Source organism: Phyllobacterium sp., from assembly GCF_037994425.1.
In the GTDB taxonomy this organism is placed as follows: Bacteria; Pseudomonadota; Alphaproteobacteria; order Rhizobiales; family Rhizobiaceae; genus Phyllobacterium.
On sequence record NZ_JBBNAM010000299.1, the window covers coordinates 1 to 55,705 of the forward strand.

Annotated in this window: 44 protein-coding genes, 2 tRNA genes, 2 pseudogenes and 1 riboswitch; of the genes and pseudogenes, 26 read left to right on the forward strand and 22 right to left on the reverse strand. The window is 58.7% G+C overall.

The genetic code is table 11. The features are described 5' to 3' along the window. The 3 genes from AAAB35_RS20190 to uraH form a co-directional block, all read left to right on the forward strand. Positions 1–823 (forward strand): molybdopterin cofactor-binding domain-containing protein (locus AAAB35_RS20190; protein WP_340670061.1); only part of this gene is annotated, 823 nt, incomplete at its 5' end. A 12-nt stretch (positions 824–835) separates the two neighbouring features. Then, positions 836–1,339, forward strand: coding sequence for a 2-oxo-4-hydroxy-4-carboxy-5-ureidoimidazoline decarboxylase (gene uraD / locus AAAB35_RS20195; RefSeq protein WP_340670062.1), 504 nt, complete (start codon positions 836–838; stop codon positions 1,337–1,339). A 9-nt stretch (positions 1,340–1,348) separates the two neighbouring features. Next, entirely contained in the window at positions 1,349–1,702 is a 354-nt protein-coding gene (gene uraH, locus AAAB35_RS20200) for a hydroxyisourate hydrolase (protein ID WP_340670063.1), read from the forward strand. 8 nt (positions 1,703–1,710) lie between these two features. Here uraH and AAAB35_RS20205 read toward each other — a convergent pair whose 3' ends face one another. Further along, positions 1,711–2,910 (reverse strand): DUF2793 domain-containing protein, encoded by a 1,200-nt coding sequence (locus AAAB35_RS20205; protein ID WP_340670064.1) that lies wholly within the window; start codon positions 2,908–2,910, stop codon positions 1,711–1,713. 263 nt (positions 2,911–3,173) lie between these two features. Here AAAB35_RS20205 and AAAB35_RS20210 point away from each other — a divergent pair, with 263 nt between their 5' ends. Beyond that, positions 3,174–5,042 (forward strand): nucleoside-diphosphate sugar epimerase/dehydratase, encoded by a 1,869-nt coding sequence (locus AAAB35_RS20210; protein WP_340670065.1) that lies wholly within the window; start codon positions 3,174–3,176, stop codon positions 5,040–5,042. Positions 5,043–5,048: 6 nt separating this feature from the next. Here the strand turns inward: AAAB35_RS20210 and AAAB35_RS20215 are convergent, their stop codons facing one another. Further along, positions 5,049–6,032 (reverse strand): glycoside hydrolase, encoded by a 984-nt coding sequence (locus AAAB35_RS20215; RefSeq protein WP_340670066.1) that lies wholly within the window; start codon positions 6,030–6,032, stop codon positions 5,049–5,051. Positions 6,033–6,231: 199 nt separating this feature from the next. Between AAAB35_RS20215 and AAAB35_RS20220 the strand changes: the two genes are divergently transcribed. The 5 genes from AAAB35_RS20220 (at position 6,232) to cysQ (ending at position 11,365) form a co-directional block, all read left to right on the forward strand. Then, positions 6,232–6,306, forward strand: a tRNA-Gln gene (locus tag AAAB35_RS20220). Positions 6,307–6,434: 128 nt separating this feature from the next. After that, a complete protein-coding gene (gene rbsK, locus AAAB35_RS20225) occupies positions 6,435–7,367 on the forward strand; it encodes a ribokinase (RefSeq protein WP_340670067.1) in 933 nt (310 codons plus the stop codon). 260 nt (positions 7,368–7,627) lie between these two features. Continuing rightward, on the forward strand, positions 7,628–8,533 hold the full coding sequence (gene cysD / locus AAAB35_RS20230; protein ID WP_340670068.1) for a sulfate adenylyltransferase subunit CysD: 906 nt from the start codon (positions 7,628–7,630) through the stop codon (positions 8,531–8,533). Further along, positions 8,533–10,482 carry a sulfate adenylyltransferase subunit CysN gene (cysN, locus tag AAAB35_RS20235; protein ID WP_340670069.1) on the forward strand — a complete coding sequence of 650 codons (1,950 nt, stop codon included), beginning with the start codon at positions 8,533–8,535 and terminating at the stop codon, positions 10,480–10,482. The genes cysD and cysN overlap by 1 nt, the downstream gene beginning before the upstream one ends. An 88-nt stretch (positions 10,483–10,570) precedes the next feature. Further along, positions 10,571–11,365 (forward strand): 3'(2'),5'-bisphosphate nucleotidase CysQ, encoded by a 795-nt coding sequence (cysQ, locus tag AAAB35_RS20240; RefSeq protein ID WP_340670070.1) that lies wholly within the window; start codon positions 10,571–10,573, stop codon positions 11,363–11,365. On the opposite strand, the gene AAAB35_RS20245 is transcribed toward cysQ, so the two are convergent. From AAAB35_RS20245 to AAAB35_RS20260, 4 genes are read right to left on the reverse strand one after another with little or no spacing between them, the layout of a single operon-like run. Beyond that, a complete protein-coding gene (locus AAAB35_RS20245) occupies positions 11,362–12,330 on the reverse strand; it encodes an iron ABC transporter permease (RefSeq protein ID WP_340670104.1) in 969 nt (322 codons plus the stop codon). The two genes, cysQ and AAAB35_RS20245, sit on opposite strands and share 4 nt — an antisense overlap. A gap of 45 nt (positions 12,331–12,375) precedes the next feature. Beyond that, complete coding sequence (locus tag AAAB35_RS20250; protein ID WP_340670071.1) at positions 12,376–13,323, reverse strand: ABC transporter substrate-binding protein; 948 nt, start codon at positions 13,321–13,323, stop codon at positions 12,376–12,378. After that, positions 13,320–13,724, reverse strand: a complete 405-nt coding sequence (locus AAAB35_RS20255; RefSeq protein WP_340670072.1) for an ABC transporter ATP-binding protein — start codon at positions 13,722–13,724, stop codon at positions 13,320–13,322. Before AAAB35_RS20255 ends, AAAB35_RS20250 begins: the two co-directional genes overlap by 4 nt. Then, positions 13,630–14,121 carry an ABC transporter ATP-binding protein gene (locus AAAB35_RS20260; protein ID WP_340670073.1) on the reverse strand — a complete coding sequence of 164 codons (492 nt, stop codon included), beginning with the start codon at positions 14,119–14,121 and terminating at the stop codon, positions 13,630–13,632. The genes AAAB35_RS20255 and AAAB35_RS20260 overlap by 95 nt, the downstream gene beginning before the upstream one ends. Positions 14,122–14,402: 281 nt before the next feature. Beyond that, positions 14,403–14,618, reverse strand: a riboswitch (cobalamin riboswitch). A gap of 156 nt (positions 14,619–14,774) precedes the next feature. Here AAAB35_RS20260 and AAAB35_RS20265 point away from each other — a divergent pair. Genes AAAB35_RS20265 through AAAB35_RS20275 form a run of 3 tightly spaced genes read left to right on the forward strand, consistent with a single transcriptional unit; the run spans position 14,775 to position 21,433 of the window. Continuing rightward, positions 14,775–18,113 carry a transglutaminase family protein gene (locus AAAB35_RS20265; RefSeq protein ID WP_340670074.1) on the forward strand — a complete coding sequence of 1,113 codons (3,339 nt, stop codon included), beginning with the start codon at positions 14,775–14,777 and terminating at the stop codon, positions 18,111–18,113. Positions 18,114–18,133: 20 nt separating this feature from the next. After that, entirely contained in the window at positions 18,134–20,542 is a 2,409-nt protein-coding gene (locus tag AAAB35_RS20270) for a circularly permuted type 2 ATP-grasp protein (RefSeq protein WP_340670075.1), read from the forward strand. Between the two features lie 12 nt (positions 20,543–20,554). After that, the gene (locus AAAB35_RS20275) at positions 20,555–21,433 is read left to right on the forward strand and encodes a transglutaminase family protein (RefSeq protein WP_340670076.1); all 879 of its coding nucleotides are present in this window, start codon (positions 20,555–20,557) and stop codon (positions 21,431–21,433) included. A 15-nt stretch (positions 21,434–21,448) separates the two neighbouring features. On the opposite strand, the gene AAAB35_RS20280 is transcribed toward AAAB35_RS20275, so the two are convergent. The 3 genes from AAAB35_RS20280 to AAAB35_RS20290 form a co-directional block, all read right to left on the reverse strand. Further along, positions 21,449–22,156 (reverse strand): MgtC/SapB family protein, encoded by a 708-nt coding sequence (locus AAAB35_RS20280; protein ID WP_340670077.1) that lies wholly within the window; start codon positions 22,154–22,156, stop codon positions 21,449–21,451. Positions 22,157–22,258: 102 nt separating this feature from the next. Next, complete coding sequence (locus AAAB35_RS20285) at positions 22,259–24,355, reverse strand: catalase (RefSeq protein ID WP_340670078.1); 2,097 nt, start codon at positions 24,353–24,355, stop codon at positions 22,259–22,261. 109 nt (positions 24,356–24,464) lie between these two features. Next, positions 24,465–24,800 carry a DUF427 domain-containing protein gene (locus AAAB35_RS20290; protein ID WP_340670079.1) on the reverse strand — a complete coding sequence of 112 codons (336 nt, stop codon included), beginning with the start codon at positions 24,798–24,800 and terminating at the stop codon, positions 24,465–24,467. A 201-nt stretch (positions 24,801–25,001) separates the two neighbouring features. On the opposite strand from AAAB35_RS20290, the gene xth reads away from it, so the two are divergent. After that, entirely contained in the window at positions 25,002–25,775 is a 774-nt protein-coding gene (gene xth, locus AAAB35_RS20295; RefSeq protein ID WP_340670080.1) for an exodeoxyribonuclease III, read from the forward strand. Here xth and AAAB35_RS20300 read toward each other — a convergent pair. Next, positions 25,772–26,404: a glutathione S-transferase family protein gene (locus tag AAAB35_RS20300; RefSeq protein WP_340670081.1), complete on the reverse strand. Its 633-nt coding sequence runs from the start codon at positions 26,402–26,404 to the stop codon at positions 25,772–25,774. The genes xth and AAAB35_RS20300 overlap by 4 nt on opposite strands. 252 nt (positions 26,405–26,656) lie before the next feature. Here AAAB35_RS20300 and AAAB35_RS20305 point away from each other — a divergent pair, with 252 nt between their 5' ends. The 6 genes from AAAB35_RS20305 to AAAB35_RS20330 all read left to right on the forward strand — a co-directional run bounded on the left by AAAB35_RS20305 (position 26,657) and on the right by AAAB35_RS20330 (position 32,858). Further along, on the forward strand, positions 26,657–27,778 hold the full coding sequence (locus tag AAAB35_RS20305; RefSeq protein WP_340670082.1) for an alanine--glyoxylate aminotransferase family protein: 1,122 nt from the start codon (positions 26,657–26,659) through the stop codon (positions 27,776–27,778). A 16-nt stretch (positions 27,779–27,794) separates the two neighbouring features. Next, on the forward strand, positions 27,795–29,411 hold the full coding sequence (locus AAAB35_RS20310) for an ABC transporter substrate-binding protein (protein ID WP_340670083.1): 1,617 nt from the start codon (positions 27,795–27,797) through the stop codon (positions 29,409–29,411). Between the two features lie 84 nt (positions 29,412–29,495). Further along, the gene (locus AAAB35_RS20315) at positions 29,496–30,476 is read left to right on the forward strand and encodes an ABC transporter permease (RefSeq protein ID WP_340670084.1); all 981 of its coding nucleotides are present in this window, start codon (positions 29,496–29,498) and stop codon (positions 30,474–30,476) included. Beyond that, complete coding sequence (locus AAAB35_RS20320; protein ID WP_340670085.1) at positions 30,473–31,288, forward strand: ABC transporter permease; 816 nt, start codon at positions 30,473–30,475, stop codon at positions 31,286–31,288. The genes AAAB35_RS20315 and AAAB35_RS20320 overlap by 4 nt, the downstream gene beginning before the upstream one ends. Further along, entirely contained in the window at positions 31,285–32,085 is an 801-nt protein-coding gene (locus AAAB35_RS20325; RefSeq protein WP_340670086.1) for an ABC transporter ATP-binding protein, read from the forward strand. The genes AAAB35_RS20320 and AAAB35_RS20325 overlap by 4 nt, the downstream gene beginning before the upstream one ends. Beyond that, positions 32,082–32,858, forward strand: coding sequence for an ATP-binding cassette domain-containing protein (locus AAAB35_RS20330; RefSeq protein ID WP_340670087.1), 777 nt, complete (start codon positions 32,082–32,084; stop codon positions 32,856–32,858). The genes AAAB35_RS20325 and AAAB35_RS20330 overlap by 4 nt, the downstream gene beginning before the upstream one ends. 228 nt (positions 32,859–33,086) lie before the next feature. Here AAAB35_RS20330 and AAAB35_RS20335 read toward each other — a convergent pair. Beyond that, positions 33,087–33,163: transfer RNA gene (locus AAAB35_RS20335), tRNA-Pro, on the reverse strand. 192 nt (positions 33,164–33,355) lie between these two features. Here AAAB35_RS20335 and AAAB35_RS20340 point away from each other — a divergent pair. After that, positions 33,356–35,599 carry an AGE family epimerase/isomerase gene (locus tag AAAB35_RS20340; protein WP_340670088.1) on the forward strand — a complete coding sequence of 748 codons (2,244 nt, stop codon included), beginning with the start codon at positions 33,356–33,358 and terminating at the stop codon, positions 35,597–35,599. 16 nt (positions 35,600–35,615) lie between these two features. Here AAAB35_RS20340 and betB read toward each other — a convergent pair whose 3' ends face one another. The 4 genes from betB to betI are packed head-to-tail and all read right to left on the reverse strand — an operon-like array spanning position 35,616 to position 40,891. Continuing rightward, on the reverse strand, positions 35,616–37,079 hold the full coding sequence (betB, locus tag AAAB35_RS20345; protein WP_340670090.1) for a betaine-aldehyde dehydrogenase: 1,464 nt from the start codon (positions 37,077–37,079) through the stop codon (positions 35,616–35,618). Positions 37,080–37,120: 41 nt separating this feature from the next. Next, positions 37,121–38,770, reverse strand: a complete 1,650-nt coding sequence (betA, locus tag AAAB35_RS20350) for a choline dehydrogenase (protein ID WP_340670105.1) — start codon at positions 38,768–38,770, stop codon at positions 37,121–37,123. Between the two features lie 7 nt (positions 38,771–38,777). Beyond that, positions 38,778–40,301, reverse strand: coding sequence for a choline-sulfatase (gene betC / locus AAAB35_RS20355; RefSeq protein WP_340670091.1), 1,524 nt, complete (start codon positions 40,299–40,301; stop codon positions 38,778–38,780). Then, complete coding sequence (betI, locus tag AAAB35_RS20360) at positions 40,298–40,891, reverse strand: transcriptional regulator BetI (RefSeq protein WP_340670092.1); 594 nt, start codon at positions 40,889–40,891, stop codon at positions 40,298–40,300. Before betI ends, betC begins: the two co-directional genes overlap by 4 nt. A gap of 196 nt (positions 40,892–41,087) precedes the next feature. Here betI and AAAB35_RS20365 point away from each other — a divergent pair, with 196 nt between their 5' ends. Further along, positions 41,088–42,254 (forward strand): acetyl-CoA acetyltransferase, encoded by a 1,167-nt coding sequence (locus AAAB35_RS20365; RefSeq protein ID WP_340670093.1) that lies wholly within the window; start codon positions 41,088–41,090, stop codon positions 42,252–42,254. Between the two features lie 163 nt (positions 42,255–42,417). Beyond that, complete coding sequence (locus AAAB35_RS20370; RefSeq protein WP_340670094.1) at positions 42,418–43,440, forward strand: asparaginase; 1,023 nt, start codon at positions 42,418–42,420, stop codon at positions 43,438–43,440. Here the strand turns inward: AAAB35_RS20370 and AAAB35_RS20375 are convergent. Then, positions 43,433–44,772: pseudogene (locus tag AAAB35_RS20375) on the reverse strand (TIGR03808 family TAT-translocated repetitive protein). The gene AAAB35_RS20370 and the pseudogene AAAB35_RS20375 overlap by 8 nt on opposite strands. Positions 44,773–44,873: 101 nt before the next feature. On the opposite strand from AAAB35_RS20375, the gene greA reads away from it, so the two are divergent. Continuing rightward, entirely contained in the window at positions 44,874–45,347 is a 474-nt protein-coding gene (gene greA, locus AAAB35_RS20380) for a transcription elongation factor GreA (RefSeq protein ID WP_340670095.1), read from the forward strand. 69 nt (positions 45,348–45,416) lie between these two features. Here the strand turns inward: greA and AAAB35_RS20385 are convergent. The 5 genes and pseudogenes from AAAB35_RS20385 to AAAB35_RS20405 all read right to left on the reverse strand — a co-directional run. After that, positions 45,417–45,581, reverse strand: a pseudogene (locus tag AAAB35_RS20385) (Fic family protein); the annotation flags it as partial. Between the two features lie 22 nt (positions 45,582–45,603). Then, positions 45,604–46,596, reverse strand: coding sequence for a magnesium transporter CorA family protein (locus AAAB35_RS20390; protein ID WP_340670096.1), 993 nt, complete (start codon positions 46,594–46,596; stop codon positions 45,604–45,606). Between the two features lies 1 nt (position 46,597). Continuing rightward, complete coding sequence (gene scpA, locus AAAB35_RS20395; protein WP_340670097.1) at positions 46,598–48,730, reverse strand: methylmalonyl-CoA mutase; 2,133 nt, start codon at positions 48,728–48,730, stop codon at positions 46,598–46,600. 1 nt (position 48,731) lies between these two features. Continuing rightward, positions 48,732–50,174: a methylmalonyl-CoA mutase subunit beta gene (locus AAAB35_RS20400; RefSeq protein WP_340670098.1), complete on the reverse strand. Its 1,443-nt coding sequence runs from the start codon at positions 50,172–50,174 to the stop codon at positions 48,732–48,734. Positions 50,175–50,588: 414 nt separating this feature from the next. Next, positions 50,589–50,954 carry a DUF2267 domain-containing protein gene (locus AAAB35_RS20405; protein WP_340670099.1) on the reverse strand — a complete coding sequence of 122 codons (366 nt, stop codon included), beginning with the start codon at positions 50,952–50,954 and terminating at the stop codon, positions 50,589–50,591. 307 nt (positions 50,955–51,261) lie between these two features. Between AAAB35_RS20405 and AAAB35_RS20410 the strand changes: the two genes are divergently transcribed. Further along, a complete protein-coding gene (locus AAAB35_RS20410; protein ID WP_340670100.1) occupies positions 51,262–52,791 on the forward strand; it encodes a helicase HerA-like C-terminal domain-containing protein in 1,530 nt (509 codons plus the stop codon). A 50-nt stretch (positions 52,792–52,841) separates the two neighbouring features. Here AAAB35_RS20410 and AAAB35_RS20415 read toward each other — a convergent pair whose 3' ends face one another. Next, positions 52,842–53,555, reverse strand: a complete 714-nt coding sequence (locus AAAB35_RS20415; protein WP_340670101.1) for a L,D-transpeptidase — start codon at positions 53,553–53,555, stop codon at positions 52,842–52,844. 485 nt (positions 53,556–54,040) lie between these two features. On the opposite strand from AAAB35_RS20415, the gene AAAB35_RS20420 reads away from it, so the two are divergent. Both AAAB35_RS20420 and AAAB35_RS20425 read left to right on the forward strand, forming a co-directional pair. After that, entirely contained in the window at positions 54,041–54,919 is an 879-nt protein-coding gene (locus AAAB35_RS20420) for a branched-chain amino acid aminotransferase (RefSeq protein WP_340670102.1), read from the forward strand. 166 nt (positions 54,920–55,085) lie between these two features. Beyond that, a complete protein-coding gene (locus tag AAAB35_RS20425; RefSeq protein ID WP_340670103.1) occupies positions 55,086–55,685 on the forward strand; it encodes a superoxide dismutase in 600 nt (199 codons plus the stop codon). Positions 55,686–55,705 lie beyond the last annotated feature (20 nt).

Sequence of the window (55,705 nt, forward strand, 5' to 3'; positions counted from 1 at the left end):
TCTCGACATGGTGCGCATTTCCTCGACCGCGACGGGAAAGGTGCCGAACACCAGCGCCACCGCCGCTTCGACCGGCTCCGACCTCAACGGCATGGCCGCATTCAAGGCGGCGACCGCGATCAAGGCGAGAATGACGCGGGTGGCCGCCGAACACTTCGATGTCGACGAGGACGTGATCGTTTACCGCGAAGGCCGCGTTCACGCCGGAAACGAATCGATTTCGTTTGGCGAATTGGCAAAAATGTCCTGGGCCAAGCGCGTTCAGCTTTCCGAAGCCGGCCACTACGCAACGCCGAAGATCCATTGGGATGGCAAGACGATGAAGGGCCGGCCGTTCTTCTATTTCAGCTACGGCGCTGCCGTGGCCGAGGTGGCAGTCGACACGTTGACGGGCGAAACGCGCTGTCTGAGGGCCGATATCCTGCAGGACGTCGGCTCCCCCCTTAACCCCGCCATCGACCTCGGCCAGATCGAAGGTGCCTTCGTCCAAGGCATGGGATGGGTTACCTGCGAGGAGCTTTGGTGGGACAAGGCAGGCAAGCTGCGCACGGTCGGGCCCTCCACCTACAAGATACCGGGATCGCGGGATGTTCCACCCGAGTTCAACGTCCGCGTTCTCGACAATCTGCCGAACCGGGAGGAGACGGTGTTTCGCTCAAAGGCGATCGGCGAACCGCCGCTGATGCTGGGCATATCGGTGTGGCTGGCGATCCGCGACGCGATCGCGTCGATCCACGGCGGTGTTCCACATCTCGATTCTCCGGCAACGCCGGAAAACGTTCTACGTTCAGTAGGGGAGGCCAAAGCGCAACAGACGCAGTAAGAGGGAGGGGACATGACGCTTGAACAATTGAACAACGCAAGCACGGAAGATTTCGTCATCGCGCTTGGTGGCGTTTTCGAACATTCGCCTTGGGTCGCCGAGGCAGTAGCGGGCCAGAGACCGTTCTCGAGTGTGGAGATCTTGCATGGTGCAATGGTTGTGGCGGTGGAGAAGGCCGGACAGGCGGCGCAATTGGGCCTGATCCGGGCGCATCCGGATTTGGCGGGAAAGGCGGCTCGTCAGGGGAGCCTGACTGCCGAGTCGACGAGTGAACAGCGCGGAGCCGGCCTCGACCGCTTGACCGACACGGAATTCGAGGAGTTCCATCGCCTCAACAACGCTTATCAGAGCCGCTTCGGTTTTCCGTTCATCCTTGCCGTGCGTGGTCACAATAGGCACTCGATTATGGCAGCGTTCCGCCAGCGCCTCGATCATAATGCTGGAGAGGAAGTAGCAGAGGCCCTACGGCAAATTGCGTTGATTGCACGGTTTCGGTTGCATGATTTGATCAATTGAGGGTTTCAGATGGGAAAATTATCCACGCATGTACTCGATACGTCCGCCGGAAACCCTGCTTCGGGTATGGCGCTGACGCTGCATCGCCTCGAGGAAAATGGGCGCCTGCTGGTGAAGACCGCGATTACCAATGTGGATGGCAGGACCGACAAGCCGCTATTGTCCCCCGACGAGATGGCGGTCGGCCGGTATGAACTGACGTTCTTCGTCGAGGAATATTTCAAGCACAAGCTTATTGCACTCGACACCCCGCCATTCCTCGACGAGGTGCCGATACGCTTTGCCATTGCCGATGCGGATGCGAATTACCATGTGCCGCTCTTGGTCACGCCCTGGTCCTATTCGACCTACCGGGGCAGTTGAGATACGGCTTACCCAAAGACACCAGCAATACTGAAGGCGCGCGTTTCATCACCCCGGAAATAGACGAGATTGGCTGCGGACTGGGGGGAAAGATCAGCACACTGTAGCACAAGGCTACTCACAGGATTGCCGGCACTGACCACCGTCAGCAGGACGCCATCCTGCGCGAACACGCCCCCAAGCCGCTTTTGCATCAAGGGGGAGATATCGATGGCGACCGTCTTCTTCGCAGGATCGGCGATCTGAACCGTATCACCCGCCGCCCATTGTTTGATGTGCTCGGCATTCGAAACCTGGAGACCATTGGCGGCCGTATCCCATTTGACCCAGGCCGACTGGGCCGGGGTTTTGGTGACATTCCAAAGTCTTACCATCGCGACTTCCCGCATCGAGGTTGCGAAGAAATTCGCGGCCGCGTTGGTGGCCAGAGTGATGATGTCCGCAGCAATGGAGGCGAGCTTGGCGGATAGCGGTGTGGCGCTACCGGGCAGTTGATAGACGGTTGCCTCAGGACCGGCTGGCAAAAGGATGAGGCCCGACAGGCGTTTGCCGGTGGCTGCGTTGGCCATGCCGTTGGGAAAGCGAACGATCCCGGTCGCATTGTCGACGAGCATGACATCGCGCCAGGTGTTGCCGTCAGCGCTCGTCTTGATGCGAAAATCACGGCCCCACATCGTGCCCATTTCCGCACGCCCCTGATAGTTCGACTGGAACAGCAATGAAGCGGCTTGGTTATCATCGGACTTGTTGATCTTCAGTTGATGGCTGGTCCCGCCATGGTCAAACAAGGATGCGGGGCTTTTCACGGCAAGCCGGGTCGTTTCGTCAGCAACGGTCTGGATGCCGACCGCGCTGACCGGATTGGTTCCGCCGGGAACCGACTTCCACGCGTTGTTGGTGAAAACGAGAAAACCGGCCGTTTTGCCGACCCACGCGTTCCAACCCTCCCTCGGCTGGAAGAAGGCCCATGCACCATCTTGAAATGCCGCGACTTGCTGGTCCTTCCCGGCCCAAGCCCCACTGGCGCTGGGCGCTATGATATGGCGGTCGCCTTCCTGAGGAGCGGATGGGGGGACCTGTGCATTGCTGCTCAACACGGATAGTTGCACTAGCGCATCGAGCGCGCGTATCGCCTCGTTATGCGTCACGTGCTTTTGCGCCTGGGAAGGAGCGATGTAGGGCAATCTGAGGTTCGAAGTCTGGTCCATGTGGCTGTCCTTTCCGCTCTCCACCGTACCGTCAGACAGTACAGCCGTTGTGATTGTGTTGGATAAACCGGCGATGCAAATGCTGATTGATTGACGAGCAAGCGGTCATTGCATTTATGTAGCCCTATGTTACTGGTCTTGCGTCCGTTTGGGGTTCCATTGAAGGGCGAGGCGCCTGGCCGAGCCCACGTGTTTTTTCAATGGTGTTTTGAACGTTCTTCCCTTATCAAGCCCGCTCTGCATGCCGTGAACACCGAGGATCAATGACACTGGAAAACTTTCGACAAAGCGTCTCCATGATGCCGCGTCGTTACAAGCAAATGATCCTTGTCGTATTCGACATGATCGCGCTGACCTTTGCGGTATGGCTCAGCTATCTCTTGCGATTTGGTACATTCTTCATCCCGAACAGCGAACAGGCATTGCTGATGGTTGCCGCGCCGCTGATCGGGCTGCCCGTATTCATTCGCTTCGGGCTTTATCGAGCCGTCATCCGCTATCTGCCCGACAAGGCGATCTGGACGATGATCCAGGCGGTGACCATCTCCGTCATCCTTTGGGTCTGCCTGGCCTTCCTCACGCTCATGACCGGCGCTGAGGGCGTTCCGCGCGCGATCCCGTTCCTTTATTGGGTTTTGAGCATTGGCGTCATCTGTGGCAGCCGCTTTGCCGCCAAATGGCTGCTGTGGAGTGCGCTGCGCGACAAGCTCATGGCGCGGCAATGCTTGATCTTCGGGGCGGGTGATGCTGGACGCCAGCTTGCCAACGCGCTGCGGAGCCAGAACGAGGTGTCCGTCGCCGGGTTTGTCGATGACGACAGAAGTCTGCATGGCATGGATATTCTCGGCATTCGTGTTTACCCTACACAGCACCTTGAAACGCTGATCGATAATTTCGGTATCAGCGAGTTGATCGTCACGACATCGTCGCTGAGTGGCATCGAACGCCGCCGGCTGATCGGCAAGTTGAAAGCCCTTGACGTAAAGGTGCGCATTCTTCCGGCGATCTCCGACCTCACGGCCGGCAAGTATCTCGTCAGCCATCTGCGCGATATCGACATCGACGATCTACTTGGTCGTTCGCCCGTGCCTGCCGATCCGACTTTGCTCGACAAGACGGTGGAAGGCCGCGTGATACTCGTCACCGGTGCCGGCGGCTCGATCGGCTCGGAGCTCTGCCGCACGATCGTCAAGCTTGCCCCTGCGAAGCTCGTCATCTTCGACCTCAACGAACACAGCATTTACCAGCTCCAGCGCGAACTAGCGGGAATGAGCGATTGTGCGATCGTGCCGGCCCTCGGTTCGATCAGTGACGCTTCGCTGATCAGATCGCTCCTTGCCGAGCACAAGGTGGAAAATGTCTACCATTGCGCCGCCTATAAGCACGTGCCGCTCGTCGAGGAGAACGTCGTGGAAGGCGCGCGCAACAATGTGATCGGCACTGATGTGCTCGCCGCAATGTCTCAGCAGGCGGGGGTGCGCAACTTTGTCCTGATCTCGTCGGACAAGGCAGTCCGTCCGTCCAACGTGATGGGGGCGACCAAACGCTGGGCCGAACTGATCGTGCGCCACCATGGCGATGTGGCCAAGCAGACGGGAACCGGCCAGATATTTGCGTCGGTCCGCTTCGGCAATGTAATAGGCTCCAGTGGTTCCGTCGTGCCGCTGTTCCGCGAACAGATTGCACAGGGTGGCCCGCTCACTGTTACCCATGACGATATGACCCGATATTTCATGTCTGTACGCGAAGCGGCGGAACTCATTATCCAGGCCGGTGCGCTTTCAGAGGGCGGTGATATACTGTTGCTCGAAATGGGTGAGCCTGTCCGCATTCGCGACCTTGCGGAGAACATGATCCTTCTCGCGGGATTGTCCGTAAAGGACAGCAGCAATCCGGATGGCGATATCGAGATCGTGACGGTCGGAATTCGTGACGGCGAGAAACTGCACGAGGAACTGTTTTACGATCCGACCGGTGTAGCGCCGACCAGCCATACGAAAATCCTGCGCGCCAAGCGCCGGACGAATGCTGCTGACGAACTGCCGGACGCCGTAGCCGAACTGCAGCTGTTGATCGAGAGACGCGATACTGCGGGTGTTCGCAAGCTCCTTTACGAGCGCGCAACATCGTAGTTGCATTCAACCGATGGCAGGCGGTTTCCTGACGCGAAAGCGGGACAACAATAGCGTAGCTGCAATCAGTCCCGCGAGAATGGCGGCGATGCGAACGAGTCCGCCATGCGACGTCATGATGGCACAGATGCCGAGTATGAGATTGAGTGCGCCGACGCAGGCGACGATCTGCCAGACTGACCAGCCGGACCGCTTTGCAATCTGGTAGGCGTGCTTTGAATGGGCGGCGAGAATGTTCTCCCTGGCAGCGAGTCGCATGATGAGCGTCGATGTCGCATCGGCGATGAAAAACAAAGGCAAAAGCAAGCCGGCCGAGATCGACAGGTCACGGGCGACAAGGAAAAAGACGAGGCCGCTCAGGAGCCCGATCGGCAGGCTGCCGGAATCACCAAGAAAGACCCGCGCTTTCGGACGGTTAAAGAATGCAAAACCGAAGAGCCCTCCGGCGATGCACGCACCGGCCATGCCCGTGCCAGATGTAACGAGGCCGAACGCGGCAAATGTCGCAACCAGCGCCAGCGGTATTCCCAATCCCGAAACGACCATCAGGTCGAGACCGTCCATGAAATTGGTTAGGTTGATGAAATAGACGAGTGCGAGAGCAAGTAGGAAGCGCTCGACAGCAAGCGGTAATAACTCCGGGAGCAAGCGAAATTCGCTGCCGAGACCATAGACGGCGATACCGGCGGCGAGCAACTGGGCGACAAGCCGAACACTTTCGGGCAAGTGGTGGCGATCGTCGAAGAACCCGGTGATCCACAAGAGCAGCGCTGCCAAGGTGCTGGAAGTCATAAACCTTCCGTCTAATCCGGCTGCCGGACCGAAAATCCAAAGCGAGGCGAGGACGATCGGAACAATGGCTAGACCACCGAGTTGCCGCGCCGGCTGCGTATGATTGGACCTTTCGGTGATCGCCGCACCCAGGAAATGGCCGGGAAGTAACAGTATGATCGCGGCGAGCAGCACGGTGGTGCCGACGGCAGTGGTCATAAACGGCACAAGCAAGGTGGCGAAGGGCAATCTGAGCCTCGATTGATCTCTATCTGAATCGATGCCACCCTTGTCATGAAAATTATGCGGAAACAATTGTGAAGAGCGACAAATGGCCGATCATTCACGTTGCGCAAGCTGACACCAGAGGTTATAAGGCCGCGCTGCCGGGCACTTCGCTCGACATGCAACAAGATTTTGGGGCGTAGCCAAGTGGTAAGGCAGCGGTTTTTGGTACCGCCATTCCCTGGTTCGAATCCAGGCGCCCCAGCCATCGTGCCAGTGACTACGGATCAACCGTGACGATCGCCTTTGCGCATCGGCGACGTTTGCGACGGCCGCTATTTCCTTCCGCCAGATCATTGATATAGACATGGAACAATGCTCACGGAGGATTCGTAAATGGCACACCGCATTGCCGTCGTCGGCAGCAACATGACCGATCTGGTTACGTCGATCGTTCGTATGCCTGCCCCCGGTGAAACCTTGGAAGCGCCATCATTTTTCATGGGGTTCGGTGGCAAGGGTGCGAACCAGGCCGTCGCTGCAGGAAAGCTCGGCGCCGACGTGATGATGGTGACCAAGGTGGGCGACGATGTCTTCGGTCAGAGCACCATCAGGAATTTGAAGGATAACGGCATCGACATTACGCATGTCGGCACGGTTCCCGGCAAGTCTAGCGGCGTTGCACCTATCTTCGTTGATGAGCACGGCGAGAACTCCATCCTGATCATCAAGGGTGCGAATAACGAGTTGAAGCCAGCCGATATTGATGCGGCGTCCGAGGATCTGAAACGCTGCGATCTCATTCTCATGCAGTTGGAAGTTCCGCTGGAGACGGTTTATTACACGATCGCCTTTGCTGATCGCCATGGCATAGAGACCATTCTCAATCCCGCGCCGGCCGTGCCCGGCCTCGATGCGACGCAGGTCACCAAGGCGACGTTCCTCGTCCCGAACGAAACGGAGCTTGCACTACTGACGGGTCTGCCGACGGGCACCGACGCTGAGATCGAGACAGCAGCACGGTCACTGATCGCCAGGGGCATTCGCACCGTCATCGTCACGCTCGGGTCGCGCGGCGCGCGGCTGATCACGGCTGACAGGGCAACCCTGATCGAGCCGCTGAAGGTGAAGCCCAAGGATACGACCGGTGCGGGCGATGCTTTCATCGGCAGTTTTGCCCGGTTCTATGTGGAAAGCCGCGAGATCGAAGCCTCGCTGAGGAAGGCCGCCCTCTACGCCGCAGACTCCATCACCCGCGAGGGTACGCAGAAGTCCTATGCCGATGCGAACGAATTCGAGAAGTTTGTCGCCGGTCTCGGCGCGCAATAAGTCTGGATGAATTTTCCACGGAACCAAGTTTTTAAAACGGCTTGAGCCGCCCGTTCCGATCGCGGGGAATGGCGTTCTTAGATTCGCTTTGTCACAGCAATAAATTGGCGTCGATTTCGCAACGGGCGTGAAACCATCCTTTTCTAAAACGTCGCGCTTCCACTATCTTTGCCGCACGTTCCGGCGACTGGTTAGACGCCGGTATCTTGACGATGTTGGCTGGCGCAAAAGCACGTCCGGCCCAGATGGATAGTATTTTGATGACCAAGAACCTGACGCATCTTCAGCGTCTTGAAGCCGAGGCAATTCACATCTTCCGTGAGGTTGCGGCAACGTTCGCCAAGCCGGTGATGCTCTATTCCATCGGCAAGGATTCGTCCGTCATGCTGCATCTGGCGAAGAAGGCGTTTTATCCAGCAAGGCCGCCATTTCCGTTTCTGCATGTGGATAGCACGTGGAAATTCAAGGAGATGATCGCGTTTCGCGATTCGGAAGCTCAGCGTCTTGGTTTCGATCTTCTCGTCCACAGCAATCAGGAGGGTATCGAGCAGGGGATCAGCCCTTTCGTCCACGGTTCGAATACCCATACCCACATCATGAAGACGGTGGCCCTGCGCCAGGCGCTCGACAAGTATGGCTTCGACGCAGCTTTCGGCGGGGCGCGGCGTGACGAGGAAAAGTCACGCGCCAAGGAGCGCATTTTTTCGTTCCGCAACGCCCAGCATTCCTGGGACCCGAAAAACCAGCGTCCTGAGATGTGGAAGATTTACAATACCCGCGTTGCCAAGGGTGAATCGATCCGTGTCTTCCCGATTTCGAATTGGACCGAACTCGACATCTGGCAATACATCATGCAGGAGGAAATCCCCATCGTTCCCCTCTATTTCGCAGCCAAGCGCCCCATCGTGGAACGCGACGGCATGCTGATTATGCGCGATGACGAGCGGATGAAGCTCCTACCGGGCGAAGTCCCGCAGGACAGGATGGTGCGCTTCAGGACTCTTGGGTGCTACCCGTTGACTGGAGCCGTTGAATCGAGCGCGACGACCCTTCCCGAAATTGTCGGCGAAATGCTTGTCGCCCGAACCTCCGAGCGGCAGGGCCGAATGATCGACAAGGACGAGGCCGGGTCCATGGAAAAGAAAAAGCGTGAGGGCTATTTCTGATGAGTAAAGTAGCCCAGATCGAGATTTCTGCTGCTGAAGCAGCCGCTGAGGAAATAAGCGCCTATATGGCGGAACAGGAAAAGAAGTCGCTATTGCGCTTCCTGACCTGCGGTTCGGTTGACGACGGCAAGTCGACCCTGATCGGTCGTCTGCTTTATGACACCAAGCTGATCTTCGAGGATCAGCTTGCAGCCTTGACCAATGACAGCCGCAAGCACGGCACGAATGGCGAGGACATCGATTTTGCCTTGCTGGTCGATGGCCTTGAAGCCGAGCGCGAGCAGGGCATTACCATCGATGTGGCATATCGCTTCTTCTCGACGCCGAAGCGCAAGTTCATCGTCGCCGATACGCCCGGACACGAGCAGTATACCCGCAACATGGCGACCGGCGCTTCGACCGCGGACCTTGCCATTGTGCTTGTCGATGCGCGGCAGGGTGTATTGCGGCAGACGCGGCGTCACAGCTTTATTACCTCCCTCTTGGGTATCCGAAATATCGTTCTTGCCGTAAACAAGATCGATCTCGTCGATTATTCGCAGGAAGTCTTCGACAAGATTGTCGAAGACTATCAAGCATTTGCGGACAATCTCGGATTCAACACGATACAAGCGATCCCGTTGTCGGCACGCTATGGCGACAATGTCATGGGCGCTTCCGACAATCTCCGCTGGTATAAGGGGCCGTCGCTGCTTGAGCATCTCGAGACCGTTCCACTCGATCAGGCGAAAACCGAGCGACCCTTCCGCTTTCCAGTGCAGTTCGTCAATCGCCCGAATCTCGATTTTCGCGGATTTGCCGGCACGATCGCCTCGGGTTCCGTGGCACCAGGCGACGAGGTCGTCGTGGCGAAATCCGGAAAGGTATCCCGCGTTAAGCGCATCGTTACCTGGGATGGTGATCTCGATCGTGCCGGCGAAGGTGAGGCCGTCACCATCGTTCTCGACGATGAGGTTGAGGTTTCACGTGGCAATATGCTTGTCGCGCCGGGCGCCCGCCCGGAAGTTGCGGACCAGTTTGCTGCCCGTCTCGTATGGTTCGCCGAGCATGCGCTGATTCCGGGTCGTTCCTACATCCTGCGCACCGAGACCGATCAGGTCACGGCGACGATCGCTGATCTCAAACATCGAATCGATATCAATACGTTCGCCGAGGTTGCTGCCAAATCGCTCGACCTCAATGAGGTTGGCGTCTGCAATATTTCGACGCAGGAACCGATTGTGTTCGACGCTTACAAGTCGAACCGCTCAACGGGCTCGTTCATCCTCATCGATCGATTGACCAATGCGACGGTCGGGGCGGGCATGATCGACTTTGCCCTTCGCCGCGCATCGAACGTGCATTGGCAGGCACTCGACGTCGACAAGGCTTCGCGTACGGCGCTGAACGATCAAAAGCCGGCCGTTCTTTGGTTCACCGGGCTTTCAGGATCCGGCAAATCCACGGTGGCGAATCTCGTCGAAAAGCGACTCTCCTCACTCGGCAAGCATACCTACATCCTTGATGGGGACAACGTTCGGCATGGACTTAATCGCGACCTCGGATTCACCGAGGAGGATCGGGTCGAAAATATCCGCCGCGTCGGTGAGGTTGCAAAGCTCATGGTGGACGCGGGGCTGATCGTGCTGGTCTCGTTCATTTCGCCGTTCCGCTCCGAGCGAAGAATGGCGCGCGAACTGCTCGGCGATGGCGAATTCATGGAAATCTTTGTCGATACGCCGTTTGAGGAATGTGCGCGGCGCGATCCGAAAGGCCTCTATGCCAAGGCGCTGCGCGGCGAGATCAAGAATTTCACGGGCGTCGATTCGCCTTATGAAGTGCCGGAAAATCCCGAGTTGCATCTGAAAACGATTGGCCGGACGACGGAAGAGCTTGCCTCGGAGGTCGAAAACCTGCTTGCTGAGCGTGGCATCATCTTCAACTACGACCAGAGTTCGTGGTCGATCTGAGCAGAGTCATGCAGTTGGCCATCACCTCCCTCTGGACTGCCGCCCGTCCGGCACGTTCGTCTGAACCCGGCAGGGTGGAGGCGAATGCATGACATTCCATAGTGGCCTTCTCGCTCTCTTCGAAAAGGCCGCGATTGCTGCCGGTCAGGAAGTCTTGCGTATTTACGAGGAAGGCTGCGACGTCGAACTCAAGGACGACAAGTCGCCGGTGACGGCCGCTGACCGCGCCGCTGAAGCACTTATTCTTGAAGCACTGCGTTCGGCAACGCCTGACATACCCGTCGTGGCCGAGGAAGAAATCTCCGCTGGTCATGTGCCCGGTGATCTCGGTGAGCGCTTTTACCTCGTAGACCCGCTCGACGGTACGCGTGAATTCGTAAGCCGTAACGGCGATTTCACCGTCAATATCGCCTTGATAGAGCATGGGGTGCCAATCCTGGGCGTGGTCTATGCGCCGGTTCGCGGCTGGCTGTTTGCCGGCGGTCCGGAGGGGGCGCAGCAAGTTGATGTCAATCAAAATGGAACCGTCGCTGCACGACAAGACATCGCCTGCCGTTCGGCGCCGCACGCATTGACTGCGGTCGCGAGCCGCTCACACCGAACACCCGAGACCGACGCCTATCTCGGACGATTCGCCGTTGCTGACTGCGTTTCGGTCGGATCATCGCTCAAGTTCGGGCTGCTGGCGCGAGGGGAGGCCGATATCTATCCCCGGTTGAGTCGCACCATGGAATGGGACACGGCGGCAGGCGATGCCGTGCTGCGCGGGGCAGGCGGCATCACTTTGACTCTCGACGGCAAGCCGCTTACCTACGGCCGGCGCAATCAGGCGCACGACGCCGATTTTGCCAACCCTCATTTCGTCGCGCGTGGAAAGCTTTAGCCCAGCGGCTTGCGCAACAAGATCGTCATCACGAAAAATGCACCGACCGAACTGGTGACAATGCCGATCGGTAGTTCCTGCGGTGCGAGCAACAGCCGTGCCGCAAGGTCGCTGAGCAAGATCAGGATGGCACCAAGGATTGCACAGGCGATGCTGAGACCCGCGTGCAGCTGGCCAGCGAAGCGACGCGCAAGATGCGGAATCATCAGGCCAACAAATCCGATGACGCCCGCCACTGACACGAAAATTGCCGTCGAGAAAGCGCAAACGATGAAGACGACGCTGCGTGTGCGGGCAACGCGCACGCCGAGGCTTTCGGCAGTACTTTCGCCTGCCAGGAACGCATCGAGATTGCGGTGGTTGAAAAGGGCAAAGGTGATGATTGCGGCGAGCCCGAGGATTGCCAGCGGCACATTATCCCAGCGCGCGAGCCCAAGGCCGCCAAGCGTCCAGAAAAGCACCGAATGGGCGGCGCGCTGATCGCCGAGGAACACGACGTAGTTGGTGAGGGCCGCGAACAGGAACGAGACGGCTAGGCCGGCGAGAATTAACCGCTCCGGCCCCTGGCCCTCGATGCGTCGAACGAGCAGCGACACCAGCAAGGCGGCGAGCATTCCACCGCTGAAGGCGGCAATCGGCAAGGTCCAGATGCCGAAGCGGTCGCCGAAGATGCTGATCACCGAGACGGCGCCTGCCGCGGCGCCCGAGGAAAGGCCGAAGAGGAATGGATCGGCAAGGTCGTTGCGCGTCACGGTCTGGAGCATTGCGCCGATGACGCCGAGGCCGGCGCCGACACACAGGGCAAGGATGACCCGTGGCAGGCGCAAGTCGATGACGATTCGTTCGATCGGCGCGGCGATGGTCTTGTCACTAAAGCCGGCGGCATGGCCCAGAGCACCGAATACGTCGGCGAGCGGGATCAACGTGGAGCCATAGGCGATCGAGGCGAGCGCGAGCGCGAGCATGGCGACGACCGCGATAACGAGTAAGCGGGGGTGAACATGCGCCACTCAGAATGCTTCCGGGTGCATGGCGCGGGCGATCTTGCCGATGGCTTCGATATTGGCGGGGCCGGGCGTTATTTCCGCGTAGCGAAGCGCGACGAAGCGTTCATTCTTTACTGCGTCGGTTTCTTTCATCGCCGGATGCGACTTCAGGAAATCGAGAAGCTTCCGATATCCGGCGTCATCCTGATAGTCGAGCAGGACGAGAAATTGCGGGTTGCGGGCAGCGACCGTTTCCCAGGAGGTCGCGCCCCAACTCGTCTCCATGTCCGCCATGATGTTCACGCCTCCCGCCTCGCTGATCAAGGCATTGGGCATCGCGAACCTGCCGGCCGTGAAGGGCTTGTCCTCACCCGAATCGTAAAGGAAAACACGTGTATCGCCCTTGCCTCCGAACTTGCTCTTGATTGCGGTAAGCTCTTCCTTCCAGCCGGACACGAGTTTCTCGGCTTCCGCTTCCTTGCCGAAGATCTTCCCGAGTTTCTCGATATCGCCGTAAAGCAGATCCATCGAAGCGGCTGGACGGTTCTTGTCGAGATGTACGCAACTTTCGGTCAGGACCAGCGTCTTGATGCCGTAGGGCGCGAGCGTGTCAGGGGTGACGTCGCCACCTGGTTTCATGCCGTAATACCAGCCGGCAAAGGAGAGATCTGGGTTGGCCGCGACAAGGTTCTCGATGGTCGGATATTTGGGCGCAAGTTCCGGGATCGATCCCTGCTGCTTCTTGAATGCATTATCCAGTTTGTACCACCCGGTAATCCCGGTCACCCCAACTATCGAGGGTTGGAGGCCTAGCGCAAAGGCCATCTCGCTCATGTTGATGTCCTGTATGACGGCGCGTTTCGGCGGCGCGTCGAAAGTGAGCGGCGCGCCACAATTGTCGACCGTTACAGGAAAAGCAAAGGCCGACGCCGGCAATAACGATAGCGCGAGGGCGATAAGGGCTTTCTTCATAGGATTCTCCTTGTGTGGTCAGATGGACTAGGTCCGGGGGCATCGAACACCATGAGTTCCCGATCCTGATGAGGGTGGCGCAGGCGCAGTACGTCGAGGTCGAACACCTGGCTGACGATGCGCGGTGTCAGCGTTTGCTCTGGGAGGCCGGTGGCAACAACCTTGCCTGCGTGCATGACAGCCACATGCGTGGCGAATGGGGCAACAAGTGGCAGGTCGTGCAGGACGGCAATGGTGGTTACCCCAAGCCCGGCGACGACGGAGAGCAAGGCGCTGCGTGCCTTCGGGTCGAGGTGATTGGTTGGCTCATCGAGAAAGAGGATCGCCGGCTGTTGCGCAAGCGCCCTTGCGAGTTGCACCCGTTGCCGCTCGCCCCCGGACAGCGAACCAATAGTTCGCATCGCAAATGGCGATATCGGCGCAGGCCATAGCATTATCGACGATCTCCTGGTCTTTCGCGGCGCCGCAGACCCCTCGATGCGGGATGCGCCCCAGCGCAACATAGTCGTTGACGCGCAACTGAGCGTCCGGCATGTCGGACTGGCCAACGAAGGCGAACCGGCGTGCCCTTTCGAGCGCCGTCAAGCGGTTGATGTCGCGACCATTCAGGTGGATGTCGCCAGTAGTGGGTTCGGTGAGCCCAGCCAACATGCGCAGCAGCGTGGACTTCCCAGCGCCGTTCGGACCGATAATGGCAAGACGCGATCCGGATGAAACGCTCAAGGTCGCCGCATCAACGAGGCATTTGCCGGCGATTCGATAGCTGACCGTATCAGTGCTGAGTACGACATGGCTCATGATCGGATATTCTCCATGCTGAAAGACCTCATCCCGACACCGGAAGTCGCATCGGGGAAATATGTAATGTTATATCGTATGACTCCGAAAAAATGATCGTGTCAACCGGGTGACCCCGGGAGGACGCAGGCCAAAACCAAAAAAGATAGAGGGCGAAATGCATACCTGTCCTTGGTTTGGACAGGATTGGGAACGCCGACGTCCGGCCGAGATCGCAACACGCAAGCCGCAGCCTACGAAGCGCCGGAGACATCGCATCGCTCCCGGCACACCCCGTCCGGTTCGAATCTCAGAAAGATGGCAGGTCTCCTGGCTCGCGGGTCTCAGCTTTGCCCGGCCTTCCCGATCCTTGGATCAGTGGCATAATCCAGGCAATGCTCGCCGCTTACAGTTGCGGGGGCAGCCACGGTCTCGGTCCCTTTTGGGTACGCCTCACCGTGTTCCCTTTTCATCTCCGGTATTGTCATTCCGGAGAAACCATCGGCGCGGATGCTATGCGGGGATACGGCTGCTGGCAAGCTCGTTTATACGGCAAAAATCTGAAGTGCTAAAAAAAATGGCAACAGCGCATTTTAAGACGTGCCCAAAGAATGAGAGTAGTCTAGGTTTCAATTCGTTTCGCAAGAAACCCGCTGAAAGTACCTCGAGGCGACATGGCAATTTACGCTGCAGTCTACCATCTGACCCATTACAAATATGACCGTCCGATCATGCTTGGACCCCAGGTGATTCGCCTGCAGCCCGCGCCGCATTCGCGCACGAAGGTTCTCAGCCACTCCCTGAAAGTCAGTCCTTCCAATCACTTCGTTAATCTGCAGCAGGACCCATACGGCAATTTCCTCGCCCGTTTCGTATTTCCGGAGCCGGTAACCGAACTGAAGATCGAGGTCGACCTCGTCGCGGACATGACGGTCTATAATCCATTTGATTTCTTCGTCGAACCGGTGGCGGAGACTTGGCCATTCGCCTATCCGGAAGAAATCAGGGACGATCTTTCGATTTACCTCAAGCCCGAGCCAGTGGGCCCGCTGCTCGCCGCCTTTCTTGATACGATCGACCGCAGCCCGACCAATATGGTCAATTTCATTGTCGATCTCAATGCGCGCATCCAGCGTGACGTCGGCTATGTCATCCGCATGGAAACAGGGGTTCAGGACCCCGATACCACACTTGGTGTCGCAACCGGTTCCTGCCGCGATTCGAGTTGGCTGCTCGTGCAGGCGCTGCGTAATCTCGGCATCGCGTCGCGGTTCGTCTCGGGCTACCTGATCCAACTGAAGCCGGACCTCGTCGCGCTTGACGGGCCGGCGGGAACCGACAAAGATTTCACCGATCTTCATGCCTGGTGCGAGGTCTATCTTCCGGGAGCTGGGTGGATCGGCCTTGATCCAACATCGGGACTGCTGACGGGCGAGAGCCATGTCCCGCTCGCCGCAACGCCCCACTATCGCAACGCCGCCCCTATTTCAGGCATGGCGGAGCCCGCCAATGTCGAGTTCGACTTCGACATGCATGTGACGCGCGTTTCCGAACATCCGCGCATCACCAAACCGTTCTCGGATGAATCCTGGGCGGCCCTCGACGCCGTGGGCGACAAGGTCGACGCAATGCTGAAACAGCGTGACGTGCGGCTGACGATGGGCGGCGAGCCAACGTTCGTATCGATCGACGATTTTGAATCCGGCGAGTGGAACACCGACGCGGTCGGCCCGACCAAGCGCGAGAAGGCGGACATGCTGATCCGCCGCCTGCGCGATCGTTTCGCGCCCGGTGGGTTCCTGCATTACGGGCAGGGCAAGTGGTATCCGGGCGAAAGCCTGCCGCGCTGGACCTTTTCGCTCTATTGGCGCAAGGACGGCAAGCCGATCTGGGTCGACCCAAACCTCATTGCCACGGAAAACAGCAAGGCCGACATCAAGCCCGAGGATGCCGAAAAGCTTTTGACCGGCATGGCGGACATACTCGGCGTTGAAAGCGAGATGGTGGCGCCAGCCTACGAAGACCCCGCCGAGTGGATTGTCAAGGAAGGCAATTTGCCGGCCAATGTCGATCCGTCCAACTCGAAGCTCAAGGACCCTGAGGAACGCAGCCGCATGGCTCGAGTTTTCGAGCGCGGCCTTACGCGACCGACCGGCTATGTGCTGCCGGTACAGCGTTGGAACAGCCAGGCCGTTGCCGGTCCGCGCTGGCGAAGCGAGAAATGGAAGACGCGCCGCGGCAAGCTTTTTCTGGTGCCTGGGGATTCCCCTGTCGGTTACCGCCTGCCTCTTGGGTCATTGCCGCATGTGCGGCCCTCGGAATATCCCTATATCGTTCCGGTCGATCCCTCGGTGGAGCGCGGACCCCTGGCCGATTCCATTGCCGAAGCGGCCCAGACGGGCAGAGATGCGCAGCAGGCCGTTGCCTCCTTTACCGCTGCGGAGGGCGGCCTGCAGGAGCGGGTCGAGCAGGAACTCGGAGATATTGGCGGGGCAGTGCGCACCGCGATCTCTGTTGAACCTCGCGAGGGACGCCTCAGCGTTTTCATGCCGCCGGTCGAGGCGCTCGAAGATTATCTCGAACTTGTCGGCGCTGCCGAGGCGGCGGCGGCAAAGCTCGGAATGCCGGTCCATATCGAAGGTTATAGTCCCCCGCAGGACCCGCGAATCAACGTTATCCGCGTTGCGCCGGACCCCGGCGTCATCGAGGTGAACATCCATCCCGCCGCCAATTGGCGCGAATGCGTGGAGACAACGACGGCGATCTACGAGGAGGCGCGGCAGTCGCGGCTGGGCGCCGACAAGTTCATGATCGACGGGCGGCACACGGGTACGGGCGGCGGCAACCATGTCGTCGTCGGTGGCGAGACGCCCAACGACAGTCCGTTTCTGCGCCGGCCGGACCTGTTGAAGAGCATTGTCCTGCATTGGCAGCGACATCCCTCGCTGTCCTACATGTTTTCCGGCCTTTTCATCGGGCCGACGAGCCAGGCGCCGCGCATAGATGAAGCGCGCCACGACAGTCTCTACGAACTCGAAATCGCCATGGCGCAGGTGCCCATGCCCGGGCGCGGCGCGCCGCCGCTGCCCTGGCTGGTTGATCGGCTCTTCCGCAATCTGCTCATCGATGTCACCGGTAACACGCATCGCGCTGAGGTCTGCATCGACAAGCTCTTTTCCCCGGATGGACCGACCGGACGGCTCGGTCTCGTCGAATTCCGCGGCTTCGAAATGCCTCCCAACGCGCGCATGAGCCTTGCACAGCAATTGTTGGTGCGGGCACTGATTGCGCGCTTCTGGAACAAGCCAATCGAAGGCGGATTTGTGCGATGGGGCACGTCGCTCCACGATCGTTTCATGCTCCCGGCCTTTGTCTGGCAGGATTTTCTGGATGTCCTCGCTGACCTGCGCGAGAACGGCTTCGACTTCCGGCCCGAATGGTTCGAGGCGCAACTCGAGTTCCGCTTTCCGTTCTGCGGCGAGATTGAAAAGGAAGGGGTCAAGTTGGAACTTCGCCAAGCGTTGGAACCATGGCACGTGATGGGCGAACAGGGGGCGATTGGCGGAACGGTGCGCTTCGTCGACAGTTCGGTCGAAAGGCTGCAGGTCAAGATGGTGAATTTCAATCCTGCCCGCCACAGCGTTGCATGCAACGGACGCGAAGTGCCACTTCAGATCACCGACATGCAGGGAACAGCGGTGGCTGGGGTTCGCTACAAGGCCTGGCAGCCGCGCAGCGGTCTGCATCCCATGATACCGATCAATACACCGCTCGTCTTCGATATCTACGATCAATGGTCCGGGAGAGCGATCGGCGGCTGCGTCTATCATGTCGCACATCCGGGCGGGCGCAGTTATGATACGTTCCCGGTCAATTCGAACGAGGCTGAGGCGCGCCGCCTCGCGAGGTTCGAAGCGCGCGGGCATACGGTGGGGGGATATGAACTCAGAAGGGAGCAGCCCTCCGGCGAGTTCCCGATGACCCTCGATCTCAGACGGCCACGGCCGAGTTGATTCGACAAATGTGAGATTGAATGGGTCCGTATAATCACCCCCCCGCCAGAAGCCGAATCGAGACAGGCCTGCTTGCCGGCTATCAACCGCTACCGAACGTCGCCGATGAAATGATCGATCCTACAGGCGGGGTGCGGCCTGGTTGGGAATCGCTCCTGCACCAGCTCGACCAGATCGGGCCCGAAAAACTCGCGACGCGTTTCGCCCGTGCCAGTCAATACCTGCACGATGCGGGCGTCTATTACCGCGTTTACGACGAAACCGGTACGCAGGAGCGGGAATGGCCGCTTGCGCATATGCCGCTTCTGATCAACGAGGACGACTGGCAGTCGATTACGCTCGGTCTCGCCCAACGTGCCGATCTCCTCGAATCGATCGTCGCTGATGTTTACGGTGAGAATCGGCTGATCACAGAGGGGCTGCTGCCGCCGGACCTCATCGCATCGAATCCCGAATTCCTGCATGCGGTGGCGGGCGTGAAGCCGGCGAGCGGACATTTCCTACATTTCTGTGCATTTGAGCTCGGGCGTGCACCGAACGGACAGTGGTGGGTTCTTGGTGATCGCACACAGGCGCCTTCGGGCGCGGGGTTTGCACTCGAAAATCGCGTAGCCAGCACGCGCGCCCTGTCGGACGTCTCCGCCGCCATGAATGTTCATCGTCTTGCCGGGTTCTTCAAGGAATTTCGCGAGTCCCTGCAAGCGCTGGTCAAGAACCCGCAGGGGCGGGCGGCGATCCTCACGCCAGGTCCGAACAACGAAACCTATTTCGAACACGCTTACATCGCGCGCTACCTCGGCTTCATGCTGCTGGAGGGAGATGACCTCACCGTCAGCAAGGGCAAGGTGATGGTGCGCACCGTTTCCGGCCTGAAGCCAATTGATGTGCTGTGGCGGCGTATGGATGCCGCTTATATGGATCCGCTAGAACTGAAGGCGAATTCGTGGATTGGAACCCCCGGGATCGTTGGAGCGCTCAGGCAGTGTTCCGTCTCGCTCGTCAATGCCCTCGGTTCAGGCATTCTGGAGACGCGAGCCTTGCTGGCGTTTCTGCCGGCAATATCGAATGCGCTTCACAAGCGTGACCTGATGCTGTCCAGTATCGCCACGTGGTGGTGCGGACAGGACAAGGAGCGCCGACATGTCGTGGATAATCTCGACCAGATGATGGTCGGGCCGGCTATGTCCACACGTTTGCCGTTCGAGGATTTGGGCGCGACTTCATTGGGTTCGGCGCTTGATGACGGCGCACGCAGCGAGCTTCTTGCAAGACTGCAGGCCGACGGGCGCGGTCTCGTCGGGCAAGAGGCGGTCAAGCTCTCAACGACGCCAGTCTACGTCGATGGCAAGCTGGAGCCGCGCCCTTTTGTCCTGCGCGTCTTCGCCGCCCGCACAAAACGTGGGTGGAGCTTCTTGCCCGGAGGATTTGCCCGCGTTGGTCTTACCCTCGACACCGCTGCAATCGCCATGCAGCGTGGCGGGCAGGCGGCAGACGTGTGGATCACCAGCAGCGGTCCGGTCGGCAAGGACACGCTTTTGCCGCGCGAGGACGATGTCTTCCGCCGCAATGTGCCGGGAACCCTACCCAGCCGCGCAGCGGAAAACCTGATGTGGATGGGCCGCTATATCGAGCGTGCCGAAGGAACAGCCCGTATTCTGCGCGCCTGCCATGCCCGTCATGCTGAGGCGGCCAATATGGAATTGCCGCTGCTTGCTGAAATGCGTGCCTATCTGAAGCCGCTTGGCGTTGATCTCGATAGTGCCATTCCGAAAGGATTGTTGCGTTCGGTCGACGGCGCGATGCTCAGCGCCAGCCGCATCCGCGACCGGTTTTCGCCCGATGGCTGGCTGGCACTGCGGGATCTGTCGAAGACGATCCATCGCTTCAAGGACGTGGTTGCGCCGGGTGACGACACAACGCGGGCCATGACCATTATCCTGCGCAAGCTTGCGGGTTTCTCCGGCCTCGTACACGAGAACATGTACCGCTTTACCGGCTGGCGCTTTCTTGAAATCGGCCGCCGGGTCGAACGCGGCATCGGCATGGCGCGTACCCTCGCGACGCTGTCGCGACCAGACGCGCCCGACGGGGCCCTGGAAATGCTGCTGGAGATCGGCGACAGCGTCATGACTCACCGCCGCCAATACAGCGTTTATTCAGGACGTGTTAGCGTACTCGATCTTCTCGCGCTCGATCCGCTCAACCCGCGCTCCATTCTTTTCCAGCTCGAAGCGCTAAAAACGGAGTTCAATCTTTTGCCTCCACGCGATTCAGGCACCCAAATGCCGGTACTCATGAAAAAGGTGCTGCGACTTCACACCGATCTGGCAATCATGGAGGCAACAGAGCTCACGCCCGAGAAACTCTACGACCTTGCCTATGAAATCGGAACGCTCTCCGATACCATTTCCGACACCTATTTCGCCTGAGGCGAGCCGCCGATGCTTTACAATATTCGCTTGCATCTTCACTACGATTACGAGCGTTCCGCCGCGGGCGGTCGACATCATATCCGCGTCATGCCGCAAACAATGCCTGGCGTTCAGCGTGTAATTGCATCGAGTCTCTCTTTTGACCCGGCTGCAGCAGAGCGTTCCGAGTTTGTGGATTTCTTTGCCAATACCGTGAGTTCGATCGCCTATCGCAATCCGCACGAAACGCTCGACGTGACAATGACGGCCCGCGTCAACGTCACACGTCCGCCAACAATGCTTGATGTTTCGCCCGATATGGTCGGATTGCAAAAGGAGATCCGCAGTGTTCTCTCGATCGCCGCGGATGCGCCGCACCACTTCCTGACTTCGAGCTCCTATGCCGCGATCGATCCGCAAATCACGGCCTATGCTGCCAAAAGTCTCACGCAGGCGCGCACGGTAATGGAAGCCGTAAGCGACCTCAATAGCCGCATTCATACGGACTTCAGCTATGATACGGATGCGACGGACGTGCGCACATCGGCGCGGCGGGCATTCGATCTCAAGGCTGGGGTTTGTCAGGATTTCAGCCATGTCATGATCGCTGGATTGCGCGGGTTGGGCATTCCGGCCGGCTATGTCAGTGGGTTTCTGCGCACGATTCCCCCGCCCGGCGAGGAACGGCTCGAAGGCGCCGACGCGATGCATGCCTGGGTGAGGGCGTGGTGCGGTCGCGAGGCCGGTTGGCAGGAGTTCGACCCGACCAACAATATGGTGGCGGGTAATGATCACATTACCATCGGCTATGGCCGCGATTACGCTGATGTGTCGCCGATCGTCGGGGTGCTGAAGACCAGCGGTGCGCAAGAAGGCAAACAGTCGGTCGATGTCGTACCCTTGGAATAAGACAGAGCCGCCGCATTAGCCCTTGTCGGAGTCGTGGATCGTATCGAACAGTTCGATCGTGTGATTTTTCTCGACGAATTCAATAAGATCAAGCGGTGGTCCTGAGATTTCCGATCTGTGCCAGCGTAGTTCGTAGGTCGCAGTTGAATGGTCGCTTTCGAATGCCTTGTACTGCTTGACGAAATGTGCGCTGTAGCCAATGGCGGCGAGCTCGCGCTGAATATTGAGCACCGTTTCGCCCTGCCTGTGCACGATCGATAGAATCGCCCGGCGTTCGCGCGGAATGCGAACATCCAGCCATTTCAGCGCCCATAGGATGAAGTAAACCAGGGCCGTTGCTATGCAGGCTAGCTCGATCAGGCCACTGCCAAAGGCAAGGCCGATCGCTGTCATGATCCAGAGAGTTGCGGCCGTGGTAACCCCAGTCACGAGATCGCCGCGCTTGAAAATGGCGCCGCCGCCGATGAATCCGACGCCGGTAAGGATGCCGAGCGGCAGGCGCATCACGTCAATATTAACGAAAGAGTCAGGGGCCTTGCCAACGGTAGTCAATAAAAGATTGGCCTGTATCATCGCTATGCAGGCGGCGAGACCGACAAGCAGGGTTGTCCTCAGGCCTGCAGCATGACCGCTTGCCTCCCTATTATATCCGATGATTGCACCGGCCACGACTGTCAGCCCTAGCCGTATGCCGATGTCGTCCCAGGTCGGATAAAGATCCACGGCCCCACCTCGAGTTTCCCAACGCAAGGTAGCGTGCAGACGGATCAGGAGATGTCAATGCAGCTTGGCGCACCGAGTTCATCTGTCTGCATGGGACATGGCTTAGGCGAGCATCCTTAGCTTGGGCTCGCGATCCCAATACCGCCTGGCCGCAGCATCAGCGAACCCTTTTTCCAAGGGCACCACGCCCGCATCCTCCTTGATACCGGCAGCGTCGAGCAGCGGTTTGGATGATGGCGCAAAGCCGATTGCCTTGAGGTGGCCAAAGGCGTCCATGACCCACTGCTTGGCAGCGCCTTCATTGACCAGCCTTCCGGCCGCATATGCCGACAGAACGACCGCCACTGCGTCGAATAGTTGCGATGGAGTGCCGAGCAACTGGCCATCAGCCTTCATCGTCTCGCCGTCGGACAATTTGGCGCCCCCCACTTTCGGCGCAACGACAACGGCCTTGCCGCCAGCCTTCGTGACCGCCTTGGCCAGTGCGGCAAGGACCGACGCATCGGTACCGTCGTCGATGAGGATTCCGACGGAACGGCCATCGAGTGTGGGTTTCATGTTGGCATGGATACTGAGGGCAGGCGAGGCGTCCATGTCGATAGGGTCTCGCGCGGCCTGCGCCTTCTTCGGAAGCTCCATGCCAAGCCCATTTGCTACACGCTTTGCGAGGTCTTCATCGACATTGCGCAAGTTGGCGACCATGCGGGCCGGAACCTGGTCAAGTCCGACTTTCGACAACTCGAATACGAACGATGAGGCAATGTGGGCCTGCTCGGCAGGCTGTTGCGAGCGCCAGAAGAGCCTCGCCTGGCTATAGTGGTCGCCGAAGAGTTCGGCGCGAATGCGGAGTTTGCCGCCACTTTCCTGTTGATCGGTGCGGCCTTCCACTGTGCTGAAGCCGGTGACCGGGCATTCTCGCGGACCACCGTCCTCACCATGCGCGGCTAGGCTGTTGGGCTCATAATTGGCGCGGCCTTTCGGGACATTCATCTGCATCTGGCCATCGCGCTGGAAGTTCATGACGGGGCACTTCGGCGCATTGATCGGGAGTTGATGGAAATTGGCCGTACCCAGCCGCGATTTCTGTGTATCGAGATAGCTGAACAGCCTGCCCTGCAGCAAAGGGTCATTAGTAAAATCGATGCCTGGGACGATGTTGGCCGGACAATAGGCGACCTGTTCGGTCTCGGCGAAGAAATTGTCAGGGTTGCGGTCGAGAACGAGGCGTCCAACGCGGCGGACCGGTATGACTTCCTCTGGAATGATCTTCGTCGGATCGAGCACATCATAGGGCTGTGCGTCCGCGAATTTCTCGTCGAACAACTGCAGTCCAAGTTCCCACTCGGGATAGTTGCCAGACTCAATTGCTTCCCAGAGGTCGCGCCGGTGAAAATCATTGTCCGCCGCCTGCAGTTTCAGGGCTTCGTCCCAGACTGTCGATTGCAGGCCAAGTTTGGGTTTCCAGTGAAACTTGACGAAGGTAGATTTGCCCTTGGCATTGACCAGGCGGAAGGTGTGGATGCCAAAACCCTCCATTGTTCGGAAGGAGCGCGGGATCGTGCGGTCGGACATGGCCCACATCAACATGTGTGTTGTTTCCGGCATCAACGACGCCCAGTCCCAAAAGGTGTCGTGGGCGCTGCCTGCTTGCGGAAATGCGCGGTCGGCCTCCATTTTTACTGCGTGAACAAGGTCTGGAAACTTGATTGCATCCTGGATGAAGAAGATCGGTATGTTGTTGCCGACGAGGTCCCAGTTGCCTTCCCTCGTATAGAATTTGACGGCGAAGCCGCGCACGTCACGTGGCGTATCCACTGACCCAGCGCCGCCCGCAACCGTCGAGAAGCGCGTGAACACTGGTGTCTTTTCGCCTTTGCGCTGAAAGAGATCGGCCTTGGTGATATCGGCAAGCGAATCGTAAAGCTCGAAATAGCCATGCGCTGCAGACCCACGGGCATGAACGATGCGCTCGGGAATACGCTCGTGATCGAAGTGGAATATTTTCTCGCGAAGCACGAAATCTTCAAGCAGCGTCGGACCGCGTTCGCCCGAGCGCAAACTGTTCTGGTTGTCACTTATGTGAATGCCCTGATTGGTGGTGAGGTGGCCCGTTCCGGTATGCGGGCCCTTTTCAGGCACATGCTGATGCGTTTCACCGCCATTACCCCGGTCAGTGACGAATGAATTCTCGGTGGCCATGGTACCGTCCTCGTGTTGGGTGGGAATACTCCCTAACGAGGGGTGGAGAGCAAGGTTCCCGCGCAGCACGCAAGGAAGCGACGGTGCCGACTCTGCAGCCAGTCGGGCCCTATTCGAACCGTACTTTTTTGGGGTCGAAGGCTCCGTAGCCCCGGATCGCGGCGACCTCTGGCTTCGGCTCTTCATAGGACCACATAGCGTCGTCCGAAGCCTCGCCCTGGCCCATGACCCGCCAATAGGAGGCTGTGCCCTTCCATGGGCACTCCGTATGCGTGTCAGTCTTTTCGAGATGAACGAAATAGACATCATCGAAAGGAAAATAGAGCACCGGATCATGTCCGGGCTCGTGCAATTCCAGAGGATGATCGCTGGAGGCGATGACGACATCGTGGAACCTAACGGTTACCGGCTGCGGATATGGTTTGATTGTAATGCCGCGATTCATTTCCTGCTCCTCGGTTGATCTTGGGCCCCCGTCCCTGAACGAACAGGTAGTGATGAGCCGCGAATAATGCGAGATGGGACTGCGTATTGCGTTGAACCGGGTCGGGAACAAAAGGTTCCGCAAGCCTGGCGCCGCGCATTCTCTTGGCGACGCTACGAAATGATGTAGAAATTCGTATCGGTTCGGGCAGCGGGATCGCCAGTGAAAATCGCCACTTACAATATCAACAATATCAACAAGCGCTTGTCGAACCTCCTGCATTGGCTGGAAGCCTTCAAGCCTGATGTCGTCTGCCTGCAGGAGTTGAAGTGTGAGGATGCGAGCTTTCCGGCGAAGGAGTTGCGCGCTGCCGGATACGAAGCGGTCTGGAAGGGTCAAAAATCTTGGAACGGCGTCGCGATTCTCGCCCGGGGAACTCGTCCTATCCTGACGCGCGACAGGCTTCCCGGTGACGCCGACGATATCCAGAGCCGGTACATCGAGGCGGCGGTAAACGGCGTGCTGATTGCATCTATCTATCTGCCGAACGGTAATCCGCAGCCCGGGCCCAAATTCCAATACAAGCTTGCCTGGTTCAAGCGACTACACAAATACGCGGCGGAACTTCTGGAAATGGACATACCCGTTGTTCTCGCGGGTGATTTTAACGTCGTCCCAACGGATTTTGACATCTACAACACGCGTTCGTGGAGGGACAACGCCTTGCTTCAACCGGAGAGCCGGGCGGCGTTCGCCAAGCTGGTCGGTCAGGGATGGGTCGACCTCGTGCGCGAACTCCATCCGGAAAAGCCGATGTATTCGTTTTGGCACTATATGCGCAATGCCTGGGACAGGGATGCCGGCTTGCGGCTGGATATGCTCCTCGCATCGCCCGCAGCCTATGAAGGAGTAACGGGCGCTGGCGTGGAACGTGATGTGCGTGGAAGGGCGAATGCCAGCGATCACGCGCCCACCTGGGCCGAACTGGCAGACTAGGCTTCTGGAAAGTTTCGCTTCAAAATCCCCTCAAACTGGGGGAGGCGAGAGACATTATCGGCAATTGCAGTAAGTTTGGGCAGGGCCTTTGCAAAGGCATCCTTTCCCGGCCGCCAATGGCGCATCACCGCGATGTAGAAGTAGATCGCGCTAAGACGCTCGCCAAGAAAATACCGATCGTCCGCGACCTCCTCGACGTGGCCCCACAGTTCCACGCGGTATTGATCGATGGTGTCCTTGTACATTTGGCTTTTCGTCTCGGATATTTTCCAGCGGCGGGGGTCATCGGCGAATGTTGTCGTCGGGTAGATCTCACTGTTGATATAGAGAAGCCAGCGTAGGAACGCCGGACGTTGCGGATCGCTCGATGACGGAACGAAGCGCGCATCAGGAAAGGCATCCGCAAGATGAAAGATAATGGCCGCGCTCTCGGTCATGACGCTGCCATTGGGCATGATGAGGGTCGGAACCTGTCCGAGCGGATTGAGCTCCAGCAGGCGGTCGCGGTCCGGACCAGGTTCCAGGTAGGGTATTTCTTCGAGCTCGAACTCCGCTCCGGCCTCGCGCATGGCAAGCTCGACGACTGCCGATCCACATCCCTCCGAACCGATCAAGACATATTTGCTCATGATACCGTCCTGTCTGTTGCTTGTAAGCGGGGTCACTATGGCGAACAAACGATGTCTGCGCCAGAACGTTTCCCTGACAATTGCGTGCAGGCAAGCCGGCAGGGCGGAGGCCGGTAGAATCCTTTGTCGCTTGGAATTTTCCTCGCTGCCGGACAGCTAAGGATTGAAACAGTTTTTCTTGGTTTCCGGCCATCGGCGGAATATGTTCTGCGTTGGCTACAGCGCATCAAAGACGACGGGACGAGTTCGGCAGTGCAATCCAGGCTTCCCATTCCGCCCCTCATGCTCACTACCGGTCCAGTCCCGGCCTACCCGGAAGTGCTCGAAGCATTGGGCGGGCCGATGATCTATGATTATCATCCCGCATTCCAGGATTATTATGCTGAGGTCGTGGAGAAGCTGCGCGGGGCGTTTCGCACTGGCCTCGCGCCAGTGATCATGCAGGGCGAGGCGATTCTCGGGATCGAAGCGGCCGCTGCGGCACTGATCGGAAAAGACGACGTCGTTCTCAATCTCGTGTCGGGCGTCTACGGGAAAGGCTTCGACCTCTGGGCGGGACGTTATGGCAACGAGGTCGTCGAGCTTGCCGTGCCTTTCGACGAGGTCATCGATGCCGCGGCCGTTGGCAAAGTGCTGCAACGTCGGCCGGAAATCAACATCGTTTCGGTCTGTCACCATGAGACCCCATCCGGCACGCTCAATCCTTTGCACGAGATCGGCGCGGTGATCGCCGAACATGGCGCCTACCTCATTGTCGATGCTGTGTCTTCCTTTGCCGGACTCGATGTCCACCCGGATGAGGTGCATGCGGACATTTTCATCACATCGCCGTCAAAATGTCTTGGCAGTACGCCCGGCCTGAGCCTCCTTTCTGTGAGCGCGCGTGCCTGGAAGAAGATCGAGGCGAACAGGGATGCACCGCTTGGATCATTTCTCAGCCTCCTTGCCTGGAAGGATGCCTCGGAACCCGGCCGGACATTTCCGGTGACGCCGTCGATTTCGCAGATTTACGGGCTCGACGCGGCCCTCGATCGCTATTTCAGCGAAGGCCCGACGAATGTTTGGGCCCGTCATTCGCAGACCGCTTTGGTCATGCGGGACGGCCTGGCGCAACTCGGATTGTCGCTTTGGCCGAAACGGGAAAGCTGGTCTTCATCCACGACGACGGCGTTTCGTGTGCCCGAAGAATGGAGCGATATCGCCCTGCGCGATCGACTGCTGAACGATCACGGAATTCTTCTTTCGCTCGGACGCGGCGACACGGCAGGAAAGGTCTTGCGCGTCGGCCACATGGGAGCCTCGGCCGAACCTGAATTCGCGCGCATCGTAGTTTCGGCCCTTAACGAAATCCTGTCAAATCAATCTCCCATCTGAGCCCGAGAGGTTAGCAATGTCCCGTATCATCTTTAATCGACGCGCTTTTCTTGCCTCGACCGCCAGCGCCGCGGCGATGGCCTCCCTTGGTCGGTCGGGCTGGGCGACAGAGGCGGCGCCTGTCAAGGGCGGGCGCCTGGTCGTTGCAGGCGATAGCGAACCCGCCAATCTCAATCCGGCCATCGTCGCCTCCAACGGCGTGTTCTTCGTTGCCAGCAAGGTGATCGAGCCACTCGCCGAGCAAGCCTACGAGGGCAAGGACGGGCTTTCGCCGCGCCTTGCGACGTCCTGGGAGGGATCGGCCGACGGATTGACTGCTACGTTCAAGCTGCGCGAAGGCGTTACCTGGCACGATGGCAAGCCGTTCACTTCGGCCGACGTTGCATTCTCGGCGCTCGAAGTCTGGAAGAAGCTGCAGAATCTCGGCCGTGTCGTCTTCAAGAATCTCGAAAGGGTCGAAACGCCCGACGAGCAAACGGCGATTCTCAAGTTTTCGCAGCCAACACCGTTCCAGCTCATTCGAAATGCATTGCCGGTCGTGACTTCCGTTGTGCCGAAGCACATCTACGAGGGCACGGACATCGCCAAGAATCCGGCCAACCAGCAACTTGTCGGCACGGGGCCGTTCAAATTCGGCGAGTACAAACCCGGCGAATACTATCTGCTCAAGCGGAATGATGCCTATTGGCAAAAAGACGAGCCGCTGCTTGACGAAATCGTCTATCAATTCTTGCCTGACCGTGCGGCCGCCGGCAATGCGCTCGAAGCCGAGCAGATACAACTCGCGGCGTTTTCCGCTGTTCCCCTTGCTGATCTCGATCGGATTTCCAAGGTACCGGGCCTCAAGGTCTATGCCAACGGCTATGAGGGTCTGACTTACCAGCTCATCGTCGAAATCAACCATCGCCGCAAGGAACTCGCCGACATCAGGGTCCGACAGGCCCTTGCCCATGCCATCGATCACGACTTCGTCGTGAAGACGATTTTCCTTGGCTATGCGAAATCGTCCTCGGGGCCCGTACCCGCCTATGACAAGACGTTCTTTGAGCCTGACGTCACGAAATACGACTTCGATCCGGCGAAGGCGGAAGCGCTTCTGGATGAAGCCGGCTACAAGCGCGGCGCTGACGGAAACCGTTTCACGCTGAAGTTGCTTCCAGCGCCGTTCTTCAACGAAACCAAGCAATTCGGTGATTATCTTCGCCAAGCACTCGCCAAGGTTGGCATTGATGCGCAGATCGTCAGCAATGATACGCCGGCCCATCTGAAAGCGGTCTACACCGATCACGCCTTCGATATCACGGTGGCAACGCCCGTCTACCGATCCGACCCCGCCATATCGATGACGATCCTGTTCGAAAGCGGCCTGCCGGCCGGTGTTCCGTTCTCGAACCAGTATGGCTACGCCAATGCCGAAATCGACAAGCTGATCAAAGACGCCGCATCGACGATTGATGCCGACAAGCGGGCAGGTCTCTATAAGGAGTTGCAAAAGAAAGTTGCCGACGACCTGCCGCTGATCAACGTCGCCGAGTTTTCCTTCATAACGGTCGCACGCGACACGGTGCAAAACGTGTCGGACAATCCACGCTGGGCCGTGTCCAACTGGTCGAACGTCTGGCTGAAGCAATAGCGCGCCACAGGAACTGCTTCAAGTTGGGAGGGAAACCTTCTAGCCTAGAGCAGGAATCAATCGCACACGCTGACCGGAGCAATCTTGCCGCCACTCGTTTCCCTGTTTCTGAAACGTCTGCTCGGCGCGTTGCCTGTCCTGGCGATCGTTCTTGTTGGCAGTTTCCTCCTGCTCGAAGCGGCATCGGGTGATGCGGTAGATGCCTATGTCGCGCGTTCGGGCGCGCTTGACGCCGAACAAATGACGCAGCTGCGCCAGGAATGGGGCCTCGACAAGGGACCCGTTTATCGGTTCAAGGCTTATGCCAGCGCGCTTGCCACCGGCGATCTCGGCTGGTCCACCGCATTCGAGCGGCCGGTGGCATCGGTCATATTGGAGCGGCTACCGATCACGCTCCTGCTTATGGTCCTCGCGACGGCTCTCGCCTTTTTGTTCGGATCGTTGCTTGGGGTGATTGCCGGCGCCCGTCCCGGTTCAGTGCGCGACAGGTTCCTATCGATTGCTTCGCTCGCAGTCTACGCCGTTCCTGGCTTCTGGCTTGGATTGGTGCTGATCGTCATCTTTGCAGTCGATCTCCGCTGGCTCCCCATCGGCGGTATCGAATCGATCGCGTCCGGCAAAGCGGGATTGGCGCGTCTTGCCGATATTGCCGCGCATCTCGTGCTGCCCGTCACCTCACTTGCCACGGTCTATCTCGCCCTCTACCTGCGGCTCATGCGGGACCGCATGAGCGAAATCTGGCATGAACCTTTCGTACAGGCCTTGCGAGCGCGTGGCCTTGGCCGCAGTCGCATCGTGTGGCGCCATATCGCCCGAAACGCTGTCCTGCCCGTGGTGACGATGCTCGGACTGCAGGCCGCGGCCATGCTCGGTGGCAGTGTTGTCGTCGAGAGCGTCTTCGCCATACCAGGGTTCGGACGCCTTGCCGCGGAGGCGGTTGCGCGGCGGGATACGCCCCTCCTGCTTGGCATCATACTTTGCAGCGCTGTGACGGTCATTTTCGCCAATCTCCTCGTCGATCTCGCTTACGGCAGGCTTGATCCACGCGTTAGGACGGGGCGATGAAGTTTTGGCGCAATCTCAATTGGGAAGGTCGCGTTGGGGCGGCGCTGCTTGCGGTTCTCATCCTGATGGCGTTGCTCGCTTCAGTTCTTGCGCCAGGGGATCCATTGGCAATCAGCGGCGACCCGTTGCTCCGGCCTTTTACCGTCGCAGCGCATCCGCTTGGTACCGACAGGCTCGGCCGCGACGTGCTGGCTGGTTTGATGCATGGCACGCGCACGACTTTATTGGTGGCGTTCTTTTCGGCAGCGGCCGCGCTGGTCGTTGGCAGCATCGTTGGAACGCTCGCGGGGTTTCTCGGTGGTGTTGGCGATGCGATCCTGATGCGTATCACCGAGGCTTTCCAGACCGTGCCCGGCTTCCTGCTTGCGCTCGCTGCCATCAGCATCACCGGCCCGAGCGTACCCACGCTGATCTTTGCAATCAGCCTCGGCAATTGGACCCAGGCCGCGCGGGTCACCCGCGCCGAGGTATTGTCGTTGCGAGAACGCGACTTTGTTGCGGCCGCCCGCACACTGGGCATGCATCCGCTGGAGATTGCCTTTCGCGAAATTCTGCCCAATGCATATGGCCCGACGGGGTCGCTGGCTGCCATTTCCGTCGCCGCCGCAATCCTTATCGAGGCCGCACTGTCGTTCCTGGGCTTTGGGGATCCAAATCGTGTCACGTGGGGCAGCATGATTGCCGAGGGACGCACCGTGCTTCGCTCCGCGCCCTACCTTTCGATCGTGCCGGGCATTGCGCTTGTCGTCACGGTGCTTGCCGTTCATTTGATTGGCCGTGGCCTGTTCCCCTCAGGAAGGCTGCAGCCATGAGCGCCCTCTATCTGCGTGTTACCGACTTGGGCGTACGTTATGGCGAGACGGTTGCTCTTCAAGAAGCCTCGCTTGAAATCAATCAAGGTGAAAGGCTTGCCCTGATCGGCGAAAGCGGTTCCGGAAAATCGACAATGGCGATGGCGGTTGCCGGGCTCTTGCCGAGAGGAGCGAGCGTTATCGGCACGCTCGATTTTCCCGTCCTTGGGCACAGTCTGAGGCTGGGGAGGGACGTTGGCGTCTTGTTTCAGGATCCTGATGGTAGCCTTGACCCGGTAATGAGTGTCGGCGATCAGATCGCGGAAGTTGCAATGATGCATCAGGGCATTGGCTGGATTGCGGCCCGCGTGCACGCTGCGGAATTGCTCGGCCATGTGCAGATCGCCAGGCCGCTCACACGTCTCAACAGCTATCCGCATGAATTTTCCGGCGGGCAGAAGCAGCGCATCGCACTTGCTATCGCCCTTGCCGGCAATCCCTCGCTGCTCATTGCTGACGAGCCTAGCAGTGCCCTCGACACAGTCGTACAGCGGCACGTGGTCAACCTTCTTGACGAACTTGTGCGGGAGCGTGGAATGACGCTGATGTTCATCACGCACGATATCGCGCTCGCATCAGAGCGCGCCGATAAGATCGGTGTTCTCTATCAAGGAAGGCTGGTCGAATTCGGGCCCGCCGCTGAAGTTCTCGGGTCGCCGAGGCATGCCTATACACGTGCGCTCATTAATACGCACATTTCGCTCGACACACCGCACAGCAAGCGCCTTCCAGAGATCGATAAGGCAGGGCTGGTATGACATCGCCGACCGCGCCGATCCTCGAGGTGAAGAACCTCAGCAAACGCTTCGGCGATCGTGGCAGGGCCGGATTGTTTGACATTAACTTCTCCGTTGCCCCGGGCGAAACGCTAGCGATTGCCGGAGCTTCCGGTTCGGGAAAAACGACCCTGGCGCGGCTCATCATGCGCCTTTCGGATCCGGATGCGGGGTCGATTCATCTTGCCGGCCAGGACATAACTGACTTGCACGGGGAACGGTTGCGTCGGCGACGTAACCGTTTCCAGATGGTATTCCAGAATCCATTGGCAGCTTTCAACCCGCGCGCCACGGTTCGCAGCATACTGGAAGATCCGTTGCGTCTACACCGTCTTGCGAATCCGCGAGAATATGTCGGGAGGATAACCGCAGCCCTGGAGCGGGTCGGTCTCAGTGCGAATTTGATCGACCGTTTGCCTCACGCACTTTCGGGTGGGCAGCGGCAGAGAGTGGCTATCGCCCGCGCCATCATGACAAAGCCGGACCTCATTGTACTCGATGAGCCAGTCTCGGCGCTGGACGTTTCAGTGCGCGCTCGGATTCTCAATCTGCTGCTCGATCTCAAGGATGAAACCGGCGTCGCCTTCGTCTTCATATCCCACGACCTCGCTGTTGTCCGTGCGTTCGCCGAACGATTGATCGTGTTGGATGACGGGAGAATTGCAGAAAGCGGCGAGACGGAGACTGTGCTCAAGGCGCCGAAAACGACGACCACGCACGCGTTGATCGAGGCTGTCCCGCGGCTCATTGTGTAAGGTGGTCTGAAATCTCTGCGCTTCAGAACGGTGGGACGTAAAAGAGATATGCGCCGATAACCGTGAAGATCGAAAGCAATATGAGAGTGGCGTCGTTCACATCAATAACCCTTATTGATCGCGCCATTCTAGCAAAGTTGCGCCGCAATGGATTTACACCACTGTGGGTTAACCTCATGGGAGTAGGTGGATTGGTTTGACCAATAACGATATTCGGCCTGGCTCAACTGGTCGGAGTGAGAGGATTCGAACCTCCGACCCCCTGCTCCCGAAGCAGGTGCGCTACCAGGCTGCGCTACACTCCGTAACCAGTGACGCGCGGTATATACCGTCCGGTTTCGGTACCTGCAAGTCGTTTCTATCCACTTTTTGATTATGCATTCGAAACCCCTTTGGGAGCGTCCTAAGCCTTATTTTCCTCTGTGATCGGGGCCCAAACTCCTGTATCGATTTGACATTCAAGTCTTCAGTGCGTTGAAAGTGTGGGGCTGCATTCGATGGCGGCAGAAAAGCAAAAGATCATCAGCTTCGTCATGAGTGGCGGCGTAGGTTCGCGGCTATGGCCGCTGTCGCGTGAGGATTTTCCCAAGCAGTTCCACAATCTTTTCGGTCAGGGCTCGATGCTGTTGCGCACCGTCAGGCGCGTGAGCGCGCGGGGAAGCGATGTCCCGGTACCGATCTATCTGCTCGCATCGGAGCGTCACGCCGGACGCGTGCATCAGGATCTCGCCGGGCTCGACCTCGGCGGCGGCCGGCCAATCTTCGAGCCGATGGGCCGCAACACGGCCGCGGCGGTCGCTCTGGCAACCGAGATCACTTTGCGCGAGCATGGCGATGAACTCGTGCTCGTCGTCCCCTCAGACCATGAGATCACCACGGACCGGGATTTCTGGAACACCGTCGAAACCGGTGTCGCGGCGGCAAATGCCGGACGGATCGTCGTCTTCGGCATCAAGCCGGACCGACCCGAGACGGGCTTCGGCTATATCGAGGTTGGAGCAGACAGAGAGGGCACGCGCGACGTGGTGCGCTTTGTCGAGAAGCCGAACGAAGAAAAGGCAAAGGAATATCTTCAATCAGGCAATTTCCTGTGGAATGCCGGCATCTTCCTTTTCCGTGCGGGCGTCATGCGAGACGCCTTCAAAGTGCACGCGGCCGAGATTTGGGACAAAGCCGTTGCCGCGCTCAATGCTGCTGATACCAATGTTTCCGGCACCTATCTGCCGTACGATCTTTATGCCGAGGTGCCGTCGATTTCGGTTGACTATGCCATCATGGAGCGCGCTTCCGATATTGCGCTTGTTCCGGCGACATTCCGCTGGAACGATCTCGGCTCCTGGCAGTCGCTGCTGGATGTCGGCTCGATCGACGCCAATGGTAATGTCATTGTCGGCGATGTTGTCGCCATCGACTGTGAGCACAGCTACTTGCGCAGTGAAGGCGGGCTGCTTTCGGTCGTGGGCTTGCGCGATACCGCCGTCGTGGCCACCGCCGATGCGACTTTTGTCGCCCCGGTCAGCGAAAGCCAGAACGTGCGCAAGATCGTCGAGCAGCTCGAAAAGTCAGGCCGACTCGAAACTAAGTTCACCCCTTCGCAGGACCGGCTGCCACAGGTCGGTGCCTACGTCAATCGCGTCCGTCATTGGCTATTCAACGAGACACTTCCGCTGTGGTCGACCGTCGGCGTTGATGATCGCTTCGGCGGCTTTCACGAGGCGCTGTCCTTCGAGGCAATGCCCATTGCCAAGCCGAAACGCATGCGCACGATCGGCCGGCAGATCTATGCCTTCGCTGTCGCCCACGAAATGGGTTGGGACGGCCCGGCTGGTGCGTTGATCGACCATGGCATCGAGTTCATTACCAGGAACGGCCGCACTGTTCGCGGCGGATGGGTCAAGACCTTCAATCCTGACGGCAGCGTCCTCGACGCGACGGAAGATGCCTACGACCAGTCCTTCATACTTCTGGCGCTTGCTCATGCCCACAAGGCCGGGCACGCGCAAGCGCGGGCGCTCGGCACGGAGACGTTTGCCTTTATCGACGAATATCTTGCCGACGCACGGCTTACCGGTTTCCTCGAGACCCCGGACGACAAAGGCCTACGGCGTTCCAATCCGCACATGCACTTGCTCGAAGCCTTTCTCGCGTGGTACGCGGCCACCGGCAATCGCGACTATTTGCAGCGGGCGGCGCGTATCGTCGACCTTTTTCGCCACCACATGTTCGATGCCGAAACCTGGACGCTGGGCGAGTACTTCACCAATGACTGGGACCGGGCGCCGGGCGAGGAGGGTGAATGGACCGAGCCGGGCCACCATTTCGAATGGGCCTCGCTGCTCGTCAACTTCGCCGCAGCTTCCGGGCAAAAAGACATCGTTCGCTTTGCCCGCAAGCTCTATTCCTCCGCCATCGCCAACGGCCTTAACCGTGCGACAGGCCTTGCCTATGGCGCCGTATCGCGGCATGGGCTACCGCTTGACACCAATTCACGCAGTTGGCCGCAGACAGAAGCGGTCAAGGCGGCGATCGCCCTCGACGGCAATGGCGGCCCCAATTTGAAGCCTGAGATCGAGGCGCGTGTCGGTCGCCTGTTTCACTGGCATATCGAGCCTGCTCCCAGGGGTCTCTGGATCGATTTGATCGATGAAACCGGCCGCGCAAAGGCGGAGGATGTCCCTGCCTCGATCTTTTACCACCTTGTCTGCGCCCTGACGCAGTATGTGGATTACGTAGGCAAATAGTCGCGAGGCTTTTAAATCAGTACGGGCTTTCGACCTTGCCTGTCTCGACATAAACGGACTTGATCTGGCTGTAGTGATAAAGCGCTGCAAGACCATTCTCGCGCCCGACGCCCGACTGCTTGAAGCCGCCGAAGGGCATTTCCACCGGCGCGAGATTGTAGGTGTTGATCCAGCACGTGCCCGCCTTCAACTGGCTGATGACCCGGTGCGCCCGCGCAAGGTCCTGCGTGAACACCCCCGCCGACAGCCCAAACTTCGTATCGTTGGCCCGGGCGATGACCTCGTCTTCGTCCTTAAAATCAAGAACGGCCATGACAGGTCCGAAGATTTCCTCGCGAGCTATGATCATTTCGTCGGTCACATTGGTGAAGATGGTCGGCTCAACGAAACAGCCCCCCTCGAATCCCTGCATCTGCGGCACACCGCCGCCGTAATGCAGCGTCGCGCCCTCTGCCTTGCCCTTCTCGATGTAAGAGACAACCTTGTCGCGCTGCGCCGCATTGATCAGTGGTCCAAGATGAATGTCCGGATCAAGGGGATCGCCGAGCCGGATCGTCTTGGCACGGGTTGTCAGGCGGTCGAGGAACCGATCCTTGATGCCGCCCTGGACGAAAACGCGGGTGCCGTTGGAACAGACTTGGCCGGTCGAGTAAAAGTTGCCGAGGAGTGCGCCGCCGACGGCATTTTCGACATCGGCATCGTCAAAGATAATGAGCGGCGACTTGCCGCCAAGCTCCATGGTCGCATGTTTCATGTGCGAGCCCGCCTGAGCAAGCACCCGCTTGCCGGTCGGCACGGAGCCCGTCAGCGAAACCTTGGCGACGAGAGGGTGATCGACAAGCTGGGAGCCCACATCGCCATAGCCCTGAAGCACGTTGAACAGTCCATCGGGAAGCCCGGCCTCCTTGTAGACTTCCGCGAGTGCCAGCGCAGACAACGGCGTGTTTTCCGAGGGCTTGAAGATCATGGCGTTGCCGGCGGCAAGGGCCGGAGCCGATTTCCAACCGGCGCCCTGGATCGGGTAATTCCAGGCGCCGATACCAACGCATACGCCGAGGGCTTCGCGCCTTGTATAGGCGTAGGAGCCACCAAGTTCGATCATCTCGCCATTGAACCCGGCGATGATGCCGCCGTAGAATTCGAGTGCATCCGCGGCCGAAGCCGGATCGGCCACCAGCGTTTCCTGAATGGCTTTTCCGGTGTCGAGTGTTTCAAGTTCGGCGATCTCGGCGTTGCGGGCACGCAAGATATCGGCAGCGCGGCGCAGGATCCGGCCACGTTCCACCGGTTTCAGCGACGCCCAGGCAGGTTGTGCGGCAGCCGCCGCCTGCACCGCCTCGTCGATGAGGGCAGTCGTTGCGCCGAAGAGCCTGGCAATGGTCTCGCCGGTGGCGGGGTAGATGACGTCAAGCGGCTTGCCGGCCTTGTCTTCGACAAACCGGCCATTGATGAAATGCGATGCCTTGGGCTGCGCGCGCATTTATAATTCTCCTTGTTCGCAATTGAATAGCCTCTTGCCGCTCACCGGTCACTCACCTGCCAGCGCGGATTGATCCAGGGTTCCTGGTTGGAACGCGGCAGGGGATCGCGCCCCAGAATATGATCCGATGCCTTTTCCCCGGTCATGATCGACGGTCCGTTGAGATTGCCGTTGGTCACCCTAGGGAAAATCGACGAGTCGGCGACACGAAGTCCCTCGACGCCGATGACGCGGCACTGCGGGTCAACGACCGCCATCGGATCGCTGATGGCTCCCATCTTGCAAGTCCCGCAGGGATGAAAAGCGCTTTCTGCATGCTCGGTCAGGAACCGGTCGATCTCTTCGTCAGATCGCACATCCGAGCCCGGAGAGATTTCACGGCCGCGATAGGGGGTGAGGGCTGGCTGAGCGAAGATCTCCCGGGTCAAGCGCACCGCGTGCCGGAACTCCGTCCAGTCGTCCGGATGCGACATGTAGTTGAAGATGATCTTCGGTTTCTCGAACGGATCGGACGAGCGGAGCGTGACGTTACCACGGGACTTGGACCGCATGGGACCGACATGCGCCTGGAAGCCATGGCCTTTTGCCGCGGCCTTGCCATCATAACGAATCGCCGCCGGTAGGAAGTGGTACTGGATATCCGGGTAGTCGATACCGGGCTTCGACCTCACGAAGGCCGCGGACTCGAAATGGTTCGTGGCCCCATGACCGCTCTTGAAGAACAACCACTCCGCACCGATCATTGCCTTCGAAACGAGCCCGAGTTTTGAATTGAGGGTAATCGGCTGCAGGCTCTCCTGCTGGATATAGACTTCGAGATGATCCTGCAGATTCTGGCCGACACCGGGGCGATCGGCCACGACATCAATGCCATGCGCCTTGAGATGCGCGGCGGAACCGATGCCCGATAGCATAAGTAGCTTGGGCGAGTTGATGGAGGAGGCTGCGATGACCACTTCCCGGCGCGCTCGGATAATCTCGGTCCTGCCACGCCTTGCGATTTCTACGCCCTTGGCGCGTTGATTCTCAATGATGACGCGCCGGGCGAACCCATTGACGAGATTCACGTTCTTGCGCTTGAGAGCAGGGCGTAGATAGGCGTTTGCCGTCGACCAACGCCGTCCCTTGTAAATCGTCTGCTCCATCGCTCCGAAACCTTCCTGCTTGGAGCCATTATAGTCGTCAGTCACCTCAAAGCCTGCCTCGCGACCGGCATCAACGAAGGCATGAAACAACGGATTGTCGCGGCGTCCGCGCTGCACGTTCAATGGTCCGTTCGTGCCGCGCCATCCGGCCTCGCCGCCATGCGAGTTTTCCATGCGCTTGAAGTATGGCAACACGTCCGCGTAGGACCAGCCCGTGGCGCCGCTCTCAGCCCAGTGATCGAAGTCATGTGCGTGGCCACGCACATACACCATGCCGTTGATCGACGATGATCCGCCGAGGACCTTGCCGCGCGGCGTGACAAGCCTGCGCCCGCCGAGATGCGGCTCCGGCTCGGAACTGAAACCCCAATCATAGGTGCTCATGTTCATCGGAAAGGACAGTGCTGCCGGCATCTGGATGAAAGGCCCGATATCGGTTCCGCCATATTCAACGACAATCACTGTATGCTTGCCGTCTTCCGACAGGCGATAGGCCATGGCGGAGCCAGCGGAACCCGAACCGATAATGACGAAATCTGCTTCCATGCCGGTCTCACTCGCCACGCGGATAGCGGGCATTCTCTTCCAGAACGTTCAAATCCATATGATTGCGCATGTAGCGCTCGGATGCTTTTTGCAGCGGCTGGTAGTCCCAAGGGTAGTATGAGCCGTTGCGTAGCGCTTCGTAGACCACCCAGCGCCGCGCCTGGCTCTCGCGCACCGCCGCGTCGAATGCAGTCATGTCCCAGCGAGCAAGGGTCTTCGCGGTGAAATCGGCAAGGAGCTTTGCGTGCTTCGCATCGCCAGCCAGATTGTTGAGTTCGTGCGGATCCGATTCAAGATCAAAGAGTTGCGGCGGGTCGATCTCGCAATGCACGAATTTGTACTTCCCCTCGCGGATCGAGACGAGCGGTGCATTGGAGCCTTCAGCTGCGTATTCCATCAGCACCGGGGACTTGCGCGCTTTTCCTTGCATAAGAGGGCTAAGGTCCTCGCCGTCGGTCCATGGTAAGACGTCAGCAATGTCGACACCGCCGAGCGCCGCGAGCGTCGGTGTTATATCGAGCGTGGATACAGGTGCTTCGATCAACTGCGCTTTGATGCCCTTGCCAGCTATCATTAGTGGTACGCGCGCTGAACCTTCGAAGAAGTTCATCTTGAACCAAAGACCGCGCTCGCCGAGCATATCGCCGTGATCCGACGTGAATATGATGATCGTATCGTCGAGCATACGTGTCGTCTGGAGCACCTCAAGGATTTCGCCCACTTTATCGTCGACATAGGAAATGCTGGCCAGGTAGCCCTGCCGTGCCTTTCGCACCTGTTCGGGTGCGATACTAAATGCCTTGTATTCGCAGGCCTCTAGCAGGCGTTGCGAATGTGGATCCTGATCCGCGAAAGCGATCTCACCGACGGTCGGTTCAAGCGCATTCGATCCTTCGTACAGGTCCCAATATTTGCGGCGCGCCACATAAGGATCATGCGGGTGGGTGAAGGAGATCGTAAGGCACCATGGACGCCGTGAGTGATCGTCCGATTCACGCGAGAGTTGGTAAAGCTTCTGCCGGGCATGGAATGCGACCTCGTCATCATATTCCATCTGGTTGGTGATCTCGGCGACGCCGGCACCGGCAACCGATCCGAGATTGTGATACCACCAATCGATCCGCTCGCCGGGCTTGCGGTAGTCCGGGGTCCAGCCGAAATCGGCTGGGTAGATGTCGGTGGTCAAGCGTTCTTCGAAACCATGCAACTGGTCTGGGCCAACAAAATGCATCTTGCCGGAGAGCCCGGTGTAATAGCCGGCGCGGCGCAAATGGTGGGCGTAGGTTGGAATGTCCGAGGCAAATTCGGCGGCATTGTCATAGACCCGCGTGCGCGAAGGCAACTGGCCCGACATCAACGAGGCGCGTGCCGGCGCGCACAGCGGCGAGGCCGTATAGGTTTTGGCAAACCGGACGGAGCGCTGGGCAAGCGCCTTGAGGTGCGGCGCGTGGATGAAGGGTGCCGGCCCGTCGGGGAAGAGGGTGCCGTTCAGTTGGTCGACCATGATAATGAGGAGGTTCGGCCTTGTCATTGCAATGCTCCGGCGGCTGCTAATTTGGTGGTCACGTAATCTTCGACGATCGCGATGGCCGACGATGCCTCGGGCGCGCCATTGCGCAGCGCGTGGCGAATATAGAGCCCGTCAATCATCGCGCCTGCGCCTTCCGCGATCTGTGCAGCAGTCGCCCGATCGGTGATCTGGCCGAGGGCAAAGGCGAGGTTCGAATGGGTGCGCCGCGCGTAGATGCGCAGGAGGCGGCGCGTCTCATCGGATTTTTGCGCATGCACATAGAACGTCAGCCAGGCCGCCACCGTCTCGGGCGCGAACTGCGAGGCCGAGAAATTAACGGCGATGACGGCCGCGACGCGGGCGGTGGGTGTTTTCGCAGCCTGCAGCGCGGTGCGCAGATCGTCCCCCAACTCCTTCAGGAGGTGACGCATGGTTGCGAGGATCAGTTGTTCCTTTCCGCCGAAATAATGGTGCGCGAGCGCAGGCGATACGCCTGCTTCATGGGCAATCTCGGCGACGGTAACGTCAAGCGAGCCGCGCTGGCCGATGGTGCGGATGGCGGCATCGATCAACTCACGCTTTCGCAGCGGTTCCATTCCGATCTTGGGCATAATGTGGACCTCGTTCGGTCAAATGTATTCTTGATTGACTGATCAATCAATAAAAATCTCACCGCTGTTGCTGGGAAAGGAGTAGGGTGCAAGGAAAGGTTCGGGGCCCTTCGATATTGGAGTGATGCGGGCTACACCTTGAACAAAAGTCGGATCATGGTTAGGTCAATAGCTATGACGTTTGTGGAGGAATGAGATGACTGCGTGTATCGTCGGATGGTCGCACCTGCCATTTGGCAAGCTCGAAGGCGAAACTGTCGAAAGCCTGATCGTGAAGGCTGCTGTAGGCGCACTTGAGCATGCCGGGATCGGCCCGGAGGATGTGGACGAGATCGTGCTCGGCCATTTCAATGCCGGCTTCTCGCCGCAGGATTTCACGGCAAGTCTCGTCCTGCAGGCCAGCGATGCCCTCCGTTTCAAGCCTGCAACACGCGTTGAGAATGCCTGCGCAACCGGCTCTGCGGCGGTCCACCAAGGCATAAAGACAATCCGGGCCGGAGCGGCCAGGGTCGTTCTGGTGGTCGGGGTCGAGAAGATGACGTCGACTCCTGGCCCCGAGATCGGCAAGAACCTCCTGAAAGCGTCCTACCTCCCCGAAGAGGGTGATATCCCGGCCGGGTTTGCTGGCGTATTCGGGCAGATTGCGGCGGCCTATTTCCAGAAATACGGTGACCAGTCCGATGCGCTCGCGATGATCGCTGCAAAGAACCACAAGAATGGCGTTGGCAATCCCTACGCGCAGATGCGCAAGGATCTCGGCTATGAGTTCTGCCGCCAGGAAAGTGAGAAGAACCCGTTTGTCGCCGGGCCGCTCAAGCGTACAGATTGTTCGCTCGTCTCCGACGGTGCAGCGGCGCTCGTCCTGACCGACACGCAAACCGCGCTTAAGATGAAACGCGCGGTCGCATTCCGTGCTGCCCAGCATGTCCAGGATTTCCTGCCCATCTCGAAACGCGATATTCTGCAGTTCGAGGGGTGCGCCGAAGGCTGGAAGCGCGCTCTGGCGCAGGCTGGCGTAACCATCGATGACCTATCCTTCGTCGAAACGCACGACTGCTTCACCATCGCCGAACTCATCGAATACGAAGCCATGGGGCTGGCGAAACCCGGCGAGGGCGCCAAGGTTGCTCTCGAAGGGCAGACCGCCATGGACGGGCGCCTCCCAGTCAACCCGTCAGGCGGCCTTAAGGCGAAGGGCCACCCGATCGGCGCAAGCGGCGTATCGATGCACGTCCTATCGTCAATGCAGCTCACGGGCGAAGCGGGCGGAATTCAGGTTTCGGGTGCGAAGCTCGCCGGCATCTTCAACATGGGCGGAGCCGCAGTTGCCAACTACGTCTCCGTTCTCGAGCGGATCAAATAGTAATCGCGAATCTGGTGAATCCGGACTTCAAATCCCGGATTCAAACTGTCAGGTTCGGCCGCCAACTCTATGAAATGATTCCGTTTGGGCCAGGAACGGAGCGACAGCCTATAAGGTCGAGAGGCGCGAGCCTTTTCGAGCATATGTGAAAGATGATCGTCCAATGACCACCAATCCGGTTCTTGTTGAAGTTTTTCGTGGTGAAACGGTCGAAAGTCGTCATCGTGGCTCCGTCGTTGTTACCGATGGTGATGGCAAGATCGTCTATTCGCTGGGAGATATAGAGCGCCCGACATTTCCGCGCTCCGCTATCAAGGCGATCCAGGCGCTACCTCTTGTGGAAAGCGGCGCAGCGGATGCTTATGGATTCGGCAACGAGGAACTTGCCATGGCATGCGCTTCACATTCCGGCGAACCGCAACATGTAAGTCGGGCGGTCGATATGCTCGCTCGCGCCGGGCTTGATGTTTCGGCGCTCGAATGCGGCGCGCATTGGCCCACTCAGCAGCCAGTTCTGATCGCGCTGGCGAGGACCGGAGAGGAACCCACAGCACTCCACAATAATTGTTCGGGCAAGCATGCAGGATTTCTTTGCACCTGCCGGCATCTTGGGATCGAGACGCGGGGTTACTCGGCGCTAGGCTCGCCTGAACAGGATATGGTGCGCGAGGCCATGGAGAGTGTTACCGGCGCTGCCCATACGCTCGATCATTGCGGCACCGACGGATGCTCGATACCGACCTATGCTATACCCCTGAAAAACCTCGCACACGGCTTTGCACGCATGGCAACAGGAACGGGCCTTCCGCCCGAGCGTGCCAAGGCCGCGCGGCGCCTTGTGGACGCTGCGATGGCCGCGCCGTTCTACGTGGCGGGCACACATCGCGCCTGTACGGAACTGATGGAAATGGCGCCAGGACGAATATTCGTAAAGACTGGTGCAGAGGGTGTTTTTGTTGGCGCCCTGCAGGAATTCGGACTGGGCATCGCCGTCAAATGCGACGATGGAGCGACACGCGCTTCAGAGGCCATGATCGCCACAGTACTTGCCCGTATTTTCCGTAACGAAGCAGAGCTCGAATCGAAACTCGACAGGTTTGCCGATCGCGAAATGCGCAACTGGAACGGTATCACCTACGGTGTAATCAGTCCGACGGAAGCGCTGACTGACGCCGAGATCAACTGACGATATTGCGTTCAATGACGAGGTTGGGATATGCGGAGCCCTTCTCGGTCAGGTCCTTTACGACGACCTCTTCCCATTTGTGGCCGACAATCCCACCTTTTGCCGCGCCCTGTATCAGATTGTTGGTGATGATCGCTGCGCCAGCCCCCTCGACAACCGTGACGTAAATGCCTTTACCTGAGCTGCGAACGATATTCCCGCTGACGGTGAGGTTGCGCATGTAGCGCCCCAGCCGAGCTGGATACCGTAGGTCGGGGCGTTTTCCACCACGTTTCCAGTAATCGCTGTATCCGCTTCGGCCGCAATCCCAATGCCGAAGGTCGCCTCGTAGGGGCCCTTGACCGAGAGATTGCGGACGATATTGCCGGTACAGGTGCCGAGGCGGCCGCCGCTGTCGAAATTCACGATCGAGATGCCATTGGCAGCACCGTTGACAATGTTGTTGGCGATGATTGAACCCTCGAAGGCAAACTCGGAATAGATTGCCGTCTCGCCGCTCGCCGTGCAATTATTGCCTATGATCTGAACGTCGCTGGCACTGTTGGCGCGGATGGCGGTGAAGGCGCAGTCGCTGACAACATTGTTGGCGACGATGACATTGTCCGCCTTATAGACGTTGATGCCATTGCCGTTTTGGCCGGTTCCGCCAGAATCGGCCCGGATCCCTTGCACACGATTGCCGTTGACGATTGTACCGTCCCGCGCTTTGTCGTAGCGATGAACCAGAACCCCACCATTGCCACACTCGGCGATTGAATTGCCGGTGATCTTCAAGCCGGTAGAATTAGCGGCAAATATCGCCGCGTCGGCGGAATTCGAAATTCGGTTACTGTCGATCTCGCCGCCCGTTTGGTAAAGATGAAGACCGTTTTTTGCCGATCCAACGATCTCACAGTCGCGGATCGCCAACGTGCTCACATTGTTGGTTTCGATAAGGCCTTTTGCTTCGGCGAGCTTCTTGGCATCGCCGTCGAAAATGAGCCCGTTGAACTGGATATGCTCGGCGTCGTTCGCCTGGATAAAGCTGCTCTTTCCGCCGTAAAGAATGCGGCTCTGGCCCGAAATGCCAATGATATTGACATAGGAAGGACACTCGACAGCGGAAACGATATATGTCCCCGGCGGTAGAAATATCTGGCTGCCCTTGTCACTGGCGCTCTCGAGCAAGGCCTTGAATTTTGTTGTCTGATCACTGGGCGACCCTGGCACAAGGCCATACTCGACGGCATTGATCGATCCGACTGGTGTCGGCGCCCCTTGTGCAACCCGCAGAAGCCCGTTGCTGAGGGCGGCCCCGGTCAGACCGGCGAGGACAACGCGTCTGCTGATCATAGTAACCCCTTGGTGCCGAGCTACAGGCAAATAGGATTGTAGGAGGGATACATCAAAGGATTGCACTTGCTGTTGGGGCTGGCAATCCCTACTTTGGAGTGATGAGCAGTGCTTTTACCAAACAGGACGACAGCAATGCCTCGATTGATCTTGGCGAACGTCCGATCAGTCCGCATCGCAACCTTGTGACCGAACACGGCCTGGCTTTGATCGACGCCGAAATCGCTGCTGCGCATGAGGCTTTGGCCAAGGGCAATGCTGAGGCGGACCGCGAACTCATTGCCCGGGCGTCGCGAGACCTGCGCTACTGGACGGCCAGGCGCGAAACGGCGGAAATCTCACATCCGGCGCCGAATAGCGACGTGGTGCGTTTCGGCATGAGCGTGACCATAGCTGACGACGCGGGCAAGACCCAGACGTGGCAAATCGTCGGCGAAGACGAGGTCGATGCCAGTCATGGCAAAATCTCGCATGTCGCGCCGATGGCGAAGATGATGTTCGGCAAATCCGTGGGCGACTCGTTTGAGTTGAACGGTCACGAATGGGAAATTACCGGAATTGCAGTCTCAGCTTGAAGTTGAATCATAACTGAAGACCGCCGACGTAGCCGATTCAAATTATTGCAGTTTTACAGCGGCCCAATATCGCTTGTTACCGTCAATGAATGGGTGATTTTTGACGATGCCATAACGATTGGCTGCGGCGAGTTCGCAAAGATCGGGCGCACCGCAAGCTTCCTTTAGGAACGGGCGATTGAGCGCTGACTCAAGCATGCCAATGTCGCGCATACCCGGAGCGCCGCCATGCAGCCCAAACCTTCGTAGGAGATTTTTACAGCCAGCCCTTCTTGCGGAAGATCAGGAGTGGGACGACCGCCGAGGCGACCATGAGGCCGAGGGCCATCGGATATCCCCATACCTCGTTGAGCTCGGGCATGAAGTTGAAGTTCATGCCATAAATCGATGCGACCAGCGTCGGTGGCATGAACGCAACGGCCGCCACCGAAAAAATCTTGATGATCGCGTTTTGCTCGATCGAAATAAGGCCGACCACGGTGTCGAGCAGGAAGGTTACCTTGTTCGATAGGAAATCCACATAGGTGCTTAGCGACTGGGTATCGCGCTCCAGAGATTTGATCCAGCCGCGCGTATCTTTCTTGTAGGGTTCCTGGTTGGTGAACGCGGTCATGTAGACGAGGAGGCGGCTGATCCCAGTAATGCTTTCGCGAACTTTCGAAAGAAACGCGCCCTGGATGCCGATCTGGTTCAGGCTGTCCCTGAAATTCTTCGTGGTCATGGGCTTGTCGGTTTCAGACCGCCGGAAGATCGCATGCGAGTTCAGGTCAATTCGCCCGGCGACATCTTCGAGTATATCGGCGAGACGGTCGGTCACGGCTTCGATAAGGCCGAGTAGGATGCTGACCCCGGTGCACTTGTTGTTGATCAGACCATTGCCCTGCTTCGTCGCCCGGCCGATATAGAGGCTGAACGATTTCGGCTCGGTATAGCGGACCGTCACAAGCCGTTGTCCGGTCAGAATGAAGGAGATCGGGGCGATCCCATGGGTGCTGTCGCCCGTGGAATAGAGAATTGGAGCGGTCAAATATTGTGCTCCGTTCTCGGCATAGAAGCGGCTCGATTCCTCGATCTCATGCATGTCATCCCGGGTCGGGATCGAGGCCTTCATCCAGCTTTCGACATGATGGTCTTCCTCGTGCGTCGGGTTCAGCAGGTCAACCCAAACGGTATTTGCCGGAAGTTCAGCACCGGGAAGGGCGGCGCTTGCCATCAGAAAATCGTCCTCGATGGTGTAGACAAAAATCATGTCACAATGAATCCAGCAAGGTATCGATCAAATTTTCGGCCGCCTCGCCGATGACTGTACCGGGTGGGAAAATGGCCGTCGCGCCGGCATTAAGAACAGCGTTGAAATCCTGGGGCGGGATGACACCTCCGACGATGATCAAAATATCCTCCCGATCGTGACGCTTCAACGCCGCCTTGAGTTCCGGCACCAGTGTCAGGTGGCCCGCCGCCAGCGAAGATACACCGACGATGCGCACATTGCTTTCGACCGCAAGATCGGCAACCTCTTCGGGTGTCTGGAACATGGCGCCGACGATTACCTCGAAGCCGAGATCGCCAAACGCTGTAGCAATGACCTTCTGGCCGCGGTCATGGCCGTCCTGACCCATCTTTGCGACAAGAATGCGCGGCTTCTCGCCGGTGCGCTTCTCGAATGCCGCAGCCTTGGCATGAACACGGTCCATGGCCTCGCTCGTGCCGACTTCCTTGCGATAGACACCCGAGATCGTGTGAATTTCCGCCACATGCCGGCCATAGGCTCTTTCGAGCGCCAACGATATCTCGCCTACTGTCGCGCGGGCTCGCGCTGCCTTGATGGCGAAATCGAGAAGGTTGCCCGTGCCGGCCTTCGCAGCAGCGGTGAGGGCGGAAAGCGCTGCGTCCACTCCAGAAACGTCGCGGGTCCCCTTGAGTTGCTGCAGTTTGGCAAGCTGGCGCGCACGCACCTCTGCATTGTCAACCTTCAGCACGTCGACTTCGACCTCTTCCGTCGGGCGGTATGAATTGACGCCAACAACCGGTTGCTGGCCGCTATCTATCCGCGCCTGCGTTCGTGCTGCGGCGGCTTCGATCCGCATCTTTGGAACGCCCTTCTCGATCGCTTTCGCCATGCCGCCCAGCGCTTCGATTTCTTCGATGTGTGCGAGCGCCCGTGCCGCAAGTTCGTGGGTCAGGCGTTCGACATAGGCCGACCCACCCCATGGATCGATGATGCGCGTGGTGCCGGATTCCTTTTGCAGGATGAGCTGCGTATTGCGGGCGATACGGGCCGAGTGGTCTGTCGGTAGCGCCAAAGCCTCGTCGAAGGAATTTGTGTGTAATGACTGGGTGTGGCCCTGTGTCGACGCCATCGCCTCGATCATCGTGCGCATGATGTTGTTATAGGGATCTTGCGCCGTTAGCGACCAACCGGAGGTTTGCGAGTGGGTGCGCAGCGAGAGGGAGCGCTCGTCTTTCGGATTGAAGTTTTTCTTCATCAGTGCAGCCCAGAGCAGGCGCGCCGCCCGCAACTTGGCAACCTCCATGAAGAAGTTCATGCCGATGGCCCAGAAGAACGAGAGACGCGGCGCAAACGCATCGATGTCTTGTCCGGCGGCAACTCCGGCGCGCGCATATTCGATGCCGTCGGCAATCGTATAGGCGAGCTCGAGATCGGCGGTCGCGCCAGCCTCCTGCATGTGGTAGCCGGAGATCGAAATCGAATTGAACTTCGGCATGTTCGCCGACGTATAGGAGAAGATGTCGGAGACGATCCGCATCGATGGCTGGGGCGGGTAAATATAGGTGTTGCGGACCATGAACTCCTTTAGAATGTCGTTCTGAATGGTTCCTGCCAACTGCTTTTGGGGAACGCCCTGTTCCTCCGCCGCAACGATATAAAGCGCGAGAATCGGCAATACGGCGCCGTTCATCGTCATCGATACGGTCATCTCGCCAAGCGGTATGCCGTCGAACAGCTGCTGCATGTCGAGAATGGAGTCAATCGCTACGCCCGCCATGCCGACGTCCCCCGCAACACGCGGGTGATCGCTGTCATAGCCACGATGGGTTGCAAGGTCGAACGCAACGGACAAGCCCTTCTGGCCCGCTGCGAGATTGCGCCGGTAGAAGGCATTGGATTCTTCGGCCGTCGAAAAACCCGCATATTGACGGATCGTCCAGGGCTGCTGGACATACATGGTCGGGTAGGGGCCTCTGATATACGGCGCGGCACCGGGATAGCTATCGAGATGCGGCAGGTTCTTCAACGCTGCGTCGCTGTAGCTCCGTTTGACCTTGATACCTTCAGGGGTCTTCCACGTTGCGGCATCCGGCTTGGACGGCAGGGATTTCGGCTCTTGCCAGTCGATAGTGGTGAAATCCGGAATTCTCATTTTACTCGGCGGCCTGGAAGGTTTCATCTATGCGGGGAAAGCTCAGCGGTTCGCAATGGACAACGCCGTCTGTCGGTAGCGGCATATGCGGTGCGTCGAGCACCTTGACCGGACGCTCCTTTTTGGGTGGGTAGATGGTCGTGCCGACAATGGCCCGCTTTCCTGACTCATATTCGGAGGCGCGCCGGTTGCGGGCCTCGACGATGCGCGCCTGGAATTTGCCATCAACAAGACTCTGCAAAATGCCGCCGTCGCGCTCGAGCGTCTGAAATTCCTTCCACGCCGCGTTGCAGAGTGCTTCAGTGAGCCCCTCGACAGCGCCTGACCCGCAGCCCGGATCGGCGACAAAGGCGAGATTGCTTTCGTCAGCAAGAATGAGCTGAGTGTTTCGGGCAAGGCGCCGTGCAAACGGGTCGGGCAGCCCATGCGTGATCGTATGCGGCAAGATTGCGATCGAGTCGGCACCCCCAACGGCCCCGGCAAAGGCGGCGATCGTCGTGCGCAGGATATTCGTCTCCGGGTCGCGCCTGGTCATCATTCGCATCGAAGTCTCCGCGTGGATCATGGCCGGAGCGGGACGAACGCTGCCGCAGATTTGCTGAAGCCTTGCCCACAGCCGGCGCAGGGCCCTGATCTTGGCGATGGAAAGGAACTGATCCTGATCGAGGGCAAGTGCAAAGCCAAGATGCGGCGCAGCATAGACAATGGGCTGGCGGGCTTCTTCAAAGAGGCGAAAATGCCCTGCGGCAATGGAAAGCATTGCTCCGAGTTCCTGCGCTTCGGTCGCGCCGGCATTGTGATAGACGCGGCCATCGGCCTCGAGCACGATGCCGGGAAGATCCGGCGAGAAGAAACCGGAAAGCGACTGCGGCATCGAGGCCTTCAAGGCCGCAATGCTCATACGCAGCCGACCCGTCCCGGCGAGCGTCGCCGCCGGATCGATGCCGAGCGAGAAGCTCAACGTCTTTGCGTTGACGTCACGCGGGCGCATATAGTCAACGAACCAATCAGCGCAGGCGCGGCTGCGCGGGTGCACATCCATGCGAAGATGGATCATGTCGAGGTGAACGCCGTAGAGCACCTTGTCGACAGCTTCGCGAGTTGACGGAAGGCCGTATCCAAAGGCGTTAGGAGCGCCTTCGAAGACGAGCGCTATACCCGTGGCGCCATTCTCAAGATCCTCGAGCAGCTGCTTGTTGGCGCGGACGGGATCAGGATCGTCGATTCGCTGGACGATATGCCAAGGTTGCGAGGGGTTCTTGCGTGGGGCGATTTGGGCGTTACGCCGCCGTTCATAAAGCGGCTCGATTTTGACACCGTCAGCGGTTCTGGAAGTCAGCGATTCGTCGAAATCAGCGCCTTTCAAGGCCTTTTGCGCAAGTTTGACCCATATATCCCGGTCAATCGCCGCAAATTCCGTTTCCTTGATCAGTGACGCGTCCATGCTTTCTCCCGGTCGGCGCATTTTTGTCGGCGACTTTAGGAGGAGTCATGCTGCTTCGCAACAAAGCAAAGTGCCGCTCGCCCAATTTACCGGGCGCCACCCTTGGTGCTCTGTCTTGAAAGCGACTAAGGTGACATTTGCCTTGGCGTATGTAGAAGCGGCGATGCGGCTTTTCGACTCGCGATCGAGCCGATCAGGGTTGCCAAAATTTTGGATGAGTTTCTGGAAGGCGCGCGCATAGGCATCATACCGATCGACGGCCCAGTGGCGAAAATCGCCGTTGATGCCTTGTCGGCCTATGGCAAGGACAGGGGACATCCGGCGCAGCTCAATCTAGCCGATTGCCTCTCTTGTGCGTGTGCGAGAAGCGGCGGAATGCCGCTTCTCTATAAAGGATCGGATTATGGCGTGAAATCAGACGAACTGGCTGAGGCCCGGAATGGAATTCACGACCTCGTCAACCGGACCGCTTCCGGCCTTTTCGCGAGCAAAAGCAATAGTTTCCTTGGAGATGCCGCTGATCTCGCCCATGCCGAGACCAAGACCCATCAGTTTCGAGCCGAGGCCCATGACACCGGGCATTAACCCCGAAAGCAGCCCGCCACTCGACTGAGCCTCGGCAATGGCGGCCTCGGCGCCCGGAAAGCCCGCAATGAGTTCGCCGACCTTGTCTGCCGGACCTTCCTTTTGCAGGAACGCCAGGATCAATCCAACGGCCTTGGTGGCGGTTGCCGGATCGGTACCAACATTGGCGGAAATACGCGCGATAAGTTCTTCCATGAGCCTAATCTCCCGTCTCGTCATGAATTACGTTTACGTAATATGCGCGAATTTTGTTCCGCACAAGTGCATTTCGCCTCGGATGCGACCTCACCAATAAACACCCTTAAAATACAATCGGATGGCAGAAAATTCGCCCCCAACTTGCCTGTGCTGGGGTTTGAAATTGCGCAATTATGCGTGAACGCGCGCGTTCTGCCCGCTCAAGGCTGATTGCCTCGCCATTATTCGGAAGCAGCCATTGTCGCACGCGGATTGGCTGTTTATACCGTGATTGAAGTGCCCTTCGGTATGAGGACGAGACGATATGGCCGCTGACAGCATTTTTCTTGGCGCAAGCCGCAAACCCGATGACAGCTATCAGCAGGCGGAATCGCTCCTGCTCAAATTCGGCAACCGGCACGGCCTGATTACCGGCGCCACGGGCACGGGCAAGACAGTAACATTGCAAGTGTTGGCCGAGGGCTTTTCGCAGGCAGGTGTCCCGGTGTTCTGCGCCGATATCAAAGGCGACCTTTCAGGCATCAGTGCCAAAGGCGAAGACAAGGATTTCCTGGTCAAGCGCGCCGCTGAGGTGAAGCTCGATCCCTATGAGCACAGCGCGTCCCCAGTGATCTTCTGGGATATTTTCGGCGAGCAGGGCCACCCGATCCGCGCCACGATCTCCGAAATGGGGCCGCTGCTTCTGTCCCGCCTCATGAACCTGACCGACGCGCAGGAAGGTGTGCTCAACATCGCCTTCAAGATTGCCGACGAGGACGGCCTGCTGCTCCTCGATATGAAAGACCTCCAGTCTCTCCTGGTTAACGTTGCCGAACGGGCGGACGAACTCTCCGCCAAGTACGGCAATATAACCAAACCATCCGTGGGGGCCATTCAGCGCTCCCTCCTCGTCCTTGAACAGCAGGGCGGCACCAAATTCTTCGGCGAGCCCGCATTGAAGATTTCGGACATCATGCGCACGGGAACGGATGGGCGCGGCGTTGTGAGCGTCCTTGCCGCCGATAAGCTGATGACCAATCCGCGCCTCTATTCCACCTTCCTGCTCTGGCTTCTCTCGGAATTGTTCGAGCAATTGCCAGAAGTCGGCGATCCCGACAAGCCGCGCCTCGTCTTCTTCTTCGATGAAGCACATTTGCTCTTCAACGAAGCACCGAAAGCGCTGCTCACGCGCGTCGAGCAGGTCGTGCGCCTCATTCGCTCCAAGGGCGTTGGCGTGTATTTTATCTCGCAGAATCCGCTGGACGTTCCCGAGACCGTGTTGTCGCAGCTCGGCAACCGCCTCCAACATGCGCTGCGCGCCTATACCCCGCGCGAACAGAACGCCGTGAAGACCGCCGCAGATACTTTCCGGCCAAACCCGGATTTCAATACCTTCCAAGCGATCACCAATCTCGCCACCGGCGAAGCGCTGGTTTCGACACTCGCCGACAAGGGCGTGCCGTCCATGGTTCAGCGCACGCTGATACGCCCGCCGTCAGGCCGCATAGGACCGCTCAGCAGTGACGAACGCCAGCGCTTGATCAATGCGAGCCCGGTCGCCGGTCAATATGACGAAATGATCGATCGCGAATCCGCCTATGAGTTGCTGCAGAAGAAAGCCGAGCAGGCCAAGACGGAAGCCGAAGCTGCGAAGCAAACCGATGAAGCGGACAGCACCAGCGGCTGGACGCTTCCGGATATTCTCGGCGGCGGCAAGCCGGGACCGCGTGGTGGCCAGCTGCGCGGCAGGCAGACGGTTGCCGAGGCGGCGATGAAATCCGTGGTTCGTTCGGTGGGCAATTCACTGGGCCGGGCGCTAGTGCGCGGGATTCTGGGAAGTCTCAGCCGAAAGTAAGGTCTGAAGGCCGGCGGTGCACTCCTCCGGCCTTCTTGGTTTGATTTACTCTAAATCACCAGCACCGGCGTCTTGTTCGGCACGCGGTCGTAAAGGTCGATGACGTCCTGGTTGATCAGGCGCACGCAACCGGACGACACGGCCTTGCCGATCGACCACCACTCCGGCGAACCGTGAATACGATACAGTGTATCGACGCCGTTCTGGAAGAGGTAGAGCGCGCGCGCGCCGAGCGGGTTCTTGAGACCGGGCTCCATGCCGCCGTTTCGTGCACTGTACTTTACGAGATCGGGCTGGCGAGCGATCATTTCGTCTGGCGGTGTCCACGTCGGCCAATGGCGCTTCCACTGAACCAGCGCACGGCCGGACCAGGAGAAGCCCTGCTTGCCGATTCCAACGCCGTAACGGATCGCCTGGCCATCTTCACGGACGAGATAAAGGAACTTTTCGTTCGTGTCGACCACGAGCGTTCCCGGTCGCTCGCCGGTCGGATCCGGAACGATCTGGCGCAGATATCGCTTGTCCATCTTGCTGATCGGAATCGCCGGCAGTGAATGCCCGCCGTCTTCGCGCGTTGAATACATATCCGCGTACGAAGCAAGGGCCGGGTCCACGTCCATTTGCGGTTGCATGAGCGGATTGCCGGCGTCGTCGACCTGGATCACCGGAAGATCCTCGCGGATCTGGGCGCAGCCCGCGAGACCCGCGGCGGCTGTTGCAGTCAGGGCCGTAAGAAAGCCGCGACGGGAAATTGTATGTTGCATGATTGAACCAAATTCGTGGAAGGATGGGGTTGAACAAGCGCTTGTGGTTGCTCTAAACGCACAATGAATATGGCAGCGAACGGATTACAATAGGGCGCAATCGAGGCGACAGCACGACTGTTGCGGGAGGGCAACAAAAACGGGCTGTGCACGCGCCAAGGTTTATTCACCTGCGATAAACACTTCGTGTGAATGGTTTGGTGCGGCGAACGCCGCCAAGAATAATCGATTTATGATATGGCCTAGAAAAAACAGACCCTGGATGGGTCTGTTAAATTGTTCTCATAGAGGGGAGATGTCCTACAAGAAATCAGGAACACTGAGGTCTTGATCATCGCCGACTGTGTATCGAGACGCAATTAGACATTAGTTCAATGGCCCGAAAGCCAGGGGTTTTTAAGGTTTGCAACAGACACGGCCATTGATTTTGTCGGCGAATGGCCGTTCGATAGGAAAATCAGTACAAAGGAAATGGATTCAGCATCATGGCGGTCAGTACACAAGCTCAGACGGTGACATGGACCTATGTCGACGGTGACTGGTATGAAGGAAATGTGCCCCTCGTTGGCCCGCGTAGCCACGTCATGTGGTTGGGCTCGTCGGTTTTCGATGGCGCGCGCTGGTTTGAAGGCGTTTCTCCGGACCTCGATCGGCACGCGGCACGCGTCAACGCCTCCGCGGTGGCGCTCGGGCTCAACCCGACCATGAGCGTCGACGAAATCGTCGGGCTCACGCACGATGGATTGAAGAAGTTCGACGGAAATACCGCCGTCTATATAAGGCCGATGTATTGGGCCGAGCATGGCGGCTATATGGGTGTGCCGGCGGACCCTGAATCGACACGCTTTTGCCTGTGCCTTTATGAGGCGCCGATGATCGCGCCAAGCGGCTTTTCGGTGACCGTTTCGCCATTCAGGCGCCCGACTTTCGAGACGATGCCCACCAATGCCAAGGCCGGGTGCCTCTATCCGAACAATGCCCGGGCGATCACCGAAGCGAAGTCGCGCGGCTTCGACAATGCGCTGGTTTTGGACATGCTCGGTAATGTCGCAGAAACCGGCACTTCCAACATCTTCCTTGTCAAGGACGGTCACATCTTCACACCGGCGCCGAACGGCACGTTCCTGTCGGGTATAACGCGTGCCCGCACCATCGACGTGCTTGCCGATTATGGTTTCCGCACCACGCAGACGACTTTGAGCGTGCAGGATTTTCTCGGTGCTGACGAGATTTTCTCGACCGGGAACCATTCAAAGGTTGTTCCCGTTACCCGTATCGAGGATCGCGATCTGCAGCCAGGTCCGATCGCCAAGAAGGCGCGGGAGCTTTATTGGGAGTTTGCGCACTCCACGCCGAAAATTTGACCTCAGATTGGGACGGCCTTGAAATATTGATCCGTTCCGCATTGCTCCTGAAGTAATTGGGACCTATGTAACGAACGCAGGTTTTGTCAGGATTGGCGACCCATTCAACCCGGTGCCCAGCCGGGCGGCCAATCCGGTCACAGAATTAATCGAAGAGGAGACTTCCATGGCTTTCGAATTGCCCGCACTGCCGTATGATTACGATGCGCTTGCGCCCTATATGTCGCGTGAAACGCTCGAATACCATCACGACAAGCACCACAAGGCTTACGTTGACAACGGCAACAAACTGGCTGCCGAGGCTGGTCTCGAGAACCTCGCTCTCGAAGAGATCGTGAAGCAGTCCTTCGGCAAGAATCCTGGCCTCTTCAACAATGCCGGCCAGCACTACAACCATCTGCATTTCTGGCATTGGCTGAAAAAGGGCGGCGGCGGCAAGAAACTGCCCGGCACGCTCGAAAAGGCAGTGGAGTCCGATCTCGGCGGTTACGACAAGTTCCGCACCGATTTCATCAACGCCGGCACCACGCAGTTCGGCTCGGGCTGGGCCTGGCTTTCGGTCAAGGACGGCAAGCTCGAAATCTCCAAGACGCCGAATGGCGAGAGCCCGCTCGTCCACGGCGCAACGCCGATCCTTGGTGTCGACGTTTGGGAGCACTCCTATTACATCGACTATCGCAACGCCCGTCCAAAATACCTGGAAGCGTTCGTCGATAATCTCATCAACTGGGATTACGTTCTCGAGCTTTACGAAAAGGCTAAGTAAGTATTTGTCTTCCTTAGCAA

What these genes read in the sequence shown, in the direction of transcription:
- uraD (WP_340670062.1), top strand. Translation starts at nt 836, where the DNA reads ATGACGCTTGAACAATTGAACAACGCAAGCACGGAAGATTTCGTCATC.
- uraH (WP_340670063.1), top strand. Translation starts at nt 1,349, where the DNA reads ATGGGAAAATTATCCACGCATGTACTCGATACGTCCGCCGGAAACCCT.
- AAAB35_RS20205 (WP_340670064.1), bottom strand. Translation starts at nt 2,910, where the DNA reads ATGGACCAGACTTCGAACCTCAGATTGCCCTACATCGCTCCTTCCCAG.
- AAAB35_RS20210 (WP_340670065.1), top strand. Translation starts at nt 3,174, where the DNA reads ATGACACTGGAAAACTTTCGACAAAGCGTCTCCATGATGCCGCGTCGT.
- AAAB35_RS20215 (WP_340670066.1), bottom strand. Translation starts at nt 6,032, where the DNA reads ATGACCACTGCCGTCGGCACCACCGTGCTGCTCGCCGCGATCATACTG.
- rbsK (WP_340670067.1), top strand. Translation starts at nt 6,435, where the DNA reads ATGGCACACCGCATTGCCGTCGTCGGCAGCAACATGACCGATCTGGTT.
- cysD (WP_340670068.1), top strand. Translation starts at nt 7,628, where the DNA reads ATGACCAAGAACCTGACGCATCTTCAGCGTCTTGAAGCCGAGGCAATT.
- cysN (WP_340670069.1), top strand. Translation starts at nt 8,533, where the DNA reads ATGAGTAAAGTAGCCCAGATCGAGATTTCTGCTGCTGAAGCAGCCGCT.
- cysQ (WP_340670070.1), top strand. Translation starts at nt 10,571, where the DNA reads ATGACATTCCATAGTGGCCTTCTCGCTCTCTTCGAAAAGGCCGCGATT.
- AAAB35_RS20245 (WP_340670104.1), bottom strand. Translation starts at nt 12,330, where the DNA reads ATGCTCGCGCTCGCGCTCGCCTCGATCGCCTATGGCTCCACGTTGATC.
- AAAB35_RS20250 (WP_340670071.1), bottom strand. Translation starts at nt 13,323, where the DNA reads ATGAAGAAAGCCCTTATCGCCCTCGCGCTATCGTTATTGCCGGCGTCG.
- AAAB35_RS20255 (WP_340670072.1), bottom strand. Translation starts at nt 13,724, where the DNA reads ATGCGAACTATTGGTTCGCTGTCCGGGGGCGAGCGGCAACGGGTGCAA.
- AAAB35_RS20260 (WP_340670073.1), bottom strand. Translation starts at nt 14,121, where the DNA reads ATGAGCCATGTCGTACTCAGCACTGATACGGTCAGCTATCGAATCGCC.
- AAAB35_RS20265 (WP_340670074.1), top strand. Translation starts at nt 14,775, where the DNA reads ATGGCAATTTACGCTGCAGTCTACCATCTGACCCATTACAAATATGAC.
- AAAB35_RS20270 (WP_340670075.1), top strand. Translation starts at nt 18,134, where the DNA reads ATGGGTCCGTATAATCACCCCCCCGCCAGAAGCCGAATCGAGACAGGC.
- AAAB35_RS20275 (WP_340670076.1), top strand. Translation starts at nt 20,555, where the DNA reads ATGCTTTACAATATTCGCTTGCATCTTCACTACGATTACGAGCGTTCC.
- AAAB35_RS20285 (WP_340670078.1), bottom strand. Translation starts at nt 24,355, where the DNA reads ATGGCCACCGAGAATTCATTCGTCACTGACCGGGGTAATGGCGGTGAA.
- AAAB35_RS20290 (WP_340670079.1), bottom strand. Translation starts at nt 24,800, where the DNA reads ATGAATCGCGGCATTACAATCAAACCATATCCGCAGCCGGTAACCGTT.
- AAAB35_RS20300 (WP_340670081.1), bottom strand. Translation starts at nt 26,404, where the DNA reads ATGAGCAAATATGTCTTGATCGGTTCGGAGGGATGTGGATCGGCAGTC.
- AAAB35_RS20310 (WP_340670083.1), top strand. Translation starts at nt 27,795, where the DNA reads ATGTCCCGTATCATCTTTAATCGACGCGCTTTTCTTGCCTCGACCGCC.
- AAAB35_RS20320 (WP_340670085.1), top strand. Translation starts at nt 30,473, where the DNA reads ATGAAGTTTTGGCGCAATCTCAATTGGGAAGGTCGCGTTGGGGCGGCG.
- AAAB35_RS20325 (WP_340670086.1), top strand. Translation starts at nt 31,285, where the DNA reads ATGAGCGCCCTCTATCTGCGTGTTACCGACTTGGGCGTACGTTATGGC.
- AAAB35_RS20330 (WP_340670087.1), top strand. Translation starts at nt 32,082, where the DNA reads ATGACATCGCCGACCGCGCCGATCCTCGAGGTGAAGAACCTCAGCAAA.
- AAAB35_RS20340 (WP_340670088.1), top strand. Translation starts at nt 33,356, where the DNA reads ATGGCGGCAGAAAAGCAAAAGATCATCAGCTTCGTCATGAGTGGCGGC.
- betB (WP_340670090.1), bottom strand. Translation starts at nt 37,079, where the DNA reads ATGCGCGCGCAGCCCAAGGCATCGCATTTCATCAATGGCCGGTTTGTC.
- betA (WP_340670105.1), bottom strand. Translation starts at nt 38,770, where the DNA reads ATGGAAGCAGATTTCGTCATTATCGGTTCGGGTTCCGCTGGCTCCGCC.
- betC (WP_340670091.1), bottom strand. Translation starts at nt 40,301, where the DNA reads ATGACAAGGCCGAACCTCCTCATTATCATGGTCGACCAACTGAACGGC.
- betI (WP_340670092.1), bottom strand. Translation starts at nt 40,891, where the DNA reads ATGCCCAAGATCGGAATGGAACCGCTGCGAAAGCGTGAGTTGATCGAT.
- AAAB35_RS20365 (WP_340670093.1), top strand. Translation starts at nt 41,088, where the DNA reads ATGACTGCGTGTATCGTCGGATGGTCGCACCTGCCATTTGGCAAGCTC.
- AAAB35_RS20370 (WP_340670094.1), top strand. Translation starts at nt 42,418, where the DNA reads ATGACCACCAATCCGGTTCTTGTTGAAGTTTTTCGTGGTGAAACGGTC.
- greA (WP_340670095.1), top strand. Translation starts at nt 44,874, where the DNA reads ATGAGCAGTGCTTTTACCAAACAGGACGACAGCAATGCCTCGATTGAT.
- AAAB35_RS20390 (WP_340670096.1), bottom strand. Translation starts at nt 46,596, where the DNA reads ATGATTTTTGTCTACACCATCGAGGACGATTTTCTGATGGCAAGCGCC.
- scpA (WP_340670097.1), bottom strand. Translation starts at nt 48,730, where the DNA reads ATGAGAATTCCGGATTTCACCACTATCGACTGGCAAGAGCCGAAATCC.
- AAAB35_RS20400 (WP_340670098.1), bottom strand. Translation starts at nt 50,174, where the DNA reads ATGGACGCGTCACTGATCAAGGAAACGGAATTTGCGGCGATTGACCGG.
- AAAB35_RS20405 (WP_340670099.1), bottom strand. Translation starts at nt 50,954, where the DNA reads ATGGAAGAACTTATCGCGCGTATTTCCGCCAATGTTGGTACCGATCCG.
- AAAB35_RS20410 (WP_340670100.1), top strand. Translation starts at nt 51,262, where the DNA reads ATGGCCGCTGACAGCATTTTTCTTGGCGCAAGCCGCAAACCCGATGAC.
- AAAB35_RS20415 (WP_340670101.1), bottom strand. Translation starts at nt 53,555, where the DNA reads ATGCAACATACAATTTCCCGTCGCGGCTTTCTTACGGCCCTGACTGCA.
- AAAB35_RS20420 (WP_340670102.1), top strand. Translation starts at nt 54,041, where the DNA reads ATGGCGGTCAGTACACAAGCTCAGACGGTGACATGGACCTATGTCGAC.
- AAAB35_RS20425 (WP_340670103.1), top strand. Translation starts at nt 55,086, where the DNA reads ATGGCTTTCGAATTGCCCGCACTGCCGTATGATTACGATGCGCTTGCG.